Genomic DNA, 57,671 nt, shown 5'->3' on the forward strand with positions numbered 1-57,671 from the left:
GATTCTACGGTCTACGTAGATCCCTATACAGCCAAAGTAGTGGCTATGGTAGGCCATGAAGATTTCTTTCATATCGTGGAAGAAGGTCACTTTTACCTGTGGTTGCCCAAAGCAATTGGAGAACAAATTGTAGGATGGGGAACATTCATCTTTTTCTTTTTACTGATCAGCGGTCTGATTTTATGGTGGCCAAAAAGATGGAATAAGAAAAGTCGGGAGCAGGCATTTAAAATCAAGTGGAAGGCAAAATTTAAGCGCATCAATTACGATTTACACAATGTATTGGGTTTCTATTCCATCATTATTGCGTTGTTGTTGGCCTTTACCGGGTTGATGATGAGTTTTCAATGGTTTAACAAAGGGGTGTACTGGATGGCTGGAGGAACCGATCAGGAAAGAATAGAGGCTGTTTCCGACACTTTAAGTCATCCGCATAGCCAAATGCTGGTGCAGGTAGATAAAGCATGGCTCAAGGGTATAAATGAGCTCGCTGAGCACAATCCAAAAGACATCATTGTAAGTTTTCCTGAAAAAGCTTCTGAAGCCATTTATATTTGCACGGATATGTTTAGTGGAACCTGGAGGGATGTTTATCTGGATCAGCATACTTTGGAAGTACTGCCTGCTTCTAATAAAAAACTATTGGACGAAAATTTTGCCGCATTGCTCCGACGGGTCAATTACGGGGTTCATGTGGGGGCCATTGGCGAGTTGCCTACTAAAATACTCTTTTTCATGGTCAGCCTGATCTGCGCTTCTTTACCGGTTACCGGTTTTTATATCTGGTGGGGGAAGCAGCGTAAGTCCAGAAAAAAGGGGAGAAAGATCATTAAAAATACTTATGAGACTGCATAATTGTTGTCGTTTTTTTGCATGGAACAGCCGCTTGATTTTAATGATCGGGCGGCTGTTCTGTTAAATGCAATCTCTACTCAGGATTTTGAATGTGTTTAGCCATAATTTATAAGCGGCATCGTAAGGATATAATAAGGGGTTGGCATGTACTTGCGATATTCTTGATATGTTATTGGGATGTAGTTGGTATAGTCCTGAATATACCAACCATATAGCAACTATATACCAACAACATACCAACCCCTTATTATACCCTTAGTATGTGGCCTGTAAGTAGTTTGAAAAATAATTAATCATATTTTGAAGTATCTCAGTAATGTTTATATCTTTATTAAATTGATTTATAGTAATAATGATTATTTCTTAGCTATACCTAATGTTTTTATTTGTTAATTCTAATCCTTATTGAGTAATCTTTATTGCTGAATCGATATTTTTTAATAGAATTTAAAATTTGGTGTTATGGCAGTAGAAAAAAATGGTTTTCTCCATGGAAAGGTAGGAGGAGTGGTATCTTATCCTCTAAACGGTGTACTCGTTACCCGGGGTATCGGAATAAATAATAATCCACCAACCCTTCGGCAGTTGGGTGTTCAACAGCGGACAAGGGTGGTCAATGATTTCCTTAAAAGGGTAAGCGAATTTACCAGTGTGGGTTTTGAACTCAAAGCAAAGAAAACAAACAAAAGAACCTATGCTTTGGCATTTGGTTATAATTGGGGATTCGGGCTCAAAGGAGCCTATCCGGATATACAGATCGATTTTGAACATGTTCGGCTTGCTGAAGGACAGTTGCCTATAGTAGCTGATTTTGGGCTGGCAGTAGAGGAGCAAGGATTGAGGTATAATTGGAATCCTGATGCTACAATTCAAGGAGCCCATTGGTCTGATCAGGTCATGATGCTGGCCTATTTTCCGGCCTTACAAAAAGCATTTTATTGTACTGCCGGTGCAAGTAGAATAAATGGAACAGATTTACTTCCTATACATTATGAGCATAATGATCTGGTGGCTGAAACTTACCTTGCTTTTATTTCAAACGATAGGAAAAGGATATCAAATAGTGTCTATACTGGGCAGATCACCTGGTAATCTTCAATAAACATGGGAACATATCAATCAGGACCTTTTGGACCTTTTAGGGGTAAAGTAGGATACGTTGTTGCCGTCAAATGGAAGGGCGTAAATGTAGTGAGAAATTATCCCCAAAAAAGCACTAAAGTACCTGCTGTTGCGCTGGCTCAGCACCGGGATAAGTTTGCTTACACCATGAAGTTTGTTGGGCAGGCCTTAGGCTTGATTTATATAGGTCATGGCCATGTTTCTGGAAGGACAAATCCTGAGAACATTGCGTTTAAATCTATTTTAGCTCATGCAGTGAAGGGTATTCATCCGGATTACGAACTGGATACTGAACAGGTAAAGTTGAGCACCTGGTCGAAAATGGATGCGGTAATGCAACCTAAAGTAAGCTTAGTGGCGGACCAGATGGTTCAGGTAAGTTGGAAGATGGATGAAAGGGCAAACAGGTATACTAGTCCGGTTGATCTGGCCTATATTTTACTGTATAACCCTTCAAAAGAGGCTTCTGTAGTTTCATGTGGGTTAGTTAAGCGGGAAGCTTTATCTGCAGAATTAAATGTTCCTGATTCTTTTGAAGGAGATGTGTTGCATTGCTGGATGTTTTTTGCTTCGGAAAACGGGAAATTTGTTTCTGAAACGAGTAATGTAGGGGAGCTGAAGTGCTAAGATTAATTTGTAGGGAGCGGAATCTCTTTAAATTCCTATTGTTGTTTTTTTGTATACAGTTCTATTCTTGTGCAAGCCATCATGGTATGAAAAATCATAGCGTTTATTCCAAAAATGAGGTGGATGTAGAACCAGACTTTCCTGGAGGAGTTGAAGCAATGAAAAGTTTTGTGAACAAACATCTGGTGTGGCCTGAAGAATTCGGAAATAGTGGTTATGTGATTTTGTCGGTAGTTGTAGATAAAGATGGTGGATTCTCAGATGCGAAAGTAAAAAGAACGCTTTGCAATTTTTGCGATCAGGCCGCTAAAGAGGTTTTAAGGAAAATGCCTAAATGGAATCCTGGCTTAATTAATAATATACCGGTTAGCACTCGGATTGATGTTCCAATCCGATTTGAGTTAAATTGAGACAGACAATAATACCAGGTCCATTTTCCATAGCCATCCAAGTGCATCATTGACAACTATATCTGGAGGTAGCACCGGAAATACTATTTCAACGTCTTCGTCATCTAGTACTGTTGGTTTTGCTCAGGCTCCATCTTCAGGTACTGGTCTTGATATAAATAGTGGTAATACAGGCAGGACAAACTATGTTTTTGGTCGTGGGAATGGGACAGTCTACATTTATAATCTTAGTTCTGGCGTTACGGCTACTATACCTCAAAAATATTTTGTTACTCCTAGAAAATAAAAACTATGAAGAAAGTCACATTCTGTTTTTTGCTTTTTATAATCTTTCTGACCAACTCCGTTTTTAGTCAAAAGAAGTCATTTCCTTCTATACAGGAGGCTTTAGATTACCACGTAACCCAATTAAAAGGGGATATTCGCAATTATACTAACGTTTTTATAGTAACGAGTCTAGGTGATAGTTTGAACGTTTCAGAAAACGTTTTTCAGGTTGAGAATTCACTTAATGCCAAATTCTTGAACAAAAAGGATCAAAACTTTCTTGTGAAGTTGTTTATTGATGTTAATTCGAGCCCATTGAGGATTGATGTTGCTAATTTTAGAGTGGTTAAGCAATCTAACAGAAAAATCAAATTAAAAAACTTGGGCAATGGGAACAGTTATACTATAAAATAGCGTGTGCCATGTATTTTAAGCCGTTGATTGCGATCAACGGCTTTATCGTTTAGGTATATAGACACTTATATACTTTCACCTCAAAGCTTTCCTGATTGCTTTCCGAAAGGTAACAGCTGAACTTACGGATCACCCGCAACCCAGTCAGCTTTCAGCTTCCCTCTGTGCTTTGCTGCCCTTCCGCCCGGCTGCTTCTTCTGCCGGGAAGACCGGCCCCCCTTCGAAAACGGGGGCACTGCACCTGCCCAACCTCACAGGGATAGAAAGATCCGCTCTTATCCTCCCCACACACCAAAGAACTTTCCATCCCTGTGAGGGATTGCATGATGCCTTTACTAGCCCCCAATCGTCAAGGGTTCAGGCAGTTCATCTGTTAAGTCACCCAGAGCCAAAGAAAGGAAAGCTGTCAAGGGAACGTGGAATAAATGGCCTTGCGGGCAAAGGCTTGGAGCGTTTATGTCGCGAAAGTCAATTTACTGCTTTTCTTTCGAGGCTACCTTTGCTGTTACAGATGATCTAACGAACAAGCAAGCCTTTCATAGTACCGCTCCCTGCAAAAAATAAACAACAAAAACGGCCAAAAAACAAGGTTGGTGGATGAAAATCAAATCTATATCTTTGGTAGAGGAACGTTCTTTATAACACTGAAAAAGTGCAGCTGGCAAAGTTTGGAAACGGCTAAAAAAATGCGGTAGTCTGTACGATTATGGGGGCAAGGTTCTATGACCCAGTGATAGTCAGGTGGAATGTGGTGGATCCGCTTTCCGAAACTGATAGAAAGACTAGTCCCTATACTTATGTCTTCAATAATCCGTTGTGATTTATTGATCCTACAGGTATGAAAGGTGAGGATTGGTATGAGTCTGACGACCACAAGACCGTTAAATGGTTTGAAGGGAACGGAATCCAACAAGGATTTAATCGTGTTGGGGCTGCTGGACAGGTAAAGATCAAAGGGTCTGATAGCGAGGTTGTAAATTTGAATGCAGATGGTACCGCTACCAATGCAAGTACCGGAGAATTCGCTGCCACTTCTGTGAGCGGACAAACAGCAATTGAAGATAAACTTTCAGGTACTTTAAATGCGGCAGGCATTGCTTCTGGAAGTGTTGGCCTAGCTGGAGATATAGGAGGTTATTCAACTGCCAGTTTCCGATTAACAAATGGGGCATATAATGGATCCGAGTTTAGTCCGCGAGTATATGGAAGTGGTTGGGGAGGCGGTAGCCGGGCACAAATTACGACTTATGGCGTGTCAAATTTAGCAAGAGGAATATCTTTTGGTGCAGGTGTCGTTGGAACAGGCTTAAGTTATTATCAAATTGCTAGTGGCAGGGCTCAGCCAATCACATATGTCGATGCTGGCGTTGGTACTGTTGGAGTTATGACATCAGTAGCGGGTTACTACACAGGGGCACAAATACCATATGTTGGAGAATTTGTAATGATTTATGGTACAGGACGATTGCTTTGGGACGTTTCCTCTTCTCTTGGAGGTAGTTATGGGCCTAGTAAGTGGTTTGGAAGTGACGATACAAAGTATTTTAAATAGCTAATAGATGTTGATGTGAAAAATATTTATTATTTGATATGGGTTGATGCAATTTTGAGCTTTAAAAAGCATAATCCAAGGAATAAAAACTGGAAATGGACTGTTTTTTTTATTAATACATGGATGAATGCTCTAAATTTCTGGGTGGTATTTATGATAATAAAATACTTTGCCGGCTTTAGTCTTCCTTTGACTACGTTTAATTTGTTCCCAGGACATTTGTTGGATGATTTTTTAAATTTTACAATAAGTTTTGCGTCTCCCTTTGTGATTTTGAATTATCTTTTGATCTTACATAACGATAGATATGAAAAGCTAATAAAAAAATATGGAAAACAAGATATCAACTATGCCTTGATTTATTCAATGGTCAGTGCTCTTGGAGCTTTTGTTGTCGCTATTTTACATGGTATATTAACAAATACCATGTAAATGACAGGTAAATTTTTAAAGCCTCTGGATCAATATTCAAAGGCTTTTGTTATTTAGCAAGCTGTTGGATATGTCTTTTTGTGATAAAAGCGTCAATAAAGGTCTTGACTAGATGTTTGTCCTCGGGGCTTAATAGCTCAACTTTCCTAAACTGTTTTAAGAGTACCTTATCTGGAAGCTGAGCGGATACGCAAATGGAAAAACGACTTGGAGTGCTAATGCATCATCCTCTGTGAAAACCTATGGAAATGCATTGTTGGCGGTTGGTAGTAAGGGGTCATTGGATAAGGTAATAAATAATGATATTAAAACTAAAATAATTATTTCATCAGGTATTAAACAAGAAACGCAATCGGATGGAAGAGTTAAAACCACTTTTGGTGAAACTATTCAGGGTAACAAGAATGCTGCTGATAGCTACGGTGCAAAGGTTAATGACGATGGAACATATGGAATTAAAGAAGCGACCATAACAATATTTAATGGAAGCATTGAAAAAGGTGTTAAAGCTGGATCTGGTTCTAAATTGGAGGGGTTGACTCAAACACAGGCTATTGGTGCAGTTGCAACTCATGAAAATGTTCATGCCTCAGATAAGGATGAAATTAACAAAGATTTACATTATGCAGTTGCTAATCCTCATGACAAAGATGGGCGACCAGATAAAGAAGTTAAGCCAAATAATGCTGAGAAGAAAGTACTTAATAAACTTTAGAAGAATAATTTATGGAAAATATGAAAGTGTTTATTGTTATAGCCATTTTGTGTTTTTGTTGTAAGATATCAATCGCTCAACATAAAAAACAATCTAAGCAATCGAAAAAAAATCCATTTGAAATGGTGCATGTAAGCGATTGTGTAACAACAAAGTTGTATAATTTTATTGCTAGTACTGGGCAGAGTACAGAAAATGCAGGTTTATATATTTATCATCTATTAGGACAAGATAAATATAATAATTATCAATTTGTTGAGGGCATTTATTCCTTTCGGTTAAGGGGACCAGATTTTCTTCTTTATTACTTTATATACACGAAAAAAGATGGTATACAGATAATCAAGAATTATTCTTTGGAGGGTCTTCTAAAACAGGTTCTATCCTTTTTTGCTAGGAATGAAACGAGTTTCAGTGAGAGAAATAAAATCAGATATATTGAAGTTATGATTCATAATTTGGATAAACGTTACGATGTATTAGGTAATTCTGAGGATGCTTAATCCTTCAAAAGAATGAACTCCAAAATAACGGGGAATAGTTAAATGGCGCATGAGAATGTATGATTACGGTGCAAGGTTCTATGACCGGTGATTGGAAGGTGGAACGTAATTGATCCGTTGGCGGAGCTCCCAAGTCAGATAAATAAATCCCCTTTTGCCTACGTTTGGAACAATTCGATAAATCTTATTGATCCTGATGGAAGAATTGCAAATGGTCTTTATAGAGAATATAGGTCTGCCACAGAGTATTATAAAGACAATCCAATCGGTAAGCTTGATGGAAGTGATGGACATTGGCTGACATCAGATAGAGAGGACAATACGGAGGTTTGGAACGAAGCAAACAGAGTAAATATACAAAAACCAAATGGTTATAAGGAATATGAAAATCTTGATCAAAGGGCCGATTTTTATAGATGGTTCCAATCGCAGACTGAGGCTAAAGGTAGTGAAACAAAGTGGGCTGGCGCAGCGGCAGAAACGGTTGACAAGTTAAAGATGCTGTTATGGAAAAGCTCAGAACTTATGGGGTATTCAAATTCAGAAATAAAAGCATTTGTTAAGTCCGGTAATAAATTAATTTTGGATGATGCTTGGAGCAGTTTGCAAAAACTTTATAATGGACAGGCTTTGAAAGGCAAACAAGCTGAAGCTTGGGATAGTAAACAATTATATAAAGAGCAAATTTTAATAAATAACTCTTATTGAGGCTTATCAAATAAATCCTTAAATAATATTGAAAATGCAGTTAAACAAAAAGCATCTTGTCAAAGTTTACAACTAATTCAGCTTTTGAAGGATTAATTTTAAATACTCACGATCGATATAAGTACGGAATGAAATTAATGGGATATTAGTATGTGTTATAAATTAAATTTTGGATTTGCTGTCCTGTTATTTGTTTTGACAATAACATATAGAAATAGAATTTTATATGGTATTACAGATGATATTAAATTAATTCAAACTTTGTTGACTAGTTGGAATATAACTATGCTGATTAGTTTGGGTGTATTGTTTCTACACAGTATATGGCTTGGGTATAAAGGGGTAAGTCTGTGGTATTACTTGATTAGCGGATTGGCTTTAATTATGTTGGCTATATCAATTATTGGCATTTTTCTAACACCAAGAGGAATGATATGAGCGTAACCAGCGCAATAAGGTCATATTGTCCCTGCTGATCTTTCGAAAGTAAATAGTGTTCAAGATAATACAAAAAGAATCATGGTTAAATTGCCTAATTAAAATTAAATGAAACTCTCATATATCCTTTTAGGAATTATAATAATAGGACTTTCAATCTTTTTTATTGAAGATGATATCTCTAGTCTAAGGGTGATTAACAAGGGACGTATTGTAAATATGGAAATTGTTGAAAAACCAAAATCTTGTTTAGGAACAAGGGCGAAATGGTTTATGAAGGTGAAATATCAGGATAAAGTCTTTTCAAAGCAGATACCTTCGATATTTTGTGAGGCGCATAAGGTGGGGGATATTGTTCAAATTCGATACTTAGAGGGGGAAGATAAAATCCTCTTGTTAGACGAAGGTGTTACCTTGGAATTCATAGCAAGCGGCATATTTATTTTATTAGGATTATACCTCATTTATCTTGGAATGGTTAATAGGAAAAAATAATCAAGAAAAATCTAGTATGCTGTTGGGGCGGACCCTTTTTAGAATCCAATTAATAGAGTTAGGGAATATCTGTTAGGTATTGGTTTGGGGGCTATTGCATTACCTAAAACAATTGAAGCCTTTATGCCTACTATGGTAAATCCACGTTAAATTACTTAATATGAATCTTAGAAATATAATAATTGTTGGTCTACTTTTTTATTCTTGTAAAGGAAGTATAGGTGCGGGTACTTTAGGGGGGTGGGAAGTAATGGAGCTTCCTGTTACAGAGTCTAAATTAGATTCTGCAATGAGTGTTTTTTTTATTGATAATCCAGAATATACGGTCCCGGAGAAGTGGAAGTATGACTCTGAGTCTTGGAAACGGGGTGGTTATGATTTTTTGAAATCCAGGTTTTTCTATTTTAAAAGTGCTCCAGAGGAAATGTTTTATGTCAGTTATATAAAACCAGGGTTTGGAGTTGAGAACCCAGGCTGGGCCAGGATTGCTATTAGGTCTGTTTATACTGAAAAAATGGGATGGAAAAATAATGAACAATATAGTGAAGAAGAACAAGTAAGGATACAAAACAGATTTGATGAACAAATTCGTTCAAAACTAGAACAATATACAGGCGTAAAAACTTCTATAGAAGAATAACAGAGGTATAAGAAAATATTTTCATTCCAAAATACGATTTGGACATATGAAATGTTATAAGTTAGGTAAAGATTGGGGGGTAGATGAGATTGGCTTTAAAAATTTCTATGATCCCAAAAGAGATCACTAACGTGGATATTAATTCTATTGGTAAGCATGATAGCTATTCTAACCATATTTTTAAGCGACTTTGGTGGCACGAGTGATGGGCTCGCGTAGGTTTTCCATTAGTGTTTATGCAAGATACTCAAGGTAAGTGTATCGATTGCCAAGAGGTGAAATTCTTTAATTTATTTGATGATAGATCTTATGTTTTACTTTTTAATGTCTATATTCATAGTTGCTTTTTACCTAAAGAAGAAATCTTCTAAAGACTAGGGCAAAGCGTCGCCAGATTAAATTGAAATGAGCGAGATGTTAGATAGGAAATTACAAGGGAACAAACTGTCCTTAAATATGGTAAAGACAATAACAATTGCAATATTAATTTTATTTTGTGTTCGCCATGGATCTTCAGCAGAGTCAATGGGCTGCACTGGTTATAAAATGAGTCCGGAAAAAACAAAGTATTTTGTGCTGGAGGTAAACAGTAAGGATTATAAAACAGTTCATGTCAAGCTTAATGGCGATAAAATTTATGGAATCAACCTGGAAATCGAATTGTACAACCTCAAGTATAAGCAACAATCCCTTATCCTGTTCTCCGTTCTGTCCAGCAGATCAAAACCAAGTTGGAAACCAATCAGACTTCATGAAATTACGCCCAATCTTATCGACTTCGATTCGTTAAAAGCGCTCTTAGAGCGCCGGTTTTCAGCATATAACAATTCTGGAGGATACGATACGGATCAGATTAAAACACAGGACATCAAGCTAATCATCAAAAGAGATGATCAATATTTCATAGCTGAAAATTCCTTGCTGGAATATTTTAAAATCATCGAACAAGACCTGGTCTTCCCTAATTCAATGGGAAATGCATTTATCAATATAAAATCACCACTGATAACTGTTAAGGAGTTTGAGGACAAGTATAAACTAGCTTATAAAGAGAATTCTCCAAATGCATTTGTATCCAAAAAAATCAGCGGTAATACCAGCTTATTGACACCTTTGCAGAAACCGCTTTTATTTATGTCTGGTTCTTCAACTTTGTTTGGGCATCAACTATATAATTTCTGGCAGTTTAACTCTTGGCCTTATGCTGATTCATCAAATTCTCAAAGAGGTATTGATCGGTTTGCGTACGATCCTGCGCTCGGAATCATTGGAGGTTCATTTGATGCTTGGATTTCATGGAACTATAGAATTGACGCAAATGTAATTCATAGCAACTACATTCAGGAAAAGATAATATTGCCTGCCTCCATCAAGGACATTGTTGTTTACCATTAGGATTTCTACGAGTTAACTGATATCCATCATAAAGTTCCATTACATCCGAAAGGTTGGATTGGAAGTTGGCCTCCAAAATAATATTTAATGATATGAAGGGAGATAGAATGTATCAATTAGCCTTAAAGAAGGCATTAATGGATAATGCTGATTTAATTGAGGTTTTTGCTTTACTTATGAAAGCAAAAAAAGTTAGTTACTGCCTTTAAGGAGCTCGTTCTTTTCCCTTTCGGCCTGCAAGAGGCGTTCGTAAAGCTCCGTTAACATTTGGTAACTCTTCTGTGACTCCAAGAATTGGACCGGTGGCAGAGTTGGTACGGTTAGCTCCTGAAAAGATAGCAAAGGATGGGGGTGAATTTAGTGGAAAAACATTGGAGAGAGCATGAATTGGTTAAAAGGTATTATGAGGGTGATCCAAGTACTGGAGAGAAATCCGGGCATCAAATGATACCAGAAGAGCGAAAAGCTAGTGCTAATGATAGAACGAGAATGAGAAATCAAGATAGATCTGACTAACAGTCAAGGTGGTAAAGCAAAGAAATATTCAATGGATCAAAAGAAAAAACATGAGTTATAATATTGAAGATTATAAGGGTAAAATTATAAATCATTATTCAAGTATTTGGGGGGGAGATTTTCAGGAAAAAAAATGGCTAAAGGGTCCAATCATGCGAGTGGCTCCGCACTTTTGTGTGTTAGAGTATAAACCTTATCCATCAAGAAAAATGTGGACCTATGCTACTTGTTGCATGTCGACGAATACTCATCAGGCACCCATTGAGGTGCATATATTTTCATCTGTACAAGATGATTCAATTATTGAACTTCTTAGCGAAGTTTGTTATTATCATAATGTAGAAGCTAATCTGGATTTAGGACATACGGTAAATTTTGGTCGTCCCTGGCAGGACTATTCTAAATCCTCATTTGGTTTGCTTTCCTTACCATATCTAAATGGACCAAAATTGGAAATTATGCATTTAGCTAATAATAAGGATATACATTTTTATTGGCTTATACCGATAACAAAGACAGAAGTAGAGTATAAAAAAGAGTTTGGTTTAGAGGCGCTTGAAACTAAATTTGATGCTGATAATTTTAATTATCTAAATCCCAATCGAAGGAGTGCTGTTTAAACTTTAGTGTAAGCTATAGTACAGTCACCTTAAGAATAGACTTTTTGAGCTTGTCTGAAAGCCCATTTGTAAAGGCTGTCGACTTGTTTTTTAATGTGGTAACGATACAAGCCAGATTTGGCTTTTTTCTGGATATCGAGGAACAATTGAAGGTCCTGCTTCTTTTCCGCTGGAGTGATATGGACGATTAATAATTATAAGCTGCATTTAAGGGATTAATCTGGAGGTCTGGTTGAAGCTTAGCCATTCACTTTAACAATAAAAACGAATCATGAAAAACAATTGGACGCTTCCTGTTATACAAAAACACTATCAACAGGCATTAGAGATCGGTAAGAAGTTGAATATTGATAACCGCAACAATGGAGGATAATCTTTCCAGAGCTTTACTGTATAATGTTGAAAAGAAAGTCTTAGCTATGGAGATAAGACTTTCCTTAGTGCTTTACATCTTGGTTTTAGCTTTCGGAGCCATCATTTTTTTGTTGTGTTTTAGTTCTGTAACCAGCAATTTAACCGTGGTGTCACCAATGTTTTTAGCCATATGAGTGGTGGCCTCGACAAACATTGCATCTCCTGCTTTAAATTCTGAAATAACAGGTGCTGCTCCTTTAGCCGTAATTTCCAGTTTTCCATCTGATAGCGCATAAATAAAATGGTCTGGGTGACTGTGCCATGGTACAGAATCATTTGGAGCTATTTCCACCTCCATCACCCGCACCTTGTCATTTTCCAGGACCACCCGCTTATAAGCATTTGTTGCCACTTTCATGGGGTCCTGTGCACGCACAGCGGTACTAAACATTAAAAATAAACTTAACAATAGGGCTGTTGAGATCATTTTAACCGTTTTCATTTTGTTTTGGATTTAATTGAGCAATTCTGGAACGAACTTAGACAGTGTGGTAAAACAATTGGCAACCACAATGGTTTGTCCTTTTTGTCGAAATTAATCATAAAAAAACGGCATAGATATTGCCTAATCAATTGAGATACACTGGAAGTAAGAACCAGGTCTAAAATGGTTCTTTCTAACTCATCCCAATTTGACGTATTGTGTACGCCATAAAATTAACCTCCCAGCTAATTTCAGCGCTCTAATTATTAATGTTACTTTTTTCATGAATTATGCTAGTAATAGGAGCTAAAGGATTTGCTAAGGATATCTTAGAAATTCTTCTACAGAACAATGAACTGAATAACCTGGTGTTTTATGATGACATCAACTCGGATGAGGATGAGCTTTTTGGAGAGTTTCCCATCATCAAAACCATGGAAGAGGCTGAGCATTACTTTTCAAATATCGACAATAGATTTTCCATTGGTATTGGTAATCCAGGTTTGAGGTGTAAAATGTATTATAATTTTAGTGCCATAGGAGGTGTTTTACATTCTACCATCAGTCCGAGGATTGATGTTGGTCACTATGATGTAAGTATCGCCAATGGTTGCAATATTTTGTCGGGGGTTAAAATTTCCAATAGTGTTCAAATAGGGATGGGAACGATGATCTACTATAATTGCCTCATCAACCATGATGTTATGATTGGGAAGTTTGTGGAGATCTCTCCAGGAGCAATTGTGCTGGGGAATTGTAAAATAGGCAGTTTTACCCATATAGGATCAGGTGCAGTGATATTGCCCGGAGTAGAGGTTGGTAGTTACGTTACCGTAGCAGCAGGAGCAGTGGTTACCCGTGATACCCCGCATCACGTGATGATTGCCGGAGTACCAGCAATCATCAAGAAAAGGAATTCCTATGTGATGGTGTAGTGATGGCTAAATTAGCGGAGCTAATGTCTTGCCTTTTTCTCCATATAGCTTTAAAATGGTCTGTTCTACTTTCTTCTTTACATCTACATCCTTATTCGGGTAAGCCCAATGGTGGATGCTGACAGCAGCACTAAGTGCTTTTAAAGTATGTGGATTGTAGAAAAACATAGGCAAGAGATTATAAATTTGTTTGTTTTCTATAGCAGATACGCCGCCCAGTTCTTTTCTCTTGTAGAATTCATTCGGACTGTCATTCCACATAATGATCATATCCGGATTCCAGCCTACTAAAGTTTCAGGACTAATATTGGGTTGATCCACTTCAAAGGTACAGGCATTTACTACCCCAGCTGCCTCCAGACAAAAATTCATCATACTATTTCTACCTGCAGTGGCAAATATACGGCCATGTGCCCAGGAGAAATAAGCTTTTTTCTTAGCAGTTATGGAATCTGCTACCGTTTTCATGGCTGCATATTCGGATTTCACGTAAGCAACCAGATCTTTCGCTCTTTCCTGTGTACCTGTAAGGATCCCCAGGTCATTCATTGTCTGAAAAACTTCCTGATATTGTTCTACTTTCGTGGTGTATACCTTTACGCCAACAGATCGTAAAGCTTCTGCAAGCTCTCCCTGTGCAGACTGTAGGATCACCAGGTCTGGATTAAGCATCATGATGCTTTCAATATTACCTTCGCCGTTACTTCCGGGTACTGCCAGTTGCTTTTGCTTTATCCTGTCGTCTAAATTGGAATAAAAAGGAAACAGTTCATTGCTATTATAAACGTCATTAAATATACCAACGATTTTATCTTCTGCATTTAACATGTAAAGTGCATCCAGGGCAGGCTCATATAAGCATACAATCCTTTCTACAGGTTTGTCCAGTTCTATGCTGTTGCCCAGGGCATCCATTACGGTAATGGCTTTCTTTTGCTGTGCAGCCTCTTTTGAACCATTGCTACAAGCTAAAAGGAGTGTTGTTGCACCGATAAATAATATTGCGATTAATTTGTTCATTGTAATTTATTTAAAGATTAATACGGAAGGAAAGTCTGGCGTTAACAGGTGCCTGTTGTACCCAATAGTACATGTCGCCAGTTTTATTTCTCCATGCCGTAGAGTATATTTTTGAATTCAGGACATTATTAACCAGGAGATTGATGTTGTATTTTTCATTGCTCCAGCCAATTCCACTGTCCAGTCTGAATATATCTTTCAGATTGTCGGGTGTGGTTGTAGTCATTCTTTCGCTTCTGCCAATTAACAACTGATATCCTAGTGATACATTAAACCCTTCTAATTTTTCTATCGGTAGCAAGTAATTGATCCAGGTATTTTGGATGTGTTTTACGCGATTAGGAGTAGCCATGCCAACGTTTGCCGGATGTAGATCATCTTTGGTAATTTTTGAATCGGTATACGCATAATTGAACACCACATTTGTCCCTTTTGCAATACGGCCTTTCAAGTCAAACTCAATTCCTTTCGACTGGCTTTCTCCTGTTTGATACAATAAGTTAGAAGTTGGATCAGGAGTGATTAATCTATTGCGATAGATGTTGTAGAGTGATAAAGTGGTATTCCAGCTGCCATTGGCCCAGTCTTTTTTGACACCAACTTCATAACTTGTTCCTTTTAGCGGCTTAAGTGATGTTCCTTCAATAGAAATACCGGTTTGGGGAAGGAAGGTCTTATCGTAGAGAAAATAGACAGCTGAGCTGTTATTGAGCGCGTAATTCAGTCCGAGGCGTGGAGTAAGTGCCCAGTCTCTGGATTCACTTTTCTGCCCATAGTCGTTGGTTTTTCCATCAGATGAGGTGAGTCGTAAACCCAAAGACACTCTTAACTTCTCGTCCAGTAAGGCTATTTCGTCCATAGCATATACCGAGACATAATTCAACCTCCTATGGATTTTATTGATATCAGAAGAGATGTCATTTTCAGAGCTAAAATTTCCGCCAATACCATTGTTCAAGATGGTTTCTGAATATATGGGCTTAGAGATACTTAATGGGTAAATTGTGCTCGCGGTTGCCCAGGTGTCCCAACTTCTGGACGATTTCCTGTTGAGGTCAATTCCAGTAATAAATTGATGTTTGATCTTTCCTGTTTTAAATACCCCATTCAGATAAGCCTGAGTCGAGAATACATTGTATTTGTTGGAATCATATACCAGGTTTCTATCCAATATATCTTTATCTGTAGGATTTATCCCATTCACCCAGAATAAGGTGCCGTCATAACCACTGTTTACATAAGAAACTTTTGCAGTGAACTGCCAGTCTTGCTTAAATTTATTCTGATAGGTAAGGAAAGCATTGTGGTCTTTTCCTATGAAGGGTCTGATGCTGGGATCAGTTAGGGTAAAATCCCTTGGAAGTGTACCATAGCCGTAAGGTGAGGTTTGTGCCTCACTCAGCATCAGGTAATTGAGGTGCTGATAGATGTATTCTCCGGTTAAAGAGCTGTTCTCATTAAATTTATATTTTAAGGAAGGGGCGATGAGGATTTTGCTGTTGCGGTCATATTTAAGAAAGCCTTTAGATCCCATACCCATTACATTCAGGCGGTATTGAAGTTTATTCTTCTGATCCAGTTTACCATCCAGATCAACTGCCGCACGAAGCATGTTAAAGCTACCCATGAGTACATCTACACTATTTCTGGTACGTCCTGTAGGTTTTTTAGTCACAATATTATAGGAACCTGCGGGATCACTCATGGCATGCATGAAATTACTTGGGCCTTTTAAAAACTCTACAGTTTCAATAATAGAAATGTCGTCTGCTAATGGTCCTTTTCCTAAAGGTCGCATGTCTACACCGTTTCGTTGGGCACTAATGTATCCACCACGGGAGTAGATGTCAGGTGATATTCCATTATGAAGTTCTTCCCTTAGCGTACCGCTCACATTACGGGTCACGCTTTCGTTTAGATTGTACACGGCCTGATCTCTCAGAATCTCAGAACTTAGGATCTGGATATTCTGAGGAACGTTTAACAATGGTGTTGGGGTCCGCAGCATCTCCGACAATTGCGAAGACTTGTATCTCTTGAAGTATTTAGAAAAGATCGAAACCTCGTCTAAGCTTAAGTTTTTTGTAGTGTCTGGTTGTTTTTCTTGTGCATTCGCTGAAATGGAAATGCTCAATACAACCGCAAAAATCGTAGTTCCCCTGTATTTCATTCTGTTATGTTTTTCTCGTGTTATTTATTACAAAGAAAAAAGAAAGAGATTAGGCTGAGATAAGAGGCGTATTAACGGGTGATGAGAGCTTTTGTGAAATTGGAATTTAAAGAAAAACTAATAAATTTGATCAATTAATGTGGGTTGTAATACCACCATACCAAGTAAAACGCTCAAAAATCTAAAATTATGATTGCAGTCAACCAAACCGTTCCTTGTCCACGATGTATGGGGACAATTGAGATTAATGTACATGAATTAATCAATGGAGGAAAATTTACCTGCCAGACTTGTTCTTCAGTCATTGCCATTGCTACTGAGCGTAAAGAGATAGTAGGAGAAAGCATGGCAAAGTTTCAGGAGCTTAAAGATTTAAAGAATAAGAAATAAGATCTGACAGAAATACTGAAATTGAAGCACCAAAACCCGCAAAATCTAAGGAATGACCTATAGATTTTGCGGGTTCTCTCTTTATTGTAAAGTTCTATTTTTCAGTAAACAAACTGTTTGTTTGGATGTTATGTGGAAAAGGCAGTTTCGCTTAGCGCTGCATATTTTATTTCATTAAATCAAAACGACCATGGAAACTATAAATCTAAATGATCATGATTGGGAACAAGAGATGATCAATGAAAATATCCATACTGATCCTATTAAAGGTCCAATACCGGAGGATGATGATGACGACGATGATGATGATTTTTCTGAGGATGAAGACGATTTTGATGGGAACTCAGGCAATGATGAGGAATTTGGGGAGGATGAATTTGAGGATGGAGACGATGATGAATTAGATTGGAAGTAATCATTTAATCTTTATGGATCCTTTTAATATCATTATTACCACCAAGGGTGAGAAAATGGACCTCAACATACATCCCCAGGAGGCCGGGACTTACAAGGTTGTTTACCATGGAGCTCTTGTAGGTGAGGTTTTTATGGGTAATGAAGGCGAAAAATGGGAGGCGGTCATTGCCGATGATCTGGAGCCAGGGGGAGTTCCGGTTTATGACTATGGGGAAACTTCCGGGCATCAGTATATCCTACAGGATGAAGAGACAATTCAGGAAATTGGCAGACAAATTTCCGGGTAAATCTACCATAGTTTTGGTAATTACCTTAAGCTTCGTAGTGGTGTTATGATGATTATTAAGATCCATTCCCGATAAACAATAGGTTTGTCATATTAATCTAATCTGGTTATATTGTTGATGAACTAGATTATTTGCTATGCGCTATAAAAAAACAATTACTTTTTCTCTGTTATTAGGTATAGTTGTGACCCTAAGTGCTTTTATGCAACAACAGGAACCTAAAGCGACAAACCTTAAAGTACTTCCTAAAAACATTAGTCATGAGGATCTTGATAAAGTTATGGATGGATTTAAACTGGCATTGGGCGTAAAATGTAATTTCTGTCACGCTCCCCGCAAAGACGACCCAAAAAAACTGGACTTTGCTAGTGATGAAAACCCTAAAAAAGACATTGCAAGGGATATGATGCGCATGACCAATAAGATCAACAAAAAGTATTTCCATGAAAAGGACAAAGAAGGAAAATTAACCAATATTTCTTGTGTCAGCTGTCATAATGGAAAGGAAGAACCCGTAACCTTTAAAATGTAATGATTCTACTTAGATTTATAGTTGAATATAATAAGCTTATAATGGTTCTCTAGGATTGTGGCCCCTCATAAGATTTGGCAATTTTCCCATTTCTAAATTTAATAGCCTCGCTTTTTATATACGCAGAAGTCTTACTATTTTCTATTAATGTTTTTAGTAATGATTGAACCCTAACATCACTATGGTTATCTCTAATAAAAGGATTTCCAAAAAAACCACCTAAAACTAAACCTATCATGTGATCGCTAATTTTCCGGTCATAATAACTCTCAAAACAATTTTTAACAAACATTAAATACTTTTCAGGTTTTAACTTGTGCATACTCAATGAAACGACACTAAAATCAAGTTCTTCATAGCTAGGACGCTTTAAATACTGGATCGCACTATCTAAATATTTTTCAGGGTTATCATAGATTTCCTCAAAATCCTTAAATCCAATTGGTGAATAGATGTAGGTCATATCCACAGCCCGATCGGCTACTTTTTTCATTCTTTTTGAATAATTAATTTGTGCTATAGCAGAAACCTGTAAACAAAGGGATAGAAGAAGAGTAGCTGTTACTTTAAAATAGATCATCTATATCAATTCAGAGAGTTAATAAGGGAAGTAGGTTTTACCACTTCCTTTAAGGATAAATGTAGGGAATATTTTAGGGATTGATCCTGTTTCTTTCGTCCTCATTTCCAGCATTTCTGTTTTTGGTTTTTAAATTAGCGTTACCAAATTTATAGCTCACACCAATTCTAAATCCTCTCGTATCTCCGTAGCTTTTAACATTATTCGCTATCCCATTGGATTTGTAACTGATCAAAGGTTTCTGAGCATTTAATAGGTCTTCCCCTGTAATGGTAAGGGTTAAATTCTTTTTGAGGAATAAAAATTTCATCGAAGCATCCAGCATATGCAATGAGGAGATGTGGAAAATCTGGTACTGACCAGGTAGTTGCAAACCGTAGTTTAACCCAATAAATACTGATTTTGATTGATTTAAGGTAAAGTCATTGTTGGTATAGAAATAACCATTCGCTCCATCTATGGATTGTATAAAGTCGATTTTAGATTTTACGTTTTGATAGTTGATGTTAAATCCGGAAACATTGTTCCACCAGGAGTATTTTTTGAAATTGTAATAAGTAGAAAAACCAATCTGATAGGTGTTGGCATAATTTAAAGGGGTTAGTTTGGTGATGTTTGTGGAAGGATCAATGATGGACAATTCCTGACCAAAATTAGTTACCTGTGAAAAGTAAACGCTGCTCAGCCAGTTCTGCTTCCTGATATAGGTAAACTCCAGATTATTGATATAAGAGGGTTTTAGGTAGGGATTGCCCTCTGAGTAATAATACGGACTTGTTTTCACCACAAAAGGGTTTAGGTAGTCAAAATCAGGTCTTCTGATTCTTCGGCTGTAATTCAGAGAGAAAGAGTTGTTGTCATTTGGAACATAGCTGAGGTAGGCAGTAGGGAACAATTTGATGTAATTGTTTTTATTGGTTTGGTTCAGGTTCGCTGAAAAACCTTCTGTTTGGGTAGCTTCCATTCTAAGTCCAATTTGAGTCTCCCATTGCGCATTTAGTTTTCTATTGCCAGAAAAGTATAAAGCCTCATTGTATTCTTTGTAATTGAAGATGTTGGATTGATTCTGATCCAACACGGGAATCCCTGTCTGGCGATTGTAAACCACCAGGTCATTATTTGTATTGGTATAAGAAAGTTTTCCTCCGAAGCTGATGTTCGCCCATTTATAAGGTAGGCTAAAGTCTATTTTGCCAGAATAATTTTTAATCTGATTGAGGTTGTGATTACTGGATGAAAAGAATTTGTTTGGAATGATCTGTTGTTGCTGATCCAGTTCATTTCCCTCAAAAAAGCGGTCATCTCTTTTTCTGTAATTGAAGTAATCGAAATCTACCATGATGTTTTTTCCTGTGGTATCCAGTTGAATGGAATGGTACCAGTTCAATGAATTCATTTCCGGTTTGTTGTTGGCTTGAACATCTGAAACCACATAGGAATTGACATTTTTTGTGCTATTGTCGAACCTGCTGGTAAATGGATGGTTGGTCGATTCTTTAGTTGTGGAACTGTTTAGATATTTGATTCCAGTTGTCCATTGACCAGTTAGTTTATAATCAAGTCCGAAATTTAAACCAGAAGTACGGTTTTTGGATTTGTTGCTGATCTCTTGTTTCCACAGTTCATCTGGATAAAAAATCTGACTGGTTGATGTGGTCAGGTTTTTTTGTGAACCCTTGTTCGCCGAAGCCTGGATTGACAGCCGATTGTGATTGTAATTGAACAGGCCTTGAAGATTCCCTCCAGCATAAGTTTGTTGAGTATAAGTGCTGCCAATATTGGCATTCCAGGAGTTTTCTTTAGCTGATTTTAGCTTGATGTTGATGAGGCCACTGTTGCCTTCTGCATCATATTTTGCAGGTGGCGTGCTGATCACTTCTATACTTTTGATATTACTGGAGGGAATGGTCTTTAGAAAATGTGCAAGATCTTCTTGTGGGATTCTTTGTAAACGGTCATCAATCAAGACCAATACTTCGCCTTTTCCAACTATCGAAATTTGATCATTTTGTACTCTTACTGTTGGTGTAGCCTTGATGGCATCCAGTGCTGTTCCGCTAGAAGCCATCACTGAATTTTCTACATTAAACACTAACCTGTCAACCTTCTGTTCTAAAACTCTTTTCCTGCCGCTAATGGTTACCCCTTGAAGTTCCGTAGCTTCATTGATTTCTATGTCTCCAAGTTCCATATTTTTGTCCAATGTAATTTCCCGACTGCTAAACTTTGTACCAAGTTGTTCCAAAACCAAACGGTAATTTCCTTTCTCAGCCATGATAGAGAAGGAGCCGGTGCTATCTGTAAAAGCCTGTCTGATCAAGGTGCTGTCGTTCTTCATTAAATTTGCATACACCAATTCTACTGGGGCCTTATGAGAATTTACTATTCTGCCTTTTACTGAGAATTGCTGACCGTAAACATGGATCTGAAATAAAACGAAAACTAATAAAGGAACAATGTGTTTCATGCTTTTGCTATTAAATTTTGTACGAAACTCGGTCTGGCATGCTCAATAAGCTACTTTTTTCGACAAACCCCTGGGCTTTATCTACAAACCCATTTTTTTACCTTTAGGTGAATGGATACTTTTGTATAAAACGACGTTAGATGTATAACACCAGATTAACCAAGCGCACAGAGCTACTGATTCACCTTATATTCTGGGTATTTACGGCATATTTTTCTTTTGTAATTAATCCTTTTCAGTTCAGGTTCATTACTCCGGATTTATTTTACAAAACCTATCTGTTTGTTTTTGTCGCTACCTTTTATATTCATTACCTGGTAGTCATGAAATGGGTGTTTAAGGCATTTCAGTGGAAAAGACTATTGTTGGGAATGTTCATTTCTTACCTGGTTTTCACCTTCCTGAGGTATTTTACAGAGCAAATCCTGACTGGAATTTTATTTGATCAGATCAATTATATTCATCCTTCTTTACTCAGCTACATGGTGGATAACCTGCACTACAGCAGCAAGCCAATTGTGTTCAGTTCTTTTCTTTGGTTTGTGATTTACTTTTTCCAGGTACTGGAAGAAAATAAAAACACGGAAATCAAGTTTCTTAAAGCCCAGATCAACCCTCATTTTGTTTTCAATACCCTGAATAATATTTATTCGATGGTCTATTTCCAATCCGAAAAATCGCTCCCGGCTATTGCTAAGCTGAGTGAGGTGATGCGCTTTACGACTTATTATTCCCAAAGGGAAAAGATCAGTCTTACGGAGGAAATCAATTATATTCAGGCTTATATTGAACTGGAAGAGTTCAGGCACGAGGAAAGTGGCTTTGTTCAGGTAAACATTAAAATAGGGGATGATCACATCGAGATTCCACCTTATACCTTATCGCCATTGGTAGAGAATGCGCTAAAGCATGGACTTGCTGCTAATCAACATCCAATTGTGATAGAATTGACTGCTGATTCAAAACAATTGTCTTTTTTTGTAAGCAATGAAATCGGTACACAAAAGAAAGATAAGCTGGGTGGAATTGGACTAGACAATCTTAAAAAACGTTTAGAAATCTACTATCCAAGTGCTCATCAGCTGGTCCTGATCAACGAAAATAATCGGTTCTCCGCTCAGCTTAAAATCGATCTGAAACGCTGAGCCTGGATAGAGAACTCCTGGAAAGAGTACTCATGGATACAATACGACAACACCATAAATATTAATGATCAGATGCACAAAAAACGAATAAACTGTATTATACTGGATGATGAACCTTTCGCTGTGAAGCTCATTGCAGATTATGCTTCAAAAATCGCACAATTAAACGTATTATATGCCGGGTCTGATGTATTCAAAGCTATAGAGGTTCTGAACAGTGAATCGGTGGAGTTGATTTTTTTAGATATTCAAATGCCCGACCTGACTGGAATAGAGCTGATGCAGATGTTTAACAAAAAGCATAATTTTATCATCACTTCTGCTTATGCAGAGTATGCCCTGGATGTGTATCAGTTTCATGTGGTCGACTTTCTATTAAAGCCAATTGTTTTTAATCGTTTTTACCAGAGCGTAGAAAAGTACAATAACTGGAGAGAGAGCTTTCAAACTGCCGAAGCAGATGATTTCCTGTTCGTAAAAGCGGATCGAAAGCATTATAAAATCGCCACAGATTCGATTTTGTATATTGAAGGATTGAAAGATTATATTCGCATTCATACCAGCACTGAAAAGATCATTGTGCTGGAAAACATGAAGGATATTCTGGAAAAGCTTCCTAAAAATCAGTTTGTCCGCATTCATAGATCTTACATCATTCCGTTAAATAAGATCAAAGTGATTGAAGGATATCAAATTTTAATGAGCAATGGGGAGTATCTATCCATCGGGGAAACCTACAGAAAGTTAATAGGGGAATGGATCGCCAAATAATTTCTCGATTGTTCATTCTTATGGATCTTTTAACTACTTTGCGGTAACAAACAAACGAGCCGACACCACATTTACCATTTTATGCGATTTCGTAAAGGGGAAATAGCGTCTTTTTTGTGATGGACCTCTTTTTAGAAATTAAATAAATAAATCATATGGAAAAAAAAGTGCAGGGGGAATTGGGATGGGTGAATCTATTGCGCATTATTGCTTGTTTTTTAGTGGTGGTTTCCCACAGTTGTGATCCCTTTGTGGCACAATTCGATTCGAACCGCGGTGCATTCCTTACCGGGGTGTTTACCGGAAGTTTTGTGAGGTCATGTGTGCCTTTGTTTGTCATGATGTCTGGCGTTTTATTACTGCCCATCAATATGAGCATGGCTGATTTTTACAAGAAAAGAATTGTCAGAATCCTTATTCCACTAGTTTTCTGGTCGCTGGCCTTGCCTTTATTATTCTATGTTTATCTGACTTATATCAATCCAGGTACTCAAAATCCGGCATTGAACCTGGCAAATCATACACTTGATGCGACGTTAGGGAATCTGTATTTATTTGTTTTCAACTTCAGTTTCGCCACCATTCCACTATGGTATATGTATATGCTGGTTGGACTTTATCTGATTATGCCGGTGTTTAGTGGTTGGTTAAAACAAGCAACTAAAAAAGACATAGAGATCTTTTTATGTGTATGGGGGATCGCATTGGTTTTACCTTATATCAAAATGTTGGCTCCGGTATTGGGTTACAAAGGTAACTATGGCAATATGGGTCTTTTTGGGGTGTGCGACTGGAATGATTACGGTACATTCTATTACATTTCTGGCTTCACCGGCTATTTGGTAATGGCTTATTACTTAGTGAAATATCCATTGGACTGGAGCTGGAACAAGATGCTGAGTATCTGTATTCCTATGTTCCTGGTGGGATACCTGGTGACTTCCTTCGGATTTATCGAAACACAGAAGCACTTCCCAGGCAATTATGCCAACCTTGAAATTGTATGGTATTTTGCAGGTATCAACGTGTTTATGATGACATTCCCTGTATTTGTAATTGTTCAGAAAATGAATGTAGCCTCTACTCCGGGATTGTCGAAACTGGCTTCCCTGACATTTGGAATTTACCTTTGCCACTTTGTATTTGTAGAACTGGGCTATGATGTAATGGAAGCGATTGCTGCGCCATTACCTGTTTTTTTTAAAATCCTTGGAATTGCCTGTATTACCTTTGGAATTAGTGCTTTATTGGTATTGCTAATGAAAGCATTTAAACCAACACGCCGTTTCATTATGTAGTAATAACACAAATCATTGAACCATGAAAAAGGGTTAAATCAACAAACAGAATGTTGGTTTAACCCTTTTTTGTTCCACTACTTATCCTTTTTTATTAAACTACTTATTTAATGGCCAGTTCAGCAGTTGATATGCGCTTAGCGTTTATTTAGACTTCTTGTTGAAGTAATCCCAAACTAGTTTCGAGATATCAGAAATGATTTTTTCGTTAGTGGCCTCGTTTTCTTTGGTATCGCACACAAAGAAAGCAATTGCATAAAGCTTCCCATTAGGTAGGCGGACAATTCCGATGTCATTGATGGCTGCGGTAACACCTGCTTTATTGGTGTCTGATGTACCTGTTTTATGACCCACAATGGTACCTTTTGGCAGTTGTCCTTTGATTCTGTTAACTCCGGTAGTAGTTTCTACCATAGTGGTCCATAAGAAATTGAAACTATCTTTTGACAAAAGATTTTTAGTGTAAAACTTCACTAAGAGATCAGTAGTAGCCTTTGGAGTACTCCAGTTTGAGAATTGTACATTCCATTCTTTATGCATTTCTTCTTCATTCGCCTGGATGGCTACGTCTTTTACCCCAAGACTATGGATGTAATCATTGATGGGCTTAGGACCACCAAGTAATCTCATGAGGATGTCGCAGCCGTTATTGTCGCTTTGCGCAACCGTATATTTGAGGATTTCTGAAAGCGGCAAATCTACTTCTCCGTTAGGATGTGCATCACGGATCGGGCTCCAGGTATTCGGTAATAAATCGCTTTTCTTGATATGTATCTTTTGAGAAAGCGTAAATTTACCTTTGTCTACCTGATTTAAAACTGCCATTGCAATGTGGAACTTAAATACACTCTGCATAGGGTAGTGCTTGTCGCCATTAATGCTTAAGGTATCCTTACTTTCTATGCCATATACAGAAATACCCACATCCGCTTTTTTATGCGCGAGAACTTGCTTGATCTGTTCTCTTAGTTGTTTTTTCTGAGACTGAGCCATACTATGGAACGAAAGACCGAGCAGGATCAGACAGGAGAGGTAAATGGTTTTCTTCATGTTATTTTTTTATTGCTAACGACAAAATTAAGAATAATGTTGTCAGATGAGCGGATTAATTGCCCCTTGGAATGATGTACCAGGCCCAATAAATGAGTATAAATTGAATTGGAAGTCTGATATAAGCCAGTAAATGAGAGCCTATAGAAGGATTCGACTTAAATACATCTGCAATATGAAAAGGGAGGAAGAATAGCATCAATAACAGATTGGTCATGGCGGCAATTCTCCTGTATTTTGGCAGGATCATGCCAAAGCCAATGGAAGCCTCCAGCAATCCAACGATATAGTTGACTGCCAGCTCAGGCATCCAATCCGGAATAAAAGGATGATAAAAGGCCGGTTTTATGAGGTGATTGATTCCTGCACCTAGCATAAACAGGCCGAACAACCAGGTTAGAAAAAGTTTCTTTTTGTTTACATCTGCCATGGTGATTATCGGTTTAAAAAGACACAGTTATCCTAAAGATAAGCATATCCGGCGACTGCTTTTTCAGAATTCAAAAAGTCTCCTATGGAGACCCATTTATTTATTAATCAGAGAATGAGTTTAATAGATTTAATTCCTTTTTTTTACCCTCTAATGGCCTGGTCTTTGCGCTTTAAGATCTTCATAATAACGAACTGAACTTAATGAACAATTTCTTTATAAAATCTCTGCCTAAACTTGCCATAGTAGCCGCAACCACCGTATTTTTTTCCTGTAATTTGAATACTTCACCCGATCAGTTTTTTGGTGTTGCCGTGTTAAATACCAATACGATCACCGACTTTGGAACCGATAGATTGGCACAGCACATCCAGGCTGAAACCAAGGAGTTTGCTGATAGACCTGAGTCTAAAAAAAATGGAGATGAGGCGACCACCTTCGTTAACAACAAAGTCCTGTACATGGAAAAGGTGCTGAAAGACATCAAAGAATTACCTGAAAATGAGGATACCAAAGAAATTAAAGATTTGTCTTTAAGTATCTACGAGTATGTGATTCCTGTTTATAAAAACGAATACACCAACTACGCCAAACTTTGTGACAGTAAAGGACCTGAAGATCAAAAACAAAAGATCATTCTGGATATTGAGAAAAAATATGTCCCTAAATTTGAGGATAAGTTTGCCTTGTTACTTGAAAAAGGAAAAGCATATGCCGAAAAGCATGACTTGAATGTAAAATGGGACTAATCTGTTTTATGGACATTTGTCCGCTGTAAAGAGGAGCCTTTGAAACAACTTTGCCATCTAAATAGATCAATTTATGATGCAGAGAATAAAAAAGAATATCCTCGTAGTTGGTGGGAAAGGCCTGGTGGGCAATAAGATTGTTGAACTGTTAAAAAAAAGAAATCCGGAACTGGAAGTGTTTGTGGGGAGTCGCAACCTGAGTTCTTCTTTAGTTAATGGTTTAAGGATCGATGTAAACCAACCTGATACCTTCAGCGCAATTACAAACCAGCAAATTGGCCTCATTGTGCTTTGCGCCAATGATCCATCCAACCATATTTTAAAGTACTGTATATCGAATGGTGTCGATTATATCGACATCACTAAACCTACTCCAGATCTGGAAAAGGCATTGCAGGCGACAGCTAAGAACAATATCAATAGCCAGTTGGTGTTCAGCTCCGGTTGGATGGGGGGACTGCTGAGCAGTCTGGTCTTCCTTGCCGAACCCGAAAAGAAAAAGATCAAGTCTGTAAATTTATTCGTTTACTATTCCGTAAATGACCAGGCAGGACTAAGCTCCGCGCATTTTATGGCAGAAAATGTAGCTAAACCTTTCAAAGGATATAAAGAAAATCAACTGGTCTGGCTTAAACATTTCCTGAATTCTGAAAAACACAACTACTCATTTGGGATAGGAAAGCGGCAATCCTATAATTTTGATACACCGGATTTGTTTATCCTCCATAAAGGGGAAGGAGTTCCTACAGTACAGGTGAAAATGACTTATAACTCGCCGTTTATCACCTGGTTATTGGGCGCCTTCCAAAGTGTTAGGTTATTTGATGTGCTTTCCTTATCTATGAGAAAACTGATCTTTAGTGCCAATGGAAAAGGAGATCAGACGCTCTTTGATGTGATCGTAGACAATGGAAAGGAAAGCAAAAGAATTGCTGTCCAGGATACATTAGGACAATCGCACCTGACGGCTTTTAGTACTGTATTGCATATAGAATCCATGTTAAAAAAGGAGCATAGAAAAGGAATTTTCTTTAGTCACCAGTTACATGAACCCTCAGATTTTCTAAAACTGATGAAATCATCAGATGCGATAACAATTGAAGTACAGGAATAGATCTCTTGTTAAAGGAATCAAGGTTTTTTATAATATCTTAAGCCAAAATTAAGATACTCTATGGTATCCTATGAAATAATAACGTGTTAACGATAAGCTTTTGATCAGATGTTGGAGAGATTAATTACTTATGTCATTGCTGGGGTATGGTTCGTTAATGGACTATTCTGCAAAGTCCTGAATTTTGTACCAAGACATGAAGAAATTGTAGGAAGAATTCTTGGGGATGTTTATTCAAAGCCATTGACCATAGCCATTGGACTTTCAGAAATAGGGATGGCGATCTGGATTTTAACCGGATATAAATCCCGTTTAAATGCCATCTTACAAATTGTGATCATTGCCCTCATGAACTTTCTCGAATTTATACTGGTACCTGATCTGCTCCTATGGGGCAGATTTAACTCCTTATTCGCGTTTTTGTTTATTTTTTTGATTTACTTTAAGGAATTTAAATTACAAAGTAGTCCCATTAACGCTTAGTATGCTTTCCATTCTTAAAAATCATCCTTTCTCTGTTGAAGCGTTTTTTGAATGCTCTACAGTACTCACCTTTGCTGTACCGAAAGAAGAACTCCAATCCTTTATTCCGGATTGTCTGGAGTTGGATACCCTGGATGAGAAATGGGCTTTCCTGGCAGTAGCAATGGTCCAGACCAAAGGTTTGAGACCGAAGGGGTTTCCGACAATTCTAGGCAATGATTTCTTTTTAATAGGTTACCGGGTATTTGTAAAATACATCAATGCTGCGGGGAAAAGATTAAGAGGCTTGTATATCCTGAAATCAGAAACGGATAAAGTAAAGATGGAGTGGATGGGAAATTTATTTACCCATTATAATTATTCCACAACAGATATTACTTTTAAGAAAAGTGGAAGCCTGACAGAAATCAACTCTATAAAATCAGATTTCAATATTAAACTGGAGGAACAGTTGGGAGAAGTCTCTTTACCTGAACATTCCCCATTTGTAGATTGGAAAGCTGCCAGAAGGTTTGCAGGTCCTTTGCCTTTTACATTTACTTATAACGAAGAAAAGAAAGAAGTTTTAGTGATAGAAGGGGTCAGAGAGAATTGGATACCAGAACCGATTAAGGTCTTAGCCTGCCATATTTCATTTCTTCAATCCTTAAAACTAAAAGAAAGTGTATTGGCCAACGCTTTTATCATTAAGAATATTCCTTATCACTGGAAAAAAGGTAAAATCGAGCAATGGAACAGATAAGAAAACCCTTTCAGGGCGTTTGGAATATTGTGCGGTTCAATTGGCATTTTTACCTGCTTTCTGTAGGTTTTGTCTGCTTGTTGCTGCTTTTGATGTGGATTCAACCCGCTTTCTATGTACCGCTCCTTATTGCATGTCTTGGTTTACTTACCATCAATGTGATTTCGCTTGCCGTATCCTGGTATGTATATGATTTGTCTGGCTTGTATCAATTTAAATGGTTAAATGCTTCCTCAGGTTATCAACGTATTGTCAACATAAATGCCGGTTTTGATGAAAGCACTGCGATACTTTGCAGGAGGTTTCCCAAGGCAGAAATGCGGGTGCTCGATTTTTATGATCCTTTAAAACATACAGAGGTTTCGATCAGGAGAGCCAGAAAAGCATATCCTGCGTACCCGGGTACCGAACAGATCAATACTATAAAACTAGACCTGGAAGACCATAGCACCGATAAAATCTTTCTGATTCTCTCTGCTCACGAAATCAGGGAGGAGCAGGAAAGGATTTTGTTTTTTAAGGAACTGAATAGGGTGCTGCATCCGGATGGAGAGGTTTTTATAGTGGAACATTTGAGAGATCTGCCGAATTTTTTGGCTTATAACCTCGGTTTCTTTCATTTTCATTCCAGGCCTACATGGCTCAAGACTTTTGAGCATGCAGAATTGGCTATTCAAGAGGAAGTAAAACTTACTCCTTTTATTTCAACATTTATCTTAGTAAAGAATGGAGATACATTATAAAATCATTGGCGTACTTTTAATTGCACTATCATTTGTACATCTGGTTTTTCCCAAATACTTCAATTGGACAGAGGAATTGAGTGCTTTGAGTTTGGCCAATCGTCAGATCATGTACATCCACACTTTCTTCATTGCATTGGTGGTATTTCTAATTGGGCTGTTGTGTTTAACTTCATCGAATGAGTTGGTCTCGAATAGTTTCGGCAAGAAAATCGCATTTGGAATAGGCATCTTTTGGTTGATTCGACTGTACATCCAGTTTTTTGGATATTCGTCAAAACTCTGGAAAGGTAAGACATTTGAGACGGTCGTGCATGTCGTGTTTTCCCTGTTCTGGGCCTATTTAAGCGTCGTGTTTCTAGCTTCCTACTGGATTTAAACTGGGAGATTTTACAATTCCGTCATAATATTAAACGTATTTGGCATTTACCAGATTCTATCCCTCAAAGTATATATCTTAAGTGACTACCATGGGTTATGACCTTGAAGGGAGGTGATTTTAGCTATTGGCGACTGGACAAAGCCCATGTTCAAAGCACAGGACAGGGTTTTTAATGCAGGTAAAAATTATATATGGCCGCTTCCTCAATCTATTTTGGATAGAAACAGGAATTTTTTGCCTCAAAATCAAGGTTGGTAACACACAAAATAAGAAGCATTGATGATGACGTCGAACAGAAGAGATTTTATAAAGAACGCAGGACTGCTTATGGGTAGTCTTGCTGCCATTCAGTTCCCCGTGTGGGGCAAGAGTATTTTTGTTTTGGATTATCCACTGCATAATATACCATTAGATAAGAATTTAGATCCAAAGTGGATCAAATCACTGTACAACCGTGGCAAGGAAACGGCTTATTTTAAGCGTAAAAATGAGCTCAGTTTTATAGGAATGCCAGTTGGTGGCCTTCATGCAGGAACAGTGTATGTTGGTGGCGACGGTCGTCTGTGGCTTTGGCAGATTTACAATGAAACATTTGAAGGAGCACAGGAGGGAATTGATCCTAAAACGGTGAACTGGAATGATGGTACGGCATCCAGAAAGATTCGGGTTAGAGATGGTGCAGCCTATGTAGAACCTGCTATCGCCAACAACAAACGTGTTTTAGAACAGGGCTTTGCTGTAAAAGCAGTGGTCAATGGTAAAACTTTCATTAAAGAGCTGAGCGAAGAACATTGGGATGAAGTGATCTTTAAACCTGCATATCCAATGGCCACTATCGAATACCTCAGCAAGGATTTTCCAGTACAGGTGTTGTTAAAGGTGTATTCGCCTTTTATTCCGCTGGACGCGTTAAATTCTGCGTTGCCTGCTACTTTTTTAAGGGTAGAAGTGAAAAATCCTACTGCTGCTCCGGCACAGATTTCTGTACTGGGATGGATGGAAAATGGAGCCAATAAGCTGACTGGAAAGGCTAAAACCGGAAAACGTAAAAATGAGGTAAATACTGCCTCTGGAGCTACCCGTATTTTCTCTTCATTTGACTCAGATCAGATAGAGGTAATGAACGCACAGGATGCAGGTACCATGTGTTTTACCTTACACCAGTCGAAAGGAAAGGCTTATCCTTCCATTAGTCCATGGCCGGTTACTGAAAAACACTTCAATGCTGCTGTGAATAATTCAGCAGTGATAGATGCACCTGAAAAATTGGTGGGCGGATTAGAACTTCAGGCATCAGTTGGTCCTGGGAAATCAATGAAAGCAGATTATTCTGTAAGCTGGCATTTTAACAATGCCAACGTCAACCTGAAAAAGATAGTGAAGAATGCACAGCAGGGATTTCATTATGCAACCAGATTTAAAGATGCCGATGCAGTAAGCGTGTATTTACAGGATAATTTTGATAAACTAACCAGAACCACAGAGTTGTGGACGGATACCTGGAACGATTCTACCTTGCCATATTGGTTTCTGGAACGCACTTTTATCAATATCGATACGCTGGCAACGGCCAATACCTATCGTTTCGCCGATGGTAGATTCTGGGGCTGGGAAGGTGTTGGGGCTTGTGCGGGTACCTGTACACATGTTTGGCAATACGCACAGTCTGTAGCCAGGATATTTCCGGAGCTGGAACGCGATTTAAGACAGCGTGTAGATCTGGGCCTTGGTTTTAAGGAGGATACAGGAGCAATTATATTTCGCGCAGAAAATGAAAGCCGGCCGGCAATTGATGGACAGGCGGGGACTGTATTGAGGTTTTACAGAGAACACCAGATGAGTGCTGACGATACTTTCCTGAAAACAAATTGGGCAGGGATTAAAAAGGCTACACAGTTTATGCTGGATCAGGATAAAAACGGTGATGGTATGACAGATACCCCAATGGAAAACACACTGGATGCAGTTTGGGAAGGTGAAATTGCCTGGATTGTTGGTTTGTGTATTGCCGGCGCAAGAGCAGGTCAGGCCATGGCCGAAGAAATGGGTGATGCTGCTTTTGCCAAAACTTGTGAAACCTATGTAGCCAATGGCCGTAAAAACATGGAACAGGAATTGTTTAATGGTGAGTATTTTATTCACCGTCCGGATAAGGTAGAAGGACGTAAAAAACTGGGTTCCTATAATACCTGCCATATTGATCAGGTATATGGTCAGAGTTGGGCATTTCAGGTGGGCTTGCCAAGGGTGTTGAGCAAAGATAAAGCAGTAGCCGCGCTCAAAGCTTTATGGAAGTATAATTTTACTTCTGATGTTGGGCCATACATCAAAACCCATACTGGCGGAAGGCCATATGCACTTGCAGGGGAAGGAGGAATGGTGATGAATACGAATCCATACAATGAGGCCAAACCTTTTGGAGAGCATGTGGGCTGGCAATTGGGCTATTTTCATGAGTGTATGAGTGGTTTTGAACACCAGGTAGCCGCTCATTTGATGGGAGAAGGGATGGTAGAAGAGAGTTTAATTCTGACGCGTTCTATTCACGATAGGTACCATGCTTCGAAAAGAAATCCTTTCAATGAGATCGAATGCAGCGACCATTATGCCAGAGCAATGGCCAGTTATGGTACTTTCATCAACGCGGGTGGCTTTGAGTACCATGGACCAAAAGGGTACCTGAAGTTCTCACCAGCATGGAACGCAGAGAATTTTAAAACGCCTTTCACTTCAGCTCAAGGCTGGGGGACTTACACACAACAGAAAACCGGTGCCAAACAATTACATGCGATCCACCTGAAATACGGTGAATTGCAATTAACAGAATTAGCCTTCAGTAAAATAGGCTCAGGTAAGGTAAATGCAGTTTCAGTGATGTTGGGCAGTCAGAAAATCCCCGTGCAATTCAAACAAAATGGATCAGACCTGAGCATTGTCAGCGCTAAGAAAATCAATCTGAAAATGAATGAAAGCTTAAATATTACTTTTTCCTAAATAGAACAACATGAGAAAATAATGAGGTAGAAAGAAAACAAGCCCTGATTTTTTAGATTCAGGGCTTGTTTGTTTAGTGAAAAAATATGGATTTTTTATTTCCAGCCTCCACCTAAGGCTTTGTAAATGGAAATCTGGTTCAATACCTGTTGTTTTTTAGCTTGAACCTCATTGATTTCTGCATCTAACACATTTCTTTGTGTAGTTATGATGTCCAGATAGGTCACTCTACCTGCTAAAAACAATGCATTTGCGGCTTTCACGGAAGCATTCAAGGCCTTCACTTCTTCAGAGATAAATGTTCTCTTAGCCTTGATGAAAGCCTGCGCTTTCACTGCATCCTGCACTTCGTTATAAGCCTTTAGAACAATCTTCTCATAATTCTGGAAGGCGATCCCGTAATTTGCTTTGTAACTCTCGTATTCAGCTCGTATGCGGTGCTGGTTGAAAATTGGAGCGGTTAAGCCACCTATCAAGCCATAAGCCAATGCAGTTTGCGGCTGGAACAATTTACCCAGATCAAACGATTGCAAGCCAATATGCGGCGCCAACACGATGGAAGGTAAGAATGCTACACTTGCGGCCTTCGTTTCTTTCTGTGAAGCGATCAGTTCCAGTCCCGCCTGTCTGATGTCGGGCCTTAATGCAATCATTTGCAATGGGGTACCTTCTGCTAAAGTGCTACTGGAATTAAACTCTTCTAATCCATTCTCTTTTAGTGTAATAGTAGATTCGAATCTTCCGGTCAGGAAGTTTAGGTGGTTTTGCATTAAGCTCACTTGTTGCAACACTTCCTGCTCTTTTGCTTTAGAATTGGCAAGTACTGCTTTGAATTGCTGTACACCTAATTCGGTAGCTACACCTGCTTCTTTTTGCACCTGAATCAACTTCAAACCATTCTGTTGAAGCAGGATATTTCTGCTGAGAATCTTCAGTTCTTCATCCAGGCTGAGCAATTCAAAATAGGCAGCGGATACATTACTGATCAGTTCTGTTTGTACCAGTTTCTGACCTTCGTAAGAAGCCAGGAATTTGTTTACTGCAGCTTGCTTTTTGTTTTTCAATTTACCCCATAGATCCAGTTCCCAGGAAGTTCTGATCCCTATGAAATAGTCTGGAAGCGGGTTAGGAACCTGTTCACCTGGTTTCAGGTTTGGAGAAAAATTGGTGTCGTAATTACCAATTCCATCTGCAGTGTGAAATCCGTATCTCCTTAATCCACCTTCAATTGCCAGGTCTATATTAGGTAAAGCTGCACCTTTCCGCATTCTTAGATTTGCTTTAGCCATTTCGATATGGTGAAGCGTTTGCTTCATATCCGGGTTATTGGCCAATGCCGTTTCAATTAAGGAAATGAGCTGTTCATCTTTAAAGAATTCTTTCCAGGTCGTGTGGGCTACGGTATTGCTGTCTGTACTTTTCTGGAAGCTTTCCGGCAATGCGCGGTGCTCATAGTTCGGCACATCTTTCTTCATCGAGCAGCTGCTGATCAACATCACGGATGCAATCGCGACTACCACTTTGGCACTTGCAGTTACTTTCTTTTTCATCATAGAAGAGAAGAGTACGTACAGGCCTGGAATTACGATTACCCCAACCACGGTACCGATAATCATACCACCTACAGCGGCTGTTCCGATAGAGCGGTTTCCTAAGGCACCGGCGCCTGTAGCAATCATTAAAGGAACCAATCCTGCTGCAAAAGCAAAAGAGGTCATCAAAATAGGACGCAAACGGGCTACAGAGCCTTCAATTGCAGCATCTAAGAAACTCATACCTTGTTCTTGTTTAATAATGGCATACTCTACGATTAGAATCGCGTTTTTACCGAGTAAACCGATCAGCATGACCAGTGCCACTTGTGCATAAATGTTATTTTCCAGTCCAAACATCCATAAGAACAGGAAGGCCCCAAAAATACCAGCTGGTAAAGAAAGCAATACCGGCAATGGCAATAAGAAGCTTTCATATTGCGCGGCAAGGATCAGGTAAACAAACAATAAACACAAAGCAAAGATGTATAAAGCCTGATTTCCGGAAAGGATCTGCTCTCTGGTCATACCAGACCATTCGATTTCATAGCCAGTAGGAAGTTTCTTCGCTACAGCTTCTACCGCCTCAATCGCTTGTCCGCTACTGAATCCTGCGGTGGCATCGCCATTCAGCATGGCCGAAGAGAACATGTTGTAACGGGTGATTTGCTCCGGACCATACACACGCTCCATGGTGATAAACGAAGAGAATGGCATCGTTTCACCTTGTTCATTCTTGATGAAAAGGTTCAGTACATCCTCTGGTTTTTCTCTGTAATTTGGACCAGCCTGCACCATCACTTTGTACATTTGTCCGTAGCGGATGAAGTTTGTGGCATAGTAACTACCCATTAAAGTTTGCAGGGTGTTCATGGCATTTTCTACACTAATTCCTTTTTTGGCTGCCAGATCGTGATCTACCTTGATCAGGTATTGAGGGAAGCTGACGTCGAATGTGGTAAAAACATTACCGATTTCAGGGGTAGCTTTTAAGTCTTCAATGAATTTCTTCATGACTTCAGCAGTCCGGTTCAGGTCGTCAGCACCAGTTTTATCTAAAAGACGTAATTCAAAGCCTGAGGAGTTACCAAAACCAGGTACAGTAGGCGGAGGGAAGAACTCAATATCTGCATCCATGATGTGTGAAGTTGCCTTTTTAAGGTTTTCAATCATGTCCGTTACTGATTCTTTACGATCCTTCCAGGATACAAGGTTGATCATCCCCATTCCATAAGAAGCACCAGAAACCTCGTTTACCAAACTATATCCGGCAAGTGTTGAAACGGTTTCTACGGCCTGCATTTTTCTGCTGATGGCATCAATCTCATTCAGGACACTTTCTGTACGGTCAACCGTTGCTCCTGGAGGAGTGGTGACGTTTACATAAATCATACCCTGGTCTTCCGTAGGGATAAATCCAGACGGTAAGATGCTGCTCATTCCCCAGGTAGTGATAAAGAAGGCAATTAACAGTCCGAAAGTTAGGATTCTTCTTCCTGCGATTCTGGTCAGTAATCCTTTGTATCCGCCAGCCATTCTATTGTAAACCCTGTTAAATCCTGCAAAGAATCTGGCCATCCAGCCTTTGGCTGTAGGCTTATCATGTGGAGAACGAAGAATGATGGCACATAGTGCCGGTGTTAAGGTTAATGCATTAATTCCGGAAATGATAATAGCTGATGCCAGTGTTAGAGAGAATTGTCGGTAGAAAATACCCACTGGCCCGGAAAGGAAGGCCACAGGAATAAACACGGCCGACATCACCAGGGTAATTGCCACAACCGGTTTACCTACTTCTTTCATGGCAGCGATGGTCGCTTCCATAGGTTGAAGGTGTTCTTCTTCCATTTTAGAGTAGACCGCCTCTACCACTACAATGGCATTATCAACCACAATACCGATGGCGAGTACGAGTGCAAACAGCGTCAATAAGTTGATGGAGAAGCCCAGCATCTGCATAAAAAACAACGCACCAATCAAACACACCGGAACGGCAAGCGCTGGAATTAAAGTAGATCTGAAATCCTGTAAGAAAATGAATACTACTATAAATACCAGAATAAAGGCTTCAAGTAATGTGATCAATACGCTTGATATTGAGGCGTCAAGGAATCTGGATACGTCGTATCCCATCGTGTACTTCATTCCCGGAGGGAAAGAGTTTTCCTGTAAAGTGGCCATGCGTTCCTTTACGTTCTTGATCACTTCCTGAGCATTTGATCCAGGCAGCTGCTTTAGCATGATAGATGCAGAGGGCCTGCCATCCGTTTTAGAGACCATCTCATAGTCGAGTGAACCAAACTCTACATCTGCGACGTCTTTAATCCGGATGATAGAACCATCTGCATTTGCCCTGATCGGAATATTTTTATACTCTTCAGATTCTGAAAATTTACCAGGATAGCGCAATACATATTGCTGCATATTGATCGATTTATCAGATCCGATACCCGTTTGTCCGGGTGCTGCTTCTACGTTTTGCTTTCTTAATGCGGCAATCACATCATCAGAAGAGATGTTGTATGCAGCCAGACGGTCTGGTTTTAACCACACACGCATTGCATAATCCCTTAATCCCATGATCTGTGCAAAACCTACACCTTCAATACGTTTCAGTTCTTTCAGGATATTGATGTCGGTGAAGTTGTAGATAAAGCGCTCATCTGCAGTTTTATCGTCGCTGTAGATGTTCAAATACATCAACATACTGTTCACCTCTTTCTCCGTAGTTACCCCGGCTTTAATTACTTCTTCAGGTAATTCGTCCAGTACGGTTGTTACCCTGTTTTGCACGTTTACTGCGGCAATATCAGGATCGGTACCTACTTTAAAGAAAACCTGGATCAATGTAGTTCCGTTGTTGGTAGACACGGAACTCATGTAAGTCATCCCTGCCACACCGTTAATTGCTCTTTCCAAAGGAATGGCCACTGCATTTGTACTCACCTCGGCATTTGCGCCGGTGTAATTGGCCGTTACCACCACAGAAGGGGGAACAATGTCCGGGAATTGGGTAACCGGGAGCGTAAACAGCGCCAGTAAACCCAAAAGGGTGATAAATAAGGAAATAACCAGCGATAATACCGGTCGTTTTATAAATTGTTCAAACATAATATTTTATGATTTATGCGCAGATTTAGTTTTTGGCGATTGGGTTTGCTTTAACGTCCATTGGTTTAACGGTCAGGCCATCACGCAGACTTTGGGTACCTTCAAAAACGATCTTGTCTGATTTCTTCAATCCGGAATTCACCATATAATAGTGTCCGATACGTTGTCCGGCTTCGAAAGGCGTCATTTTGATGGTGTTGTTTTCATTTAACACATACACATATGTTCTGTCCTGAATCTCGAATACGGATTTTTGGTGAACAGCTAAAATCTCACCTGTTTCTACAGGCACACTGATTTTACCGGAAGCACCATGTTTCAACAATCCTTCGGCATTCGGGAAATTGGCTTTAAGGGATAGTGAGCCGGTCTGACTGGCGAATTCACTTTCAGCGAATCTGGCAGTACCTTCAAAGGGGTAAACAACACCATTGGCCAGGGTCAGTTTAACACGTTTCTTGAAATTGTTTTTTGAATAAGTGGAGTCGCTGGCAATGTTCAGGTATTCCTTTTCGGTGATGGAGAAGTAAACATTGACTGCGCTCAAATCAGAAACAGTGGTCAGGAGGGAGCCCTCTTCCAGTAAACTGCCTGCTTTTAGTGGCATTCTGTCTATACGCCCTGTAAATGGAGATTTGATCAGGGTATGAGAAAGTCTTGATTTTGCATATCTCAATACTGATCTTGCCTCAGCTACGCGTGATTCAGCAGCTTTCAGTTTAGCGGCTCCTAAATCAAGCTCTGTTTTGGAAACGATATTGTTCTGCACCAATACCTTTGTTCTTTCCTGCTCTAAATCTACGGTTTTCGCATCAGCGATGGCATTGTTCAATACCGCTTCCGCCTTGCTCAGGTCGGCTTTGTATTCTTCGTCGTTGATCTTGAAGAGAATTTGTCCGGCTTTAACCGCTGAACCTTCTTCTACATAGATCTTCTCTAAGAATCCAGACAACCTGGACCTTACTTCTACGTTTTTTACAGCCTGGATATCGGCAATGTATTCCTTGAAAATTAGGGTGTCTAATACGTTTACTGTAGCGATAGGCACGGTTTTGGCCTGGTCTGTTTCACTTGGCGTTTTGCTTTGCGAGGTACAGCCGGCGATGGTAACGGCAGCTAAAATTGGGAAATAAGCTAAATACTTAACTTTCATGGTCATAATGATTTTTAGGGACGCGTCTATGCGGCCCGTGATATGGGTGGTTTAAAAAGAAAAATGCGTGTAAAACGGTCTTTGAATCCTTTGAGGAAACAAAAGAAAAAGCCTGTGAAAAGGCCAGTAGTACTTATGCGATGAAATCAGACAAAAGAAGAAAAGGGCCCGAATCGATTCGGACTTTGCATCAATTGCCATGATATTCAAGGATAGAAATACTAAGAAATGAGCTTGCCTAGAATGGCTTTAGCCTAAACAGATGGGTGTAATAGCTTGGTAAACAAGTGCTCTTCGTTTTATAGAAGGGATGAATAATGGTGACTAATTTTCCAATCTGTTTAAAGATAAAGAAGGAAAATAAGATCAGGATGGCCGGTAAGATGTAGATTCCCGTCTGGAACAGGCGGTAGTTTTCATTTGGAATCTCAATGCCATCCTCATAATTGTGCATAGGAATGTCCAGTAGGTCGTCAAGAACAATTTCAAGTAAGGAGTCGCCGGCAAACGAATATTGCTTAACAGAAGCATCTCCTGCTTCATAAGCAATAATGTTCAGGTAGGCGAACAACGATAAAAAATGAAACAATTTGATAAACATACAAGGTCAAAGATAGAACATTAGCCAGGCTGTTTCTTTAGAGAAAATTGTCTTTACATTTTTATGATAAATGAGAATTGGGCAAAATCAGGCTATATTCGGCCTTTTACTTCCTCTGAACCAGTAGCTCTATCTCTCTTATCCTTCACCGTCATTTTACCAAAATTAAAGCTCAGGGAGAGGGCTACACTCCGGGTATCATAGTAGTTTTCATCTACAATTCTCAGGTCATTGACCCTTATTTTGTACCGGTCTTTATTGCTCTTAAAGAAATCCTGACCGGATAAGGTCACATTCCATGCGCCTATAGCTTTTCTTAATCTGAACTCCGTCTCTAATCTGTTTCCAATTTCCGTGTTTACGATGGTAACTGGAAATGTATTGTTGGCAATGAGGGTACAAGATAGTCCCTCTTTCTTTGAAATGTTAAAGGTTTGATTGGTAGAAAGACTCAGCAGGAAGGTTTTGTTGTCAATTAAAATCTGATTGGCATAACTGCCTTTAGAAAGTACATATCCGGTTAATGTGGTTCCGGATAGCCTCCACCAGGGTAAAATCTGTTGAAAATAGGTGATGGTATTCGTGAAGCTGTATTTATTTCCATAGTTGACCTTCTTATTGGCAATTACATTTGCAGTTGGATTACTTGGTAGGGCATAGATTTCGTCCAGCGACTGACTGGCAGCCAGTTGAAAAGTAAAGCTGCCTGCTTTACTGAGGAGGGTATGACTCAATTCCTCTCTATAATATTTGGAAGGCATCAGAAATGGATTTCCTTCAAAATAGGTCTGGTCTGTGGTATAGGTACGGAATGGATTTACATCCCAGAAACCTGGTCGGTTGATCCTGCTGGAAAGCGCCATCACATAAGATTTTTCCTTGCTGCTGGTGTATTTCAGGAATGCTGTTGGGAATAGATTGGTATAGTTTCGGTCGACTACCTTAATTCCTTCCAACCATCCATTTGCAATGGTGTTTTCAATACGTAGGCCCAGTTGGTAAGACCATTTCGGGTTAATGCGGGCATTTAAAATACCATAAGCCGAATTGATGTGTTCATTGTATTGAAAGGTATTGCTTCTGTTCCTATCATTTTCCCATTGACCATCTGCAAGTTGATTTTCGAAAAGCAAATGATTGTTGATTTTTGAAACCGCTGTTTTTAGTCCGAAATCCATAGATAGCTCTTTGTTAATAGGCCATTCGAAATCAGCTTTCAGGGATTGATTGTTGATTTTTTGTGGCGCAGAACTTCTAAACAAATCTCTGACAAATAAGGCCTGTTGGGTGTTGAGGTCTATTGCTTCCGTTTTACTGATGGATTTGTTTTTGGAATTGTATTCCAATGCATCGAGGTCTATACTTAGGGTTTTACCTTTTCCATCCAGTTTGCCCTGGTAATTCAGGTTGAGCGCATAGGTGTTTGAGCTTAAATCATCTCTGTTCCTGGTAGCAGTCAAAGAATCCATGGTTTTATAGTGATCCCGGCTTTTCGCATTTCGGTTTTCCTGATGGTTCATCCCGGAATAATCGATGAGCAGTCCAAATACATGATTGTTGTTGAGTTGGTGGTCGATTCCTAAACTGCCACCTGGCGACAATATCTGGTAGTCATTGAAAGAACGAATGCTTCTGTGCAATAAATTGTTGTCGGCAGATAGGGGGTAATCGATGTCTTTTTTGAATTCAGGTTTGCGACTTCTGTTGCTCATGTATAAATTGGAGAAAACATTCCATTTCCCTTCCCGGTAGTTTCCATACAGGCTACCTGCCTGAGAATTGACGGCTGTTTGTCTGCCACTTAAACCAGCATTCCCGATAAATCCTTCTTCTTTGTTCTTTTTGGTGATGATGTTGAGGACTCCCGCGCCGCCCTCTGCATCATACTTGCTGGAGGGGCTGGTCATCACTTCTATGGCCTCCAGATTTTCGGAAGGAATACTACTCAGGTAGTTCTTTAATGCATTTCCGCTGAGGATTTTTCTTTTATTGTTGAGGTAAACCACTGCCCCTGTTGTGCCACTGATCTGGATGTTGCCATCGGAAGAAACACTAACCAATGGTGTTTTCTCAATGACTTCCCAAAGGTTACTACCGAAAATCAGATCGGTTTCTCCTACGTTAAAGCGCAGACGATCGATCTGACGCTGGAAGATTGGTTTTTTCGCGGTAATGGCCACTTCATTTAGCGTTTGAGAAGCCAGGAATTGAACATTTACGCTGGTATTCTTATGGATGCCAGCCTGCAAAGTCGTATCTCTGTAGGCTACATACCTGTAAAGTAGTTGATAATTTCCTTCAGGGATGTTTTTAAACTGATAGTTTCCTTCCGGACTGGTTATCGCATTAGCGATCACCTTAGGGCCTTGCTTCAAACTCACCATCACCAGTCCCAAGGGGCTATGCTTTTCATCAGTAACCCGACCAGAAAGCTGGTGCTTAATGGCAGGGACTCCGGATTGTGAATAGCTATTGGCAATACTGAAGCTGTTGAACAATAAGATGGAAAGCGCTAATTTTTTCATGCCCTAAGATGGCGAATAATCTCGAAAATAAAAGTGGCTTCCCTGGAAAAAGGAAGCCACTAAGTTTATTTAAATGCAGTAAATGATAGATGTCTGTGATTTAAGATCAGTCTTTTGGCTTAAATCAGTTCGTAGTAATTACTCTTCCAAAGGATACCGTTCTTACTTTCCATTTTTTTCAGGAAACCCTGATCATAAAGTTCTTCTAACTTTATGGATGCAGCCTCCATTGAAATGTCACTGAGGTAAGCAAATTCCTTATCCGCCATGGTAGGGAAGTGGTTGAACAGATTTTTTGGGTCGGTGTCTATTTCAATCTTTTTAGCATGTGGCAGGCGCTTCAAAATGATCTCTACAAAATGGTCATAAGTCTGATGCCCTTTAACGGTCACATGTTCATTGGATGAATCTGAAAAGATCAATGTTGGAAAACTGGTTACACCATGTGTTTTACCAGTGTTTAGGTCTTCCTTGAACAATTCTTTAGCTCGTCCTTCAAAGTCTCTTAGTAGTCTGGCAGAGTCGAGCCCAACTTCTAATGCAGCCTTCTCGAGGTGCTCCCATTTGATGATGTTTTTCTTTTCCACGAAAACCATCTCATTGATGCGTCTTAAGAAAAGAGGAGCAAGGTCGTTATCCTGCATTTGTGCAGCCTTAAATGCAATGGAAGGAGGATAAGACGAATGCATTGGATCTTCAATCCAGAGGTCTCCATCAATAGGCATTTCATAAATAGCGCAAACTTCATCCCAATGTTTCGCTACCTCACCTGGATTGTTTACTTTTCCTTTTGGATATTCTCCCCAGGAAGGAAGCATACCGCCCATGCAGTATTTAATGTTCAGGTAGCTGCCATATTCCAGTTTAAGTTTTCTGAGTAATGGTTGGATCGTCCAGCAAGTGGAGCAGATCGGGTCTGTAAAGTACAACACTTCAATCTGCATAATCGAATTCACCTCATCCTGTTCTTCTTTTTTGGCAATCAATGGTACAGGAATGTCATCGTCGTTTTGCTCAGCTGGGTTCAAGAAACTATGCTTTAAATCCCTGCCCAGCTGGATGTGCTTTTCTATTTGCGGAGCTCTGTCTGTATAATAGCTTTGAAACGCGGTTTCGTAATCTTCGTTTTTCAGTAATTCATCTACCAGCGTTCTTGCATCTACGATGGCATTGGTGGTACCTGCGCTGGTAAATGGAAGTGACAGATGGGCTGCATCACCTATTAAAACGACATTTTTTTTGTGAAAGTTAGGAAGCAGGTCAAAATCCCGGGTGTTCCAGATGTAACTGCTGGTAAAGTCGTTAGTGGACAATAATTCTTTGACCTCTGCAGGGAAATCTTTTAACAACTCGCTACAAAACTCAGAAATACCTTCTGGACTTTGGGTCTTAACATCATTTGCCAAACAATCGTATTGTACAAACCAGACGAATTCATTGTTATCCGTAGGAATCATACCAAAAGCAAGACCTTTGGTGTCGTCCTGAAACTTGGTGAAATTCTGGCCATGTGTTTTTGCCAGTTGTTCATTGTAAGAAACACCAACCACTTCTTTTACCGTAACCGGAGTAAAGACTACATCACCCATGATCTGCTGTCTGACTTTGGAGTTTCCGCCATCTGCACCAACAAAAATATCACCATACTCCACCTCGCCATTACTAAATACAGCAGCAACGGCCTTTTCATTTTCATAAATGAAATGACTGAATTCGCGGCCCTCATGAACCAGCTCTTTTGGGAAAGTGTCTTTTAGAAAACGAATCAGGTCGCCACGCTTGATGCATTTCCAGGAGTCCAGGTGTAAATGCTTGATTTCCTGTCCGGATGGTCTTTTAAGAATGAAGTCCTGGACCATCTTTCCTGGAATCAGACTATGGTTTTCCGGATTCAGTTCTTTTAATCTACTGAGCCCATCGCTATGCATCAGAAAGGCATGACCTCTGTCGGGCATGTTGACCAGTCTTTCATTTACGACAACTTCAATATTTTGATTTCGCAAAAATATACCAAGGGTGAGTCCGGCAATGCCTCCTCCAATTATGACAACTTTCATACTGATTTTATGGTGTTCCTGATGCGAGAGAGCGCATCTGTGAGTATTTCTTCTGAAGTAGCAAAGCTAAGGCGGATATAACCTTCTGCGCCTTCGCCAAACCATTGTTTTAAGCCAGGTACTACTGCAACTTTCGCTTCATTAAAGAGTAAATCGCGTACTTCTGTGCTGGTTTTTTTGGTTCCGGTGATGTTGGCAAAAGCCACATAACAACCTTCCGGAGCGATGCAGTGGAAACCATCAATGCGATTAAGTTCAGTTACAACTAATTCGCGCATCTGGTGCAAGTGTTTCTTGAAAGCATCCAGGTAATATGCAGATTCGTCCAATGCGGCAACTGCTGCTATCTGCGATAATACATTGGCTCCATTGATGGTAGAACTGTGTAAGGAAGCTTCAAAGAGCTTGCTGTAATGGGCCGTGTTTGACGCCATTACTGTACCTATTCTTAAGCCTGCCAAACCATATGACTTACTGAATCCTGTGATGGTAATGGTTCTGTCACGGATTTCTTCGCTCAGTGCAGCAATACTGGTAAAAACATGCGGTGCATAAATGATATCACTCCAGATCTCGTCTGATAATATGAGTAAATCATGCTTGCAGGCAATCTCTCCAAAACGCTCCAATTCTGCACGACTGAATACTTTTCCTGTCGGATTTAAAGGATTACAGATGCAGATCATTTTGGTATTCTTACTGATGAGCTTTTCCAATCGCTCAAAATCTACTGCAGCATCTCCTGGAGGGATAGAAAATGGGATTGCAGTAGCACCAACAGCCTCTATAGAGTACCTGAACAGGAAATCTACCGGATCAAAAATCAGGGCTTCATCTCCGGCATTTAAAAATGCTTTACAGGTTAGCCAGATGCCAAAAGCGGCACTGTCTACCGGGAACAGCAATGCAGGCTCTGCTGGTATATTCCGTTTTTCCTGAAAGAACCTTGCCATACTTGTTTTGAATTGTGGCAATCCTTCAGGCGGACCATAGCAAAGATATCTGTCTTTTGTAAAACGAATGATGGCTTCAGAGATTTCCGGAGCGCAAGGGAAATCTGGATCTGCTGCTGTTAATGGAATGACACCGTCTGGAACGGTTGCCCACCTTAAATTATAAGCCCTTTTTTTGAGCAGGTCAAGGTTTACTGTTGGAGAGGAGAACATGTTTTTTTATCGTGATTTAATTAGTCGCTTTGCTTGTTCAATGGGATGAAATAAGGCAGCTGAATTAGGATAGATCAGCCATTATCTGGACAAATCTTTCTTTATTTAATGGTTTAATGATAAAATCTGATACCACACTGTAGTCCCTGGATCTTTCAATATCGTGGGGAGAAATAGAAGAAGAAACAATATACAGGATGATACTTTTCTGGATACTTGGCCGTTCTACCGTAAATTCTTCTAAGAATTCCCAACCATCCATGATCGGCATGCTCAGGTCCAGAAAGATCACATCCGGTAAAACTTCCTCATTATTTCGGTTGGCCTTGAGGAAGGTCAGTGCTTGTAAGCCATCATTGAACTCATCGATATGAGTGCTGATATTTGCGGCCTTCATCATTCTCTTTGTTAAGAAAACAAAGGTGCTGTCGTCATCTATAAGCGCTATTTTCTTTAAGGAATTCATGCTTTCTGATTTATAAATTCAATAAAAAAGGTAGAACCAACGTCTATTTTACTCTCTACCCATATTTTACCTTTCATGGCTTCTACCTGTGTCTTTGTCATATATAACCCAAATCCTTTTGAATTGGGGTGATGGTGAAATACTTTTCCAATTTTGAAACAGTTGTCTTTATGCTTATCCATATCTATTCCAAGACCATTGTCTTTAAATGATAAGATTACCTTATCATCCACTTTTTTACTTTGAAGTTTAATCACTAATTTTCTTTTCGGACTTTGGTATTTCAGGCAGTTGCTGAAAAGATTATGAAAAATGCTGTATAGATATTTTGCAGGAAAATAAACTGATGGCGCTTCTTCAAAATCGGTCTCTATTACGGCTTCAGATTTGTTGATTTCTGATTGCAGTCCTTCAAATGTCCTGCGGATACAATCGGTCAGCAGGATGTTTTCAGACTTAATCTCCAGATCCTGTTTAATTTGGATGGATTCTACCAGCTCATTAAAAGTGGTATGCAGGTTTTCTATAACTGGCTTTAACTTGGAGATCAGTGTTTTTTGTTCTTCCGGGTTATTGGTGTCTTCAATAAACTCCACCAGCATAGACATGTTGACCAAAGGTGCTCTCAGATTATGCGAAACGATATTACAAAAATCGATAAGCTGGGTATTTTGTGAGGACAATTGTTGTACAAGTGCAGCTTGTTTTTCTTCCATCACCTTCCGTTCAGTGATATCTATACCAAATCCAATGACCATAGATAACTGGCCATCGTCATCATGAACAGGGTACATCCGACGCAAATGGGTGATGTTGTTGCCCTCAGGATCTTTCAGGCTATCTTCCCAGCGAATTTCTTTGTCGCTGTTTTTTACCTGCAGGAATTGTGCTCTTCTTAAATCCGCGGTAGTAGTGGCCCTATTGCGGTAGGCTGCATACTCATAGTCGTCTTTACCCACTATAAAATCCCGATATTCCTTTACACTGATCGCACCGGGGTTAACAAACAGGTATTTATGGTTCGTGTCAAAAACAGCAATATCAGTTGGTAGTTTATTTAATATATTTTCATAAAACTTTTGCTGCTTATCCAGCACCTGCGAAATCTGATTCCGACTGGTGATGTCAACGGCAAAACAAATGTAAAAATGTTCTCCCTGGATAGTTGCCGGAGAAATACTCAAGGCAATATCAAAAACACTTTGATCCTTTCGGATCGTAGAGAATTCTATGGTTGTATTTGGATGGTTTTCCGGATCATCATATTTTAAGTTTTCCAGTAACTCACGATATTGTTGAAGATCCTGACCTACAAAGGCAAACTCGTGTAAATGCTGGCCGATCACTTCTGATTTTTCCCAGCCGAAAATTTGCTCAGCTTTTGGGTTCCATTTTGAAATGACACCTTTTTCGTCCAGAACAATCACTGCATCTATGGCATTATGAAAAATGATATCTATTTCCTGACTGGTAGTAAGGGCATTGGCTAGGCTTTTATGATGTTCAAATTGATCCAGTTCGTCATCAATGATTCTGAAAATTTGCTGAGTCAATAGTTCAAGCGCTTTCAGTTGTTTGTCTGATAGTGTTCCAACCTTGCTATCCATGATACATAGATAAGCGAGGGGAAGTTGTTCTGCAGTCAGGACAGGTATACATGCATAAAAACGAATGCCTGATTTTATCAATGGATGATTAGTAAACCCTGGTTCAAACTGAATATCAGGTATCACTAATGGTGTGCTGGAAGGCAAGGGAAGCTCCCAGGGATCTGTTGAAAAACTAGTCCTGGTTTTAAATAGAAAGCCATTGTCATCTGGGGCAGCAATAAAGGCAATTGGCATCTCAGTTAACATTTCTGCTAATGAGATGATTACACTAAACATTGTTTGGGTTTTCTCCTCAAACAAGTGTTGTAATTGAATGGAGCTTAATTTTTCAATCCCCGGATAGGAGCCTAATCTCATACTTGGTTTTAAAATTAGAATGGCACTAAGATTAAAGTTCTAAATTATTAATCGAAATCTTTCGCTAGACTTCTAACTCTGTAATATTAATTAAAATTATTGATTTGACCATAATTCGAGCGATTTTTTTTAAGGGTATTTTTTGCGCTTTTTGATCATTTGAGTTAAAAATTATTCCCTGCTGAAAGCATAATGTCTAATTGAAGTAAAATTCTGTAAACACCTTGCTTTTAAGCAGATGTTAATAAAATGACCAGGAGTTTTGCAGGTGGTGATGGTTATTGAAAGACAGTCCTGACAGCAATTTTCTCTTCTTCATCAAGGGAAGGTTAATTAAAACTTAACATGATTTTATAGAATTTAAACGAAATCAACTCAATATTTTTTTAGTAATGGATAACCTGGCTACCGCCTTTATGGATTATTTCTGATCGAGGATATTCAATAGTTGCTCTAGGTCTTCGATCGTATTGTAAACATGGAAGGAAATTCTTAGGCCATTTCCTCGAGGAGTAACCAGAATATTGGCCTCATGAAGACGCTTATTGATATCGTCACTGGTTGGGATATTATAAATTGTAGCATGTTCTGCTCTTGCTACCACTGAACTGTTCAATAATCCACGACTTGCGAAAGCTTTTTTTGCCATATCTCCCAATGACTGTAACCGGTTAGAAATAAAGTCTGTGCCCAGGGATTCAAGGTGTAAAATTGATTGCTTTAAGGTGCCAAAATTTAGGGTATCCAGGTGTCCGGGTTCAAAACAAAGGGATAATAAACTTCTATCCTTTAAAAAGGGCTCAGTGGGCAGCGGGCATTTGATTCTGTTCTGATACAAATGTTTTTCGACATGGTCTTTCAGAAGTACAAATCCATTTCCATAACCCGCAAGCATCCATTTATAGCCGCTACTGATTAAGACATCCAGTCCGGACGCTTCAAAATTAAAATCTTCAGTTCCACAAAACTGTGTGCCATCTCCAACGATTAATAGATCCGGATAGTTTTCTTTTAATCTTTTGAGAAAATTAAGGTTAATTTTAATACCTGTAGCATACTGAACCAAACTAAGTGCCAATACAGATGGCTTAAATGTTTCTACTTTTGCAAGGATGTTCTGCTCAAGATGTTCGTCTGCTATTGCATAATCACAGCTAAATCCTCTACTTTCAACCGGGTAATTAATCGAAGGATAATCACTGGCAATGAGTAAAAATTTATGATCAGTCGATAGTCCATCAAGAAAAGTGTTGAAACCAATCGATAAATTCTGTACGAGAAAGGTATTTTCTACTTTACTATGAAAGAATCCGGCTACATGTGTCCTCACATCCTGCAAGAATTCCCTTTGTAGTAAGCGAAAGTTACTTCCCTGAAGGAAAAAATCCTGGTCATGCATCTTTCTCCATTCCGTAATGGAGGCAGATAAGATACCTGAACTCGCTGTATTTAGATAAGTGCAGTTTGATAGTATGGGAAATTCTGTCTTGAAACTCATAATACGAATATACTGATTACACTAAATTAGCGGTATTATTCGGAGGATAATCCATTAAAATAGTGACTTAATCTATTTAATGATTAAGTTGTGGGGCATAGCTTTGGCTTCAACCACAATAATAAACCTGAAAACCAAACCATCTGAGATCATACCATCATGAATAAAGATTATTTTCTTAAAACCAGTTTCTTGGCTTTAACTATCTGCTTAAGCTTATCCGTCAATGGTCAAAAAGCGAGACTCCCTGAATCTACTTACAACCTGGTGCTTAAAGCGCCGGTGAGCACCTGGGATGAGGCCTTGCCTCTGGGTAATGGTTTAATGGGAGGTTTGCTATGGGGAGAGAAGAATACCCTTAGACTCTCTTTAGACAGGGGAGATTTATGGGATGAACGTACCCATGGAGAAAAGGAGTGGTGGAAAAAATACACCTACCACAAAGGAGCGGAACTGATAGCTGGAAAAGAATTTAATACCGTAAATGATTGGTGGGATGAAGCTTATAATGGCGTTAGTCCAACTAAATTGCCTGCTGGAAGAATTGAACTGATCTTCCCGGATGGAGAAGTTGTTAAAGAATTTGAGCTGAAGGAAGTAACTGCTGAGGGGCTCGCAAGATTCCAATCCGGAGCAGTATTGAATGCTTTCTACAGTGCGAAAGATCCGGTTGCTTTGTTGTCAATCAAAGGTCTTTCCGCAAAAGCAGTACAATTATTGAGTCCAATGGATGTCTACCACCGAAACACAAAAGGGGATGGTGGGCCGAGTAGTGGTGGATCAGTGAGCAAACTTGGTTATCCGGAGGCCGTTAAAGGAAAATCGACCAATGCAGAATGGTATATCCAGGAAGCAGCCGACGGACTTAAATACTGCGTGTATATCGAGACCAGAAAAAACAATAAGGAAAGTCTTATTGCCTTAACCATTACCTCTACAGTGGATGCTAAAGATCCTTTGGCCTTGGCAGCTCAGCGATGTGCAGCAGCCTTAAATAAAGGATATCAGGGCATGCTTCAGCCACATATAAAATGGTGGAAGGAGTTTTGGGAAAAATCCAGTGTAAGCGTTCCTGATACTGCAGTACAAAAGCAATACAATTTAGTGCAATATTTCTATGGTGCAGCATCCCGTTTAAATGCGCCACCTATGCCATTACAAGGGGTGTGGACTGCGGATAATGGTGCTTTGCCACCTTGGAAAGGGGATTACCACAACGATTTGAATACTCAGATGACCTATATGGCCTATCAGCAATCTGGTAGATATGATGAAGGAGCTTCTTATCTGAATTTTTTATGGGATCGTCGTGATTTCTTCCGGGATTTTGCGAGAGATTTTTATGGTACGAAAGGATTAGCTTGTCCGGGAGTAATGTCTTATTCCGGACAGCCTTTGGGTGGCTGGGGTCAATATAGTATGTCGCCCACAATGAGTGCATGGAGTGCTCATTTATTTTATCTACATTGGTTATACACCGCTGATGATACTTTCCTTAAAGAAAAGGCCTATCCATGGAGTTCAGAGGTTGGTGAATGCATGTTGGGCTTATTGAAAAAAGATAGCAATGGCTTGCTGAAACTGCCACTTTCTTCTTCTCCTGAGATATTCGACAATAGTCCTAAAGCCTGGTTGGAGCCCAATAGCAATTATGATTTGATGAGCCTGAAAATGTTATTCCTTTCCCTGAAAGAAATGGCGCTGGAAATGGGTAAAACTATAGAGGCTCAAAAATGGGCGGAAGCGGCTAAAGGCTTAGGTGATTTTCATACCAAGGCAGATGGAACGTTAATGGTAGATGCTAAATATGAATTGCCTCAAAGTCACCGTCATTTATCCAACATTATGGGGATTTATCCTTTCAATCTGATCACTAGCGAAGGCGGTGAAAAAGAAGAACAGATCATTAAGTCAAGTTTGAACAATTGGGATAAATTGGGGACCCGTAGCTGGGTTGGCTATACCTTTTCCTGGATGAGCTGCTTAAAAGCAAGAGTAGGTGATGCAGAAGCTGCAGTGAAAAATCTGGACATTTTTGTGAAGGCCTTTGTTTTGAGAAATGGATTTCATGTCAATGGTGATCAGACCAAAAGCGGTTACTCTGGCTTTACTTACCGACCTTTTACTTTGGAAGGGAATTTCCTGGCTTCACAGGCTGTGCATGAAATGTTAATGCAAAGCTGGAGTTCCAAGCCGGGTGAGTTACATAGCGGTATGATTCGTATTTTTCCTGCAACACCTAAAAAATGGGCAGATGCCTCATTTAATAATTTAAGGGCTGAAGGAGGTTTTATGGTTTCGGCAGTCAGAAAGAACAATCAGACTTCTAGTTTTAGCATCACTGCAGGTAGGACTGGAAAGTTGCGAATTAAGGATAATTTTGGGGGAAGAATACCAAAATGGAATGTCAAATCAGTTGTGAAAAGAGCTGATGTTTATGAGGTAGATCTAAACAAAGGAGAAAAACTGACAGCTAATTTTTAATGGATAATTCGCAGGTATTGCTAGTTTTACCCTATGATAAGTATAATGGGTTTTAACAAAACTACTGATATGAAGAAAATAAAGGTAAGAGATGGATTTGAAGGACAGAAGCTGATTAGCTTACCGGGCATGATCTATAAAAATATGGGTGCTTCAAATGTGTTAAACCAGATTTTTATCACCCATATTGGTTATTTTCCTAAAGCTTCACATCATTTTAGAGAACGCAGAAAGGGCTGTGAAGATAATATCCTTATTTATTGTCTTCAAGGAAAAGGATGGTATGAGATTGAGGATAAGCGTTATCATGTTGAGCCCGGACAGTTTTTTCATCTTCCAGCAACCACAAAAGCGATGAAATATGGAGCTGATGAGGAAAGTCCATGGACCATTTACTGGCTACATTACTCCGGGGCATATATGGATGCTTTTAATACTATGCTCAATATTTCTCTAAATGATGGCCCTAAAGATATTCCTTATAATGAAAAGGGACTTCAGATCTGGAAGGAAATGTATGCGACACTGGAGATGGGCTATAGCAGGGATAACCTGAACAATGCAAATATGTGTTTGTATCATTTTCTATCCACCTTTCTTTATCCGGCCAGGCCTGTTGTCGGTGCAGAAGAAACAGATATGATCAGAGAAACGACAGTCTTTATGAAGGGCAGTTTGGAAGAGCGGTTCACTGTAGAGGATTTTGCAGATCGATACCAATTGTCTGCATCTCATTTCTCCAGCCTGTTCCGACAGTCGACGGGAAGCTCACCAATGGATTATTTCATACAATTGAAGGTTCAGAAATCCTGCACCATGCTCTATGGCTCTAATATAAAAATTAAAGAAATCTCATTGAATCTGGGATATGAAGACCCTTATTACTTTTCCCGCTTATTCAAAAAACAAATGGGAATGTCGCCCGAGCAATATCGATTAACCAATCGTGTATATAAATCGATTGATTCCCTTTAAAATTTACTGCTTATTTCTTTTTCTTCTTCTTTTCCAAATTCTCCTGTCTTCTAAAGGCCACAATTTCACTGACTAACTGGAGTGGGAGTGCTTTTTCTATTGGGAATTTAACGGATCCTTTCGCGAGTTCAAATTCCGATAATTCCTTTTGAAAGGCAGCAATTCCAGAGGGGGCAGGATAAAAGCCGATATGGTTTTTATAAGCCGCAAAATGCACCAGGTTTCCGTTCAGGCTGAAAGTTGGTATGGCATAATTGATGGTCTCTTCTGCCTCAGGAGCAGCTTTCTGAATCGTGGCTCTAAGTTCCTCCAAAATGAGCTGTACACTTTCAGGAAACATCGCAATGTAATCGTTTATAGTCCTGGGTTTAGGGACATCTGATGTATTTTTCATTTGATGAAGATTTTATGGGTTTGTGGATGGTTTGTCTAATTTGGCTTTTGAAAGAAACGCTAGACTCCATATTCAACATTGCAGCAATTATTAATCCAATGGAACTGATTAGTAATATACTTAAGCTTATTCTAGGCTGCAGCCAATTCATTTTTAGATGAATGCTGCTGATGAGTAAATAGGTATAACTCAGTACCCAAACGATAAAAATAAATACCATAATCCATTCCCTGTTTTCAATGGAATAGGCACTCAACTCAGATAATTGAGGCTCGATCAGGTATTTTATAAATTGGACTAAGACCATATGCTTTAACAAAAATATCTTTCTGAGCCTGGAAATTTGCTGTGATAACATGACATAATTGGGGGGGATATGCGACAAGTCAAAGATTATGATTTTGTGCAAACGTTTGTGTAATTTGAGTAGCCTCATTTTCCATTCTCCTTGCTAAAATTTTATTAGACTTGTCTATTGATCTTTTGTGCTGAACCAATAATTCAAACGAATTAAAGTACAAGGGGTTCATAAAAACGCTAATCAAATGAGAACCTAAAATATGAAAAAACTATACGCAATAGCTGCCGGTAGCCTTTTACTAGGCGGACAGGTATTTGCCCAACAGACCGATAGTGTACTGTTTGGAGAAATTGGAAAACAAGTCGCCTTTTCCAGTGGGATCGACTACAAAGACGGTAAGCTTCCAAATTTGAATGTGCCTAAAGGATTTAAAGCCCTTTTAAAAGGATCGGATCGTTTATCAGTCATCAATGCAGCCGGAAAGGTTTACAGTCCCCTGAATACTGTAGAGGTGTCGTTGTTTTATCAATTACAGCGTGAAAGCGACAAAGTCACCATGGATATGCAGACGCTTAAAATAAAAGTCCCGGGACAATATCATCTGCAAAAAATGGCCGTCAACCAACAGCCTTTTGTGATTCCTGCTTTGAGAGAATGGCATGGTTCAACAGGGACATTTCAATTGAAAAAGAAAAGTAAGATTGTCCTGGCGGAGAAAGATCCTGTATTGCAAGGCATAGCCAAAATGCTACAGAAGGATCTTCAGGCCATGAATATCTCCCTGGAAATCAGCTCAGGCAAGCCTTCCACAGGCGACATTTTGCTTTCTCTTAATGCAACTGATAAAGGATTGGCTGAGGAAGGTTATCATCTGAATATCGGAGATTATTTAAAGATCAGCGCTTTGAGTAAGAAAGGCGCAATTTGGGGCACCAGAACTTTATTGCAACTACTGGAACAGGATCCTGAAAATCATCGCATTGTAAAAGGAGAGAGTCGTGATTACCCTAAATATGCAGTCAGAGGCCTTGTTCTGGATGTGGGTAGAAAATTCTTTACGATTGATTTCCTGAGAGACTATGTGAAAATGATGTCTTACTATAAAATGTCTGAGTTTCACATCCACTTAAATGACAATGGTTTCCCCATCTATTTTAAGAACAACTGGGATGATGTACCTGCAGCTTTCCGTTTAGAGAGCACAACTTACCCTTCACTAACGGCTAAAGATGGTCATTACACGAAGAAAGAGTTCATTGCATTGCAGGATATGGCTGCAGAATACGGTGTAGATATTATTCCGGAAATTGATGTACCTGCACATTCACTGGCCATCACCAGAATCCTACCTGAAATCGGCAGTAAGAAATATGGTCCGGATCACCTGGACTTGTACCACCCAAAAACCTATGAGATTGTAAGTAATATCTTTAAAGAATACCTTGAGGGTCCAAATCCTGTGTTTAAAGGAAAGGTGATGCACATTGGTACCGACGAATATGCGAAAGCAGAAGCAGAAAAATTCAGGTATTTCACCGATTATTTCATCAAATATGTACAGGGATTTGGTAAAGAAGCGCGCGTTTGGGGTGCTTTAACACATGCTAAGGGAACGACTCCTGTAGTATCAAAAGGAGTAACTATGAATTCCTGGTACAATGGTTATGGGGAGCCTAGAGAAATGAAAAAACTAGGTTACAATCAAATCAGTACACCAGATGGTTGGTTATATATTGTCCCAGCTGCAGGTTATTATTATGACTACCTGAATTTAAAAAATATTTACCGGAAATGGGAACCTGTTAATATTGGGAATGTGACTTTCCAGGCTGGGGATCCTACCATTATTGGTGGAATGTTTGCCGTGTGGAATGATAAGTCGCCGGGCGGAAACGGCATCACAGAGAAGGATGTTCACGACCGTGTTTTCCCTGCTTTACAGGTGTTATCTCAAAAGATGTGGGCTGGTACAGACAGCATTCCTTTTAAAGACTTTCTGGTTAAAGGAAAGGCGGTTAAAGAAGGGCCTGGTGTCAATGTTGCGGGTTATGTATTAGGTAAGGATTCACTGGTTCTGAACTATAACTTTAACAGCCCGACGATAAAAGATCAGTCTGTCTACCAAAGAAATGCGGCAATCAAAAATAATGTACGTTTCGAAAAAGGTCATGAAGGAAAGTCATTAAGCTTATCAGGCGAGAATAGTGAGGTAAAACTTCCTCTAAAAGAGATTGGTTATGGTTATACCGTTTCTTTTTGGATAAAGCCTAATCCGAATTCAATTGGAGAACGGGTGCTATTTAGCTCAGAAAACGGGGTGTTTAAATCTTCCACTAAATCTCAAAAAATAGGTTTCTCCAGAGAAGGAATGGATTATGAGTTCAATTACCAATTGCCATTTGACGTATGGACACAGGTGCTGATCACCGGAAGCCCTAAAGGAACTTCATTATATATCAATGGAAAACTTCAGGAGAAGATGATGGGTAAGGAGATCCTGTTTCCGGATACCAAAGCGAATATGTTAAGGGTAGAAACTTTAGTATTTCCTTTGCAGAATTTAGGAGCCTTGAAAAATGGTTTCATTGGTGCAATTGATGATTTGAAAGTCTTCAATAAAATCCTTTCTGATGAAGAGATCAGTAAAGATTTTTCTAATACAGTAAAGATTTCAAAATAGGGAAGTCAATTCCACAGGTAAAGCGCCCGGGTCCATAAGGTTCGGGCGTTTTCTGTTGTATAAGTCCTGGATTTATTGCGGATTTGGATTTCAAATGATGTTTCTCGAGCCGCATAAAAATGAGGAATACGAACCATTTTTAAATCAGGATTATTAACTTGCTATTGCATAAAAGCAGTCTTAATGTCTAAAACCACCTATACCTCACTAAAAAAGTACTACAATGATCAGGAGAAATATCTTTTTCTTGGCAATGGGATGAATCAACTTTTAAATGTAATTTCCTGGGATCAGCTGATGGAATCCGTTTGTCGCAGGTTAAAAGTGGACATTAAAAGGAATGATAAACCCTACCAGTTGTTCTTTGAACAATTGGCCTTTGATATCAATAGTAAACGTTTAGTGGAAGAAAATATAAAGGAACTAAAGGAGATTATGGGGGCTGAGGCCATGAAGTTAATGCCGAACTCACTGCTTCAGCGCATCATTGGCTCCGGGTATTACCGCCATTACATGACCAGTAATTATGATTATTGTATTGAACGGGCGATAGATCCAAATTTCGACTCACAGCAATTCAAGCACCTCAAAAGACCTAAATACAGCCTTTATAGATACAATCTTGTTAATGATACTAAGGTTTGGCATATTCATGGAGAATGCGATAATGGTTATAGAGGAAAGTTAGCCAATTTCCCGGAAGCCTCGATTCTAATTGGTTTCGAACATTATGCAGATTATCTGGAAAAGATCCATCACTTGCTCAAAGATCCTTTAGGTAATGGTCTTTCAGTATTGTTAGACAAGTCCCAGGAAAACTGGGTACACTTGTTCTTTACCCGGGATATTGATATCCTGGGCTTTGGTCTTGATTTTACAGAAACGCACCTTTGGTTCATTATTAATTTCAGAGCACGCTTGAAACGAAAAGGGGCAAAACTGTTAAATAAGATACGCTGGGTCATTCCCGAGTTTAGTGCTGCCAGACAAAAAGATAGGATTGAGATTCTAACCTCATTGGGAATTGAAGTAAAACTCATTCCGGCCCCGGATAAAGATTACACTCGATTTTATGTGAATTTCATCAACACATTCTGCTAATGATCAATAATAATGGCAGGAGAATGCCGATTTTTATAAAATAAGAATATAGGAACTATTGTGGTTTTAGTTCTAAACTACTCAGATAGATTTATATCTTTGCGCCGCTTTTGGTTTCCGGACTCACACCCGGAATTAAAAGGGAATCTGGTGTAAATCCAGAACTGTCCCGCAGCTGTAAGCTCCTTAACCGAGGTACATTCAAAAGGTCACTGTTTCGAAAAAATGGGAAGACCGTACTTAGGGGAGCAAGTCAGAAGACCTGCCTTTAGCATTTATGATTCATAGCTTTCGGGGATTGAAGCTGGAATGAGGATACCTTTCGTGTATAACCATTTTTTTATCATTCCGTCTGCTTATGTTTTAATGCATAAGATGAGAATAAAACAAACCATAGCAGCAATGTTTTGCCTG

General features: G+C 39.2%; 52 protein-coding genes and 1 riboswitch (2 of these 53 only partly in view). Of the genes, 35 read left to right on the top strand and 17 right to left on the bottom strand.

The features are described 5' to 3' along the window. The 15 genes from R2Q94_RS05810 to R2Q94_RS05880 all read left to right on the top strand — a co-directional run. Positions 1–855, top strand: the 3' portion of a protein-coding gene (locus tag R2Q94_RS05810; RefSeq protein WP_316820501.1) for a PepSY-associated TM helix domain-containing protein. It extends 276 nt beyond the left edge of the window; 855 of the gene's 1,131 nt are visible here — the last part of the coding sequence; its start codon lies beyond the left edge, outside the window; it ends in the stop codon at positions 853–855. A 462-nt stretch (positions 856–1,317) separates the two neighbouring features. Beyond that, positions 1,318–1,947, top strand: a complete 630-nt coding sequence (locus tag R2Q94_RS05815; RefSeq protein ID WP_316820502.1) for a DUF6266 family protein — start codon at positions 1,318–1,320, stop codon at positions 1,945–1,947. 12 nt (positions 1,948–1,959) lie between these two features. After that, entirely contained in the window at positions 1,960–2,604 is a 645-nt protein-coding gene (locus R2Q94_RS05820; protein WP_316820503.1) for a DUF6266 family protein, read from the top strand. A gap of 86 nt (positions 2,605–2,690) precedes the next feature. After that, positions 2,691–3,014 carry an energy transducer TonB gene (locus tag R2Q94_RS05825; protein ID WP_316820504.1) on the top strand — a complete coding sequence of 108 codons (324 nt, stop codon included), beginning with the start codon at positions 2,691–2,693 and terminating at the stop codon, positions 3,012–3,014. Positions 3,015–4,401: 1,387 nt separating this feature from the next. After that, positions 4,402–4,515, top strand: coding sequence for an RHS repeat-associated core domain-containing protein (locus R2Q94_RS05830; RefSeq protein WP_316820505.1), 114 nt, complete (start codon positions 4,402–4,404; stop codon positions 4,513–4,515). Positions 4,516–4,533: 18 nt separating this feature from the next. Beyond that, positions 4,534–5,247, top strand: coding sequence for a hypothetical protein (locus R2Q94_RS05835; RefSeq protein ID WP_316820506.1), 714 nt, complete (start codon positions 4,534–4,536; stop codon positions 5,245–5,247). 15 nt (positions 5,248–5,262) lie between these two features. After that, positions 5,263–5,679 carry a hypothetical protein gene (locus R2Q94_RS05840; protein ID WP_316820507.1) on the top strand — a complete coding sequence of 139 codons (417 nt, stop codon included), beginning with the start codon at positions 5,263–5,265 and terminating at the stop codon, positions 5,677–5,679. 232 nt (positions 5,680–5,911) lie between these two features. After that, positions 5,912–6,394, top strand: a complete 483-nt coding sequence (locus R2Q94_RS05845) for a hypothetical protein (RefSeq protein ID WP_316820508.1) — start codon at positions 5,912–5,914, stop codon at positions 6,392–6,394. Between the two features lie 11 nt (positions 6,395–6,405). Next, positions 6,406–6,897 (top strand): hypothetical protein, encoded by a 492-nt coding sequence (locus R2Q94_RS05850; protein ID WP_316820509.1) that lies wholly within the window; start codon positions 6,406–6,408, stop codon positions 6,895–6,897. A gap of 117 nt (positions 6,898–7,014) precedes the next feature. Further along, positions 7,015–7,605 carry a hypothetical protein gene (locus R2Q94_RS05855; RefSeq protein WP_316820510.1) on the top strand — a complete coding sequence of 197 codons (591 nt, stop codon included), beginning with the start codon at positions 7,015–7,017 and terminating at the stop codon, positions 7,603–7,605. A gap of 546 nt (positions 7,606–8,151) precedes the next feature. Continuing rightward, complete coding sequence (locus R2Q94_RS05860) at positions 8,152–8,538, top strand: hypothetical protein (RefSeq protein ID WP_316820511.1); 387 nt, start codon at positions 8,152–8,154, stop codon at positions 8,536–8,538. 160 nt (positions 8,539–8,698) lie between these two features. Next, positions 8,699–9,178: a hypothetical protein gene (locus tag R2Q94_RS05865; RefSeq protein ID WP_316820512.1), complete on the top strand. Its 480-nt coding sequence runs from the start codon at positions 8,699–8,701 to the stop codon at positions 9,176–9,178. A 456-nt stretch (positions 9,179–9,634) separates the two neighbouring features. Next, on the top strand, positions 9,635–10,573 hold the full coding sequence (locus tag R2Q94_RS05870) for a hypothetical protein (RefSeq protein ID WP_316820513.1): 939 nt from the start codon (positions 9,635–9,637) through the stop codon (positions 10,571–10,573). 566 nt (positions 10,574–11,139) lie between these two features. Next, positions 11,140–11,709, top strand: coding sequence for a suppressor of fused domain protein (locus R2Q94_RS05875; protein ID WP_316820514.1), 570 nt, complete (start codon positions 11,140–11,142; stop codon positions 11,707–11,709). Between the two features lie 50 nt (positions 11,710–11,759). Continuing rightward, complete coding sequence (locus R2Q94_RS05880) at positions 11,760–11,900, top strand: hypothetical protein (protein WP_316820515.1); 141 nt, start codon at positions 11,760–11,762, stop codon at positions 11,898–11,900. A 254-nt stretch (positions 11,901–12,154) separates the two neighbouring features. Here R2Q94_RS05880 and R2Q94_RS05885 read toward each other — a convergent pair whose 3' ends face one another. Further along, on the bottom strand, positions 12,155–12,565 hold the full coding sequence (locus R2Q94_RS05885; protein ID WP_316820516.1) for a cupin domain-containing protein: 411 nt from the start codon (positions 12,563–12,565) through the stop codon (positions 12,155–12,157). A gap of 272 nt (positions 12,566–12,837) precedes the next feature. Here R2Q94_RS05885 and R2Q94_RS05890 point away from each other — a divergent pair, with 272 nt between their 5' ends. Then, positions 12,838–13,482 carry a NeuD/PglB/VioB family sugar acetyltransferase gene (locus R2Q94_RS05890; RefSeq protein ID WP_316820517.1) on the top strand — a complete coding sequence of 215 codons (645 nt, stop codon included), beginning with the start codon at positions 12,838–12,840 and terminating at the stop codon, positions 13,480–13,482. A 6-nt stretch (positions 13,483–13,488) separates the two neighbouring features. Here R2Q94_RS05890 and R2Q94_RS05895 read toward each other — a convergent pair whose 3' ends face one another. Next, on the bottom strand, positions 13,489–14,502 hold the full coding sequence (locus R2Q94_RS05895; protein WP_316820518.1) for an ABC transporter substrate-binding protein: 1,014 nt from the start codon (positions 14,500–14,502) through the stop codon (positions 13,489–13,491). 10 nt (positions 14,503–14,512) lie between these two features. Further along, positions 14,513–16,672, bottom strand: a complete 2,160-nt coding sequence (locus R2Q94_RS05900) for a TonB-dependent siderophore receptor (protein WP_316820519.1) — start codon at positions 16,670–16,672, stop codon at positions 14,513–14,515. A 189-nt stretch (positions 16,673–16,861) separates the two neighbouring features. Between R2Q94_RS05900 and R2Q94_RS05905 the strand changes: the two genes are divergently transcribed. The 4 genes from R2Q94_RS05905 to R2Q94_RS05920 all read left to right on the top strand — a co-directional run bounded on the left by R2Q94_RS05905 (position 16,862) and on the right by R2Q94_RS05920 (position 18,298). Continuing rightward, on the top strand, positions 16,862–17,062 hold the full coding sequence (locus tag R2Q94_RS05905; RefSeq protein ID WP_316820520.1) for a hypothetical protein: 201 nt from the start codon (positions 16,862–16,864) through the stop codon (positions 17,060–17,062). A 190-nt stretch (positions 17,063–17,252) separates the two neighbouring features. Continuing rightward, complete coding sequence (locus R2Q94_RS05910; RefSeq protein ID WP_316820521.1) at positions 17,253–17,477, top strand: hypothetical protein; 225 nt, start codon at positions 17,253–17,255, stop codon at positions 17,475–17,477. Between the two features lie 13 nt (positions 17,478–17,490). Further along, entirely contained in the window at positions 17,491–17,766 is a 276-nt protein-coding gene (locus tag R2Q94_RS05915; protein ID WP_316820522.1) for a hypothetical protein, read from the top strand. Between the two features lie 136 nt (positions 17,767–17,902). Beyond that, on the top strand, positions 17,903–18,298 hold the full coding sequence (locus R2Q94_RS05920; protein WP_316820523.1) for a c-type cytochrome: 396 nt from the start codon (positions 17,903–17,905) through the stop codon (positions 18,296–18,298). Positions 18,299–18,347: 49 nt separating this feature from the next. On the opposite strand, the gene R2Q94_RS05925 is transcribed toward R2Q94_RS05920, so the two are convergent. Beyond that, a complete protein-coding gene (locus R2Q94_RS05925) occupies positions 18,348–18,791 on the bottom strand; it encodes a hypothetical protein (protein WP_316820524.1) in 444 nt (147 codons plus the stop codon). A gap of 160 nt (positions 18,792–18,951) precedes the next feature. Continuing rightward, the gene (locus R2Q94_RS05930) at positions 18,952–21,345 is read right to left on the bottom strand and encodes an outer membrane beta-barrel family protein (protein WP_316820525.1); all 2,394 of its coding nucleotides are present in this window, start codon (positions 21,343–21,345) and stop codon (positions 18,952–18,954) included. A gap of 140 nt (positions 21,346–21,485) precedes the next feature. Between R2Q94_RS05930 and R2Q94_RS05935 the strand changes: the two genes are divergently transcribed. The 3 genes from R2Q94_RS05935 (at position 21,486) to R2Q94_RS05945 (ending at position 24,559) form a co-directional block, all read left to right on the top strand. Then, the gene (locus R2Q94_RS05935) at positions 21,486–22,490 is read left to right on the top strand and encodes a sensor histidine kinase (protein ID WP_316820526.1); all 1,005 of its coding nucleotides are present in this window, start codon (positions 21,486–21,488) and stop codon (positions 22,488–22,490) included. A 72-nt stretch (positions 22,491–22,562) separates the two neighbouring features. Beyond that, positions 22,563–23,261: a LytTR family DNA-binding domain-containing protein gene (locus R2Q94_RS05940; protein WP_316820527.1), complete on the top strand. Its 699-nt coding sequence runs from the start codon at positions 22,563–22,565 to the stop codon at positions 23,259–23,261. 155 nt (positions 23,262–23,416) lie between these two features. Further along, a complete protein-coding gene (locus tag R2Q94_RS05945; RefSeq protein WP_316820528.1) occupies positions 23,417–24,559 on the top strand; it encodes an acyltransferase in 1,143 nt (380 codons plus the stop codon). 144 nt (positions 24,560–24,703) lie between these two features. Here R2Q94_RS05945 and bla read toward each other — a convergent pair whose 3' ends face one another. Together bla and R2Q94_RS05955 are read right to left on the bottom strand one after the other, a co-directional pair. Beyond that, complete coding sequence (gene bla / locus R2Q94_RS05950; RefSeq protein ID WP_316820529.1) at positions 24,704–25,609, bottom strand: class A beta-lactamase, subclass A2; 906 nt, start codon at positions 25,607–25,609, stop codon at positions 24,704–24,706. A 55-nt stretch (positions 25,610–25,664) separates the two neighbouring features. Next, on the bottom strand, positions 25,665–26,039 hold the full coding sequence (locus R2Q94_RS05955; protein WP_316820530.1) for a hypothetical protein: 375 nt from the start codon (positions 26,037–26,039) through the stop codon (positions 25,665–25,667). 203 nt (positions 26,040–26,242) lie between these two features. Here R2Q94_RS05955 and R2Q94_RS05960 point away from each other — a divergent pair, with 203 nt between their 5' ends. From R2Q94_RS05960 to R2Q94_RS05990, 7 genes are all read left to right on the top strand, one after another. Next, entirely contained in the window at positions 26,243–26,788 is a 546-nt protein-coding gene (locus tag R2Q94_RS05960) for a hypothetical protein (RefSeq protein ID WP_316820531.1), read from the top strand. Positions 26,789–26,861: 73 nt separating this feature from the next. After that, entirely contained in the window at positions 26,862–27,902 is a 1,041-nt protein-coding gene (locus R2Q94_RS05965) for a saccharopine dehydrogenase NADP-binding domain-containing protein (RefSeq protein ID WP_316820532.1), read from the top strand. A gap of 108 nt (positions 27,903–28,010) precedes the next feature. After that, entirely contained in the window at positions 28,011–28,385 is a 375-nt protein-coding gene (locus R2Q94_RS05970) for a DoxX-like family protein (RefSeq protein ID WP_316820533.1), read from the top strand. Between the two features lies 1 nt (position 28,386). Next, positions 28,387–29,127: a DUF2071 domain-containing protein gene (locus R2Q94_RS05975; protein ID WP_316820534.1), complete on the top strand. Its 741-nt coding sequence runs from the start codon at positions 28,387–28,389 to the stop codon at positions 29,125–29,127. Next, positions 29,115–29,870 (top strand): class I SAM-dependent methyltransferase, encoded by a 756-nt coding sequence (locus R2Q94_RS05980; RefSeq protein WP_316820535.1) that lies wholly within the window; start codon positions 29,115–29,117, stop codon positions 29,868–29,870. The genes R2Q94_RS05975 and R2Q94_RS05980 overlap by 13 nt, the downstream gene beginning before the upstream one ends. Continuing rightward, positions 29,854–30,249 carry a hypothetical protein gene (locus tag R2Q94_RS05985; RefSeq protein ID WP_316820536.1) on the top strand — a complete coding sequence of 132 codons (396 nt, stop codon included), beginning with the start codon at positions 29,854–29,856 and terminating at the stop codon, positions 30,247–30,249. The genes R2Q94_RS05980 and R2Q94_RS05985 overlap by 17 nt, the downstream gene beginning before the upstream one ends. Positions 30,250–30,531: 282 nt before the next feature. Then, on the top strand, positions 30,532–33,246 hold the full coding sequence (locus R2Q94_RS05990; RefSeq protein WP_316820537.1) for a GH116 family glycosyl hydrolase: 2,715 nt from the start codon (positions 30,532–30,534) through the stop codon (positions 33,244–33,246). A 95-nt stretch (positions 33,247–33,341) separates the two neighbouring features. Here R2Q94_RS05990 and R2Q94_RS05995 read toward each other — a convergent pair whose 3' ends face one another. From R2Q94_RS05995 to R2Q94_RS06035, 9 genes are all read right to left on the bottom strand, one after another. Then, positions 33,342–37,889, bottom strand: coding sequence for an efflux RND transporter permease subunit (locus R2Q94_RS05995; protein WP_316820538.1), 4,548 nt, complete (start codon positions 37,887–37,889; stop codon positions 33,342–33,344). A gap of 25 nt (positions 37,890–37,914) precedes the next feature. Beyond that, positions 37,915–39,042, bottom strand: coding sequence for an efflux RND transporter periplasmic adaptor subunit (locus tag R2Q94_RS06000; protein ID WP_316820539.1), 1,128 nt, complete (start codon positions 39,040–39,042; stop codon positions 37,915–37,917). Positions 39,043–39,280: 238 nt separating this feature from the next. Beyond that, entirely contained in the window at positions 39,281–39,643 is a 363-nt protein-coding gene (locus tag R2Q94_RS06005; RefSeq protein ID WP_316820540.1) for a hypothetical protein, read from the bottom strand. Positions 39,644–39,735: 92 nt separating this feature from the next. After that, positions 39,736–42,168, bottom strand: a complete 2,433-nt coding sequence (locus R2Q94_RS06010) for an outer membrane beta-barrel protein (RefSeq protein ID WP_316820541.1) — start codon at positions 42,166–42,168, stop codon at positions 39,736–39,738. Between the two features lie 119 nt (positions 42,169–42,287). Then, positions 42,288–44,225: a DsbA family protein gene (locus R2Q94_RS06015; protein WP_316820542.1), complete on the bottom strand. Its 1,938-nt coding sequence runs from the start codon at positions 44,223–44,225 to the stop codon at positions 42,288–42,290. Then, positions 44,222–45,391, bottom strand: coding sequence for a pyridoxal phosphate-dependent aminotransferase (locus R2Q94_RS06020; RefSeq protein WP_316820543.1), 1,170 nt, complete (start codon positions 45,389–45,391; stop codon positions 44,222–44,224). Before R2Q94_RS06020 ends, R2Q94_RS06015 begins: the two co-directional genes overlap by 4 nt. Before the next feature lie 64 nt (positions 45,392–45,455). Further along, on the bottom strand, positions 45,456–45,857 hold the full coding sequence (locus R2Q94_RS06025; protein ID WP_316820544.1) for a response regulator: 402 nt from the start codon (positions 45,855–45,857) through the stop codon (positions 45,456–45,458). Continuing rightward, positions 45,854–47,824, bottom strand: coding sequence for a PAS domain S-box protein (locus R2Q94_RS06030; RefSeq protein ID WP_316820545.1), 1,971 nt, complete (start codon positions 47,822–47,824; stop codon positions 45,854–45,856). The genes R2Q94_RS06025 and R2Q94_RS06030 overlap by 4 nt, the downstream gene beginning before the upstream one ends. A 421-nt stretch (positions 47,825–48,245) precedes the next feature. Next, positions 48,246–49,322, bottom strand: coding sequence for an aminotransferase class V-fold PLP-dependent enzyme (locus tag R2Q94_RS06035; RefSeq protein ID WP_316820546.1), 1,077 nt, complete (start codon positions 49,320–49,322; stop codon positions 48,246–48,248). Between the two features lie 159 nt (positions 49,323–49,481). Between R2Q94_RS06035 and R2Q94_RS06040 the strand changes: the two genes are divergently transcribed. Beyond that, the gene (locus tag R2Q94_RS06040) at positions 49,482–51,806 is read left to right on the top strand and encodes a glycosyl hydrolase family 95 catalytic domain-containing protein (RefSeq protein ID WP_316820547.1); all 2,325 of its coding nucleotides are present in this window, start codon (positions 49,482–49,484) and stop codon (positions 51,804–51,806) included. 69 nt (positions 51,807–51,875) lie between these two features. Then, entirely contained in the window at positions 51,876–52,781 is a 906-nt protein-coding gene (locus R2Q94_RS06045) for an AraC family transcriptional regulator (RefSeq protein WP_316820548.1), read from the top strand. A 10-nt stretch (positions 52,782–52,791) separates the two neighbouring features. Here the strand turns inward: R2Q94_RS06045 and R2Q94_RS06050 are convergent, their stop codons facing one another. Continuing rightward, positions 52,792–53,175, bottom strand: a complete 384-nt coding sequence (locus tag R2Q94_RS06050) for an iron chaperone (RefSeq protein ID WP_316820549.1) — start codon at positions 53,173–53,175, stop codon at positions 52,792–52,794. A gap of 560 nt (positions 53,176–53,735) precedes the next feature. Between R2Q94_RS06050 and R2Q94_RS06055 the strand changes: the two genes are divergently transcribed. The 3 genes from R2Q94_RS06055 to R2Q94_RS06065 all read left to right on the top strand — a co-directional run. Beyond that, the gene (locus tag R2Q94_RS06055) at positions 53,736–56,156 is read left to right on the top strand and encodes a family 20 glycosylhydrolase (RefSeq protein WP_316820550.1); all 2,421 of its coding nucleotides are present in this window, start codon (positions 53,736–53,738) and stop codon (positions 56,154–56,156) included. Positions 56,157–56,339: 183 nt separating this feature from the next. Further along, positions 56,340–57,257 carry an SIR2 family protein gene (locus R2Q94_RS06060; RefSeq protein WP_316820551.1) on the top strand — a complete coding sequence of 306 codons (918 nt, stop codon included), beginning with the start codon at positions 56,340–56,342 and terminating at the stop codon, positions 57,255–57,257. 94 nt (positions 57,258–57,351) lie between these two features. Then, a riboswitch (cobalamin riboswitch) is annotated at positions 57,352–57,542 on the top strand. Between the two features lie 90 nt (positions 57,543–57,632). Next, positions 57,633–57,671, top strand: partial view of a DUF5074 domain-containing protein gene (locus R2Q94_RS06065; RefSeq protein WP_316820552.1) — the beginning only. 1,269 nt of this gene lie beyond the right edge of the window; the window shows 39 of its 1,308 coding nt (coding positions 1–39); the start codon lies at positions 57,633–57,635; its stop codon lies off the right edge, out of view.

The organism is Pedobacter gandavensis (assembly GCF_032678465.1).
GTDB lineage: Bacteria > Bacteroidota > Bacteroidia > Sphingobacteriales > Sphingobacteriaceae > Pedobacter > Pedobacter gandavensis_B.

Coding starts and splice junctions, on each gene's coding strand:
- R2Q94_RS05995 (WP_316820538.1), bottom strand. CDS start 37,889: ATGTTTGAACAATTTATAAAACGACCGGTATTATCGCTGGTTATTTCC.
- R2Q94_RS06055 (WP_316820550.1), top strand. CDS start 53,736: ATGAAAAAACTATACGCAATAGCTGCCGGTAGCCTTTTACTAGGCGGA.
- R2Q94_RS06025 (WP_316820544.1), bottom strand. CDS start 45,857: ATGAATTCCTTAAAGAAAATAGCGCTTATAGATGACGACAGCACCTTT.
- R2Q94_RS06050 (WP_316820549.1), bottom strand. CDS start 53,175: ATGAAAAATACATCAGATGTCCCTAAACCCAGGACTATAAACGATTAC.
- R2Q94_RS05830 (WP_316820505.1), top strand. CDS start 4,402: ATGGGGGCAAGGTTCTATGACCCAGTGATAGTCAGGTGGAATGTGGTG.
- R2Q94_RS05980 (WP_316820535.1), top strand. CDS start 29,115: ATGGAACAGATAAGAAAACCCTTTCAGGGCGTTTGGAATATTGTGCGG.
- R2Q94_RS06060 (WP_316820551.1), top strand. CDS start 56,340: ATGTCTAAAACCACCTATACCTCACTAAAAAAGTACTACAATGATCAG.
- R2Q94_RS05920 (WP_316820523.1), top strand. CDS start 17,903: ATGCGCTATAAAAAAACAATTACTTTTTCTCTGTTATTAGGTATAGTT.
- R2Q94_RS05890 (WP_316820517.1), top strand. CDS start 12,838: ATGCTAGTAATAGGAGCTAAAGGATTTGCTAAGGATATCTTAGAAATT.
- R2Q94_RS05875 (WP_316820514.1), top strand. CDS start 11,140: ATGAGTTATAATATTGAAGATTATAAGGGTAAAATTATAAATCATTAT.
- R2Q94_RS06040 (WP_316820547.1), top strand. CDS start 49,482: ATGAATAAAGATTATTTTCTTAAAACCAGTTTCTTGGCTTTAACTATC.
- R2Q94_RS06035 (WP_316820546.1), bottom strand. CDS start 49,322: ATGAGTTTCAAGACAGAATTTCCCATACTATCAAACTGCACTTATCTA.
- R2Q94_RS05955 (WP_316820530.1), bottom strand. CDS start 26,039: ATGGCAGATGTAAACAAAAAGAAACTTTTTCTAACCTGGTTGTTCGGC.
- R2Q94_RS05915 (WP_316820522.1), top strand. CDS start 17,491: ATGGATCCTTTTAATATCATTATTACCACCAAGGGTGAGAAAATGGAC.
- R2Q94_RS05970 (WP_316820533.1), top strand. CDS start 28,011: ATGTTGGAGAGATTAATTACTTATGTCATTGCTGGGGTATGGTTCGTT.
- R2Q94_RS05835 (WP_316820506.1), top strand. CDS start 4,534: ATGAAAGGTGAGGATTGGTATGAGTCTGACGACCACAAGACCGTTAAA.
- R2Q94_RS05990 (WP_316820537.1), top strand. CDS start 30,532: ATGATGACGTCGAACAGAAGAGATTTTATAAAGAACGCAGGACTGCTT.
- R2Q94_RS05910 (WP_316820521.1), top strand. CDS start 17,253: ATGGAAACTATAAATCTAAATGATCATGATTGGGAACAAGAGATGATC.
- R2Q94_RS05985 (WP_316820536.1), top strand. CDS start 29,854: ATGGAGATACATTATAAAATCATTGGCGTACTTTTAATTGCACTATCA.
- R2Q94_RS05815 (WP_316820502.1), top strand. CDS start 1,318: ATGGCAGTAGAAAAAAATGGTTTTCTCCATGGAAAGGTAGGAGGAGTG.
- R2Q94_RS05925 (WP_316820524.1), bottom strand. CDS start 18,791: ATGAAAAAAGTAGCCGATCGGGCTGTGGATATGACCTACATCTATTCA.
- R2Q94_RS06030 (WP_316820545.1), bottom strand. CDS start 47,824: ATGAGATTAGGCTCCTATCCGGGGATTGAAAAATTAAGCTCCATTCAA.
- R2Q94_RS05825 (WP_316820504.1), top strand. CDS start 2,691: ATGAAAAATCATAGCGTTTATTCCAAAAATGAGGTGGATGTAGAACCA.
- R2Q94_RS05965 (WP_316820532.1), top strand. CDS start 26,862: ATGATGCAGAGAATAAAAAAGAATATCCTCGTAGTTGGTGGGAAAGGC.
- R2Q94_RS05895 (WP_316820518.1), bottom strand. CDS start 14,502: ATGAACAAATTAATCGCAATATTATTTATCGGTGCAACAACACTCCTT.
- R2Q94_RS05820 (WP_316820503.1), top strand. CDS start 1,960: ATGGGAACATATCAATCAGGACCTTTTGGACCTTTTAGGGGTAAAGTA.
- R2Q94_RS05850 (WP_316820509.1), top strand. CDS start 6,406: ATGGAAAATATGAAAGTGTTTATTGTTATAGCCATTTTGTGTTTTTGT.
- R2Q94_RS05960 (WP_316820531.1), top strand. CDS start 26,243: ATGAACAATTTCTTTATAAAATCTCTGCCTAAACTTGCCATAGTAGCC.
- bla (WP_316820529.1), bottom strand. CDS start 25,609: ATGAAGAAAACCATTTACCTCTCCTGTCTGATCCTGCTCGGTCTTTCG.
- R2Q94_RS06015 (WP_316820542.1), bottom strand. CDS start 44,225: ATGAAAGTTGTCATAATTGGAGGAGGCATTGCCGGACTCACCCTTGGT.
- R2Q94_RS06020 (WP_316820543.1), bottom strand. CDS start 45,391: ATGTTCTCCTCTCCAACAGTAAACCTTGACCTGCTCAAAAAAAGGGCT.
- R2Q94_RS06005 (WP_316820540.1), bottom strand. CDS start 39,643: ATGTTTATCAAATTGTTTCATTTTTTATCGTTGTTCGCCTACCTGAAC.
- R2Q94_RS06000 (WP_316820539.1), bottom strand. CDS start 39,042: ATGAAAGTTAAGTATTTAGCTTATTTCCCAATTTTAGCTGCCGTTACC.
- R2Q94_RS05865 (WP_316820512.1), top strand. CDS start 8,699: ATGAATCTTAGAAATATAATAATTGTTGGTCTACTTTTTTATTCTTGT.
- R2Q94_RS05975 (WP_316820534.1), top strand. CDS start 28,387: ATGCTTTCCATTCTTAAAAATCATCCTTTCTCTGTTGAAGCGTTTTTT.
- R2Q94_RS05935 (WP_316820526.1), top strand. CDS start 21,486: ATGTATAACACCAGATTAACCAAGCGCACAGAGCTACTGATTCACCTT.
- R2Q94_RS06045 (WP_316820548.1), top strand. CDS start 51,876: ATGAAGAAAATAAAGGTAAGAGATGGATTTGAAGGACAGAAGCTGATT.
- R2Q94_RS05870 (WP_316820513.1), top strand. CDS start 9,635: ATGGTAAAGACAATAACAATTGCAATATTAATTTTATTTTGTGTTCGC.
- R2Q94_RS05940 (WP_316820527.1), top strand. CDS start 22,563: ATGCACAAAAAACGAATAAACTGTATTATACTGGATGATGAACCTTTC.
- R2Q94_RS06010 (WP_316820541.1), bottom strand. CDS start 42,168: ATGAAAAAATTAGCGCTTTCCATCTTATTGTTCAACAGCTTCAGTATT.
- R2Q94_RS05905 (WP_316820520.1), top strand. CDS start 16,862: ATGATTGCAGTCAACCAAACCGTTCCTTGTCCACGATGTATGGGGACA.
- R2Q94_RS05930 (WP_316820525.1), bottom strand. CDS start 21,345: ATGAAACACATTGTTCCTTTATTAGTTTTCGTTTTATTTCAGATCCAT.
- R2Q94_RS05885 (WP_316820516.1), bottom strand. CDS start 12,565: ATGAAAACGGTTAAAATGATCTCAACAGCCCTATTGTTAAGTTTATTT.
- R2Q94_RS05945 (WP_316820528.1), top strand. CDS start 23,417: ATGGAAAAAAAAGTGCAGGGGGAATTGGGATGGGTGAATCTATTGCGC.
- R2Q94_RS05900 (WP_316820519.1), bottom strand. CDS start 16,672: ATGAAATACAGGGGAACTACGATTTTTGCGGTTGTATTGAGCATTTCC.
- R2Q94_RS05860 (WP_316820511.1), top strand. CDS start 8,152: ATGAAACTCTCATATATCCTTTTAGGAATTATAATAATAGGACTTTCA.